This is a genomic window from Pseudomonas sp. P4795, assembly GCF_048822895.1.
GTDB lineage: Bacteria > Pseudomonadota > Gammaproteobacteria > Pseudomonadales > Pseudomonadaceae > Aquipseudomonas.
Genome location: NZ_JBMFBT010000015.1, coordinates 1 through 45,281, shown reverse-complemented (window position 1 = coordinate 45,281; position 45,281 = coordinate 1). Strand labels below are relative to the sequence as shown.

The following is a 45,281-nucleotide window of genomic DNA, read 5'->3' as shown; positions in this document are numbered from 1 at the left end:
CGTTCAACCACGACGTCATCATCCCGCGTGACCCGCAGTCCGGCCAACCTACCGGTCAGCGCGTTCACAAGCCAGTTGTGATCACCAAGGTCTACGACAAGGCTTCGCCACTGCTGCAAGCTGCTCTGACCTCCGGCGAGCGCATGAGCGAAATCGTTATCCAGTGGTACCGTACTTCTGCTCAGGGTACCCAAGAGCACTACTACACCACCAAACTGGAAGATGCGATCATCGTCGCCATCAACAACAAAATGCACAACTGCCAGGATCCGTCGAACTCCCACTTCACGCACCTGGAAGAAGTACAGTTCACCTACCGCAAAATCACCTGGACCCACGAAGTATCCGGTACTTCGGGTTCCGATGACTGGCGTCAGCCAGTCGCTTAATCGCGGCTGACCGCTTCAAGCATCGGCCAGCTCTGCTGGTCGATGTTGTTTACGCCCCTCCAGAATTTCGCGTCCGTTGACCCGGTTTCCGGGTGTCGACGAGCGCAGTAAGCACTGCACAAGGAACAAGGGATGTTCGCGCCGGCCAATCAGACTCACTTTGCCCTGACTATCGAAGGCCTTTCCAACGATCTGCAGGTTCTTGCCCTGCAAGGCCGGGAAGGCATCAGCCAGCCGTTTGTGTTTGAGGTGGATCTGGTCAGTGAGCAGCCGTCGCTGGACCTCGAAACCCTGCTGCACAAACCCGCTTTCCTGCAGCTTTCGCCCGATGGCAGCGGCATCCACGGCCAGATCTATCGCGCCGCGCAAGGTGACTCGGGCAAACGCCTGACCCGTTATTCGGTGACCCTGCGCCCTCAACTGTCCTACCTCGCGCACCGCATCAACCAACGCATCTTCCAGAACCTCACCGTCCCGAAAATCGTCGGCATGGTCCTCGAAGAGCACGGCATCCAAAGCAACGCCTACGAATTCAAAGTCGGGGCGATTTATCCCGAGCGCATCTACTGCGTTCAATACGACGAATCGGATCTGCACTTCATTCAGCGCCTGTGCGAGGAAGAAGGTATCCACTACCACTTCCAGCACAGCGCCACGGCCCACAAACTGGTATTCGGCGATGACCAAACGGTGTTCCCGAAACTCGCGCCAGTGGCCTACCAGCAAGACTCCGGCATGGTCGCCACCAACCCAGTGATCAAGCGCTTCGACCTGCGCCTGGAAACCCGCACCAGCCGCACCACGCGCCGCGATTACGACTTCGAAAAACCGCGCATCACCCTTGAAAGCGAAAACCGTGGCGACGCCCTGCCCGACCTCGAAGACTACGATTACCCGGGGCGTTTCATCGACCGCGAGCGCGGCAAACACTTGGCCAAGCGCGCCCTCGAACGCCATCGCAGCGACTTCCAGTTGGCCGAAGGCAAAAGCGATCAGCCGTTGCTGGTCAGCGGGCATTTTCTGGCGTTGACCGAGCATCCGAAAGCCAAGTGGAACGACCTGTGGCTGCTGACTGAAGTCCTGCACGAAGGCAAACAGCCGCAAGTGCTCGAAGAGTCGGTGACCAGCGACACCACTGCACTCAAAGACGATTTCCATCAGGGCTACCGCAACCGCTTCCAGGCCACGCCGTGGGACGTGCCCAATCGTCCGCCGCTGAATCACCGCAAACCGCGCATCCTCGGCAGCCAGAGCGCCGTGGTCACCGGTCCCAAAGGTGAAGAAATCCACTGCGACCAGTACGGCCGCGTCAAAGTGCAATTCCACTGGGACCGCGAAGGCCAGGCCGACGACAAAACCAGCTGCTGGCTGCGGGTTTCCTCAGCCTGGGCCGGCGCGCACTACGGCGGCATCGCCATCCCGCGCATCGGCATGGAAGTGCTGGTCAGCTTCCTTGAAGGCGACCCCGATCAACCCCTGATCAGCGGCTGCCTGTACCACAAGGAAAACGTCGTCCCCTACGACCTGCCGGCGAACAAAACCCGCAGCACCTTAAAAACCCTGAGCTCAAAGGGTGGTGGCGGCTACAACGAACTGCGCATCGAAGACAAAAAAGGCCAGGAACAAATCTTCCTGCATGCCGAGCGCGACTGGGACGAAAACGTCGAGCACGACCAGAAAATCCGCGTCGGCAACGAGCGCCACGACACCGTCGAGCAAAACAGCTACAGCGAATTCAAGGCCGAAGAACACCACACCGTCTACGCCGACCGCAAAGTCGAAACCCGCGCCAACGACCACCTCACCGTGGGTGTGAACCAACACATCAAAATCGGCACTGGGCAGTTCATTGAAGCGGGCCAGGAGATTCATCTAGATAGCGGCATCAAGGTTGTACTGGAGGCCGGCAGCGAACTGACTCTTATCGGCGGTGGCAGCTTTATCAAGATCGATGCCGGGGGTGTGACGCTAAGCGGGCCGGTGATCAATATGAACTCCGGGGGCAGCGCAGGGACTGGGACTGGCGCTGCACCGATGCTACCGGTGCCACCTAAACCTGCAGACACCGCGCCTGTCGGGCAGACGCTTGGCAATGCACCGGTAAACAATGCCGCACCGAGAAAAACCCCTGGAGAGAAAGGCCCAGAGGCCCTCATCGTCGACGTCTGGGGCGACCCTGAATTGGGCAGCCAATTGCAACTACTGGGCCCGGAGGGTAAGGCATGAGCAGTTTTAACGACAAGCCCATCAGCGAAGGAACGCGCAAGAAAACCGAATACGAAAATGAGCAAAAGTCGAGATTGGCGCTGAACATAGGACGTACCGATGGTGGCAAGCTACTGATTCCGATCATGGTCGATGCCAAGACCACCCAAGAGGAAGAAAAGTACCAGCACAACACGTTGCTGGCGGTCACTCCGCTAGCGCGGCTGCCGGGGTATGACAAACTCAATGAAACGTTACAGGGAGCATTACCGCGTCCTGGCCGCATCTATGTGTTCCTGAAAAACAAGCTGTGGCGAGAGCTGGAAACCGACGGTAAAGGTCAGCTGTCCGACGTCGACGTGGCCCACTGGCGCAAGATTGCGGAGAAAAAAGGCGACGCAGACAAACGCGAACCAGTGGGCGTCAAACAATATCTGATTCTGGTTCCGATGTTTCTACAGGGTCGATTCGTTGGCGACCAACTAAGCATGGCCTATAGCGAATTGCCGTGGACCTGGGAATACATCGAGTGGCTCGAAAAGGACTCGGGACGGATCAAGGCACGCAGTCAAAACATGGCGCCTACCTGGGCAGCGACTGCGGGCGAAACGAAGCATTGGAAGGCTTCGTTGATTTATCCGGCGACACCTGTAAAGGGCCTAGTCAAAGGGCTGCGGGCTCGCGACTTCAACATCGAAAGCGCTCTGGAAGATCCTGCGGATTTCACCCCGGCGCTTGCTGCATTCAAACCAGATGCGTTGATACTGAAACTGCAACAACGCAAGCAGGATCTGGCGGTAAAACTCAAGCTCCCGCCACCGACGGCGCTTCCCAATCTAGAAGCCGGTGAGGACGTGCTGGCCCAGAACAAATTGCGTGATTACCCGCACTTGGTTGGCATGATTCTCGATGACCCGCTATTCGCCTTGCGTCACACAACCGCGCAAATTCGCGATTGCGTCGATTATTTGCAAACCCTTAATGCTCTAGTACCCCACGAGCCTCATGGACGTTATGCACAGGTGCTTTACAGCATGCTCGCCGGTCCACTCGCCAAACTCAGCGACGAGGTAGACCTGCCTAAACTGCAGAAAGCTGTCTTCGAAGAAGCTCGTGAGAATAGTCGTGAAAAACTGGCGAAACTGTTATCAACCCTTGTAGACCTTCTGGACAAAAAACTGCAGCCGGTGCTGCTCGACTGGAGCTACAGTCGCAACGAAGCACTGTTGGAACCTTACAGCCTGCTGAACGAGGCACTCGATGCGCTGAATCAGGTTCCTAACCGCAGTGACGCCATGTATACCGGTAAGGGCTATCCAGAACTCACCGGCGCTATCAATCGCCTCGTACAAGGCCTGCTTCAGGGCAAGCACCCACTAGGCGCCCTGTTGCTGGCAAAAACCGCCGACCAGTTGCCCGACCTGGTTAAACGTTTAAAAACCCTGGCCGACAGCGGTCAAGAGCCAAAACCGGAGGCCATGGGCTTAAGCACGTTGATGCTGACAGCATCGCTGACGGGTGAAGTGGATAATCCCAGTGCCGGCAAAGGCTTTGCGTATTTTCTTGCCGATTTACTCGATAACTTTGGTGCCAGTGTCGTGGCCCAGATCGGCCGTCTGTCGCAGGACGCGTCGAAAATCCAGCTTGACCGATTGTTCTCCCCCACATTTGTGACCCTGGCAGCACTCTCGCCGAAAATGGCCGAAATCAAGTTAATGCCTCAGGGCCAGGCGCTGGCCCAAAATTACGTGGTTATCGGGGTACAAGGCGCAGGACTTCGCGGCGGACTCACCGACGTTGAACGGCAAGCCCTGACCCGTAAAAGCTATCGTTACGCCACGCTGCATGATCAGTCTGGCACAACTGTGGGCAGCACCAGCCCGCGTGACTCGAGCGCAAGACACCCTACGCTGCGCGATGTCACGGTCATTGCCATTCCCAAAGGGAATGCAGACCTTGCCAAATACAGCACATTTCGGGTTCGTTTCGGGGCTGTTACCGAGACGATGGAGAAGAACAAAGCTGTGCCTACTTTGATGGTCGCGTTTGCGGCCTATAACTTGTGGGTACAAATAAAAGCGTTTAATGATCTTAGGGCTGGGGGCGAATGGGCGCGCGGTATAGTCGGTGAGATAAGCGCTTCGTTGGACTTGCTGGCAGCCCTCGGTAGTCATAGCAAACTACTGTTCGGCGTAACCTTTGAACACCAACTCACAAAACCTCGCTTTAACGTAGAGAAAATTTCAACTCGTTGGGCGAAAAACCTCAAAGTGCAGACTGGCAGCCCTAATCTGCCCTTACTTCGAACGCTTGGAGGGGTCGCCACTCTTGGTGGAGCAATATTGAGCGGTTGGGACAGTTACCGATCGCTGAATCAAGGAGATACGGACGCAGCCGCTGCTTATGGCGTTGCCGCTGTTGGCAGTGGCCTATGGGCTGCCTATGGATTTGGACTAATTATTAATCCCTATGCCCTAGTAGCAGGTGTAGTGCTAACTATCGGTGGTACCATCGCAGCAAATCTATTCACCGACAGCGACATAGAAATCGTAGTGAAAAAAGGTCCATTCGGCCTCCAGTTTGCCGAAGCAGGAATGTTGGATCAGGCTTTGGGCAATGGTCAGCGTTTCGCTCATTTGAAGAACCCGCAGATTGCCTATCAACAACTTATCGGTAGTATTGGAAAACCGCAAATATTCGTACAGCGGTTGGCCGACTGGCGAAAAAAAGCATTACCTGCCCATCTCGAGGCATTGCAAAAAGCTGATATCGCTCGTGCGCCACTGCAAGATTCGAGAATGCAATGCAATATTCCGGGAAAACAACCTCTAGTCGATTACGATTGGGCTATCGTTCTAAGTTCTCCACTGCTGTCGATGTTTGAGAATGACCGGCAATTTCAGTTGATCGCCGAGGAGTTCCAAAGCAGACTGCGTACAGACGTTGCCTTCGATATCAAGCGTTATGAGCCGGTCCCCGTTGCGGACCCAAAACTATCAGCGCTCTCATTGGACGCCACTAGCGTGCTCTATGTTCTTCCCTCCAGCCTTCGCGTCGCCCAACGCAGTCCTCTTGAACGCCAAAGTATGCGCATGACCCAAGGATTGAAAGTTAGTGCTCAGTTTGTACTTAGTGCAGATGAAGCAAACGATCTGTTGGTGTTGCCTCAACCTAGCCCTAAAAGCTGGTCAGCCTTCACCCCGGCTAACCGTCGCCTCCCGCCAATCCATCAGTCACCAAATGACGCACCACCTTATTGGCAAATCGAAATCACTGAGTTTTTCGTATGACTGTGCAAATGGATAATCCTTACGCTGTCGGTGCCTACCGCAGCAACAGCCATGAACCTCTGCCACCGCCAAAATGGACGGAAGATGCCAATCGTTCAGGGAGCTTTGATACCCATCTCGTCTTTGGTCATTACGCCAATTTGGAACCGGCGATGGAAATTACGATCCAGCTGCAAGGCGAAGAACAATCGATTTACCAGCGGCAGCAGAAGCAAGGAAAAAAGGAAGAGGTACATTGCGATGCCAGACACTGGCGCTTTCAAAATTCGAGCAAAATCCCTCACTTACTATTCGTACTTAGAATAGTATGCATTTCTTTTATATGGGCACCCTGGTCTACTTGGATCTTCGGATCAATTAAACCAGAGCTCGGGTATGGTCCCCCTGACACAGGGCTTGCACTTCTAATTTCATTTTTTGCCGTCACTTTAATCCTAACTTCTTTAACTTTATATATGACAGGAAAAAAGATAGTTCATCATCTACAAATCGCAGGCTTAATTATCTGCGCCATTACTGTATTTTGGATTAAGGGTTCGTTATGGGGCAATAGCAGTATGCAGATTGCTCTATGGGCGGGTGCTTTCCTTTATTTCATGGCGACCATAGGTTCAGATGCTCTACTCTGGCTCCACAGCAAAATAAGTACGTATGACGGCAGCGAGTTCAACCGCATAGACGGCATGCTTCGCTTCAAACGTCGCTTCCGCCGCCTGTTCGTTGCACCGTTTGAAGAGTTCGACCCAGTGCTGCAAGTGCTGCCCAGCGGTTATGGCTCCCATGACTATGCCATCTGGTTGCACCACCGCTATACCGACAACAAAATTTGTCTGGCCACCAAAGTCCACGCCTTAGGTCTCGACCAGGCGAATGCACTGGCCTTCTGGGATTGCCTGCAACGCTACATGGACGTCACACAACCGCTGCCGGACCTGCCAGTGCTCGAGCAAAGTCGCCACCTCGACCCGATAACTGTCGCCTACGACGCCAAAACTGGCCGTAACCCACGACGCTGGCGCGACCAGTCGGAAAAGGGCTGGCTTGCATCAGGCCTCAAGCAGTTGACCGAACAGTTACAGCATTACCCTTGGCAAAAACAGCCTTGCATCATCAAGGCTCGTATTGATGCATCTCTAAGCATCGAAGCCTACTATCGTGCTCAAGAAGCCAAAGGCATCCAGGCCACGCCGAAGGCTGATGATTTTGATGAAGTACATCGCGGTTGAACATAAAAGCTTAAGGGGGACAATTTTATTTTCTTGGCAAATAGTCAGGGTGAATCGCCCCCCCCCTGTTTCGTAGACGCCTCCGAATGATCGCTATTGGCCGACTCCCGCCTCTCGTCACCGGCAGAGGACGGCCAGAAGCAGACCATGGACACGCAGCTAATACGTCAGTAATGTGCAAAGTAATATGTCGCTTTCCCTCTTCTTGATGCCGCGTTTACAATCTCGATTTTTTGATTGCTCAAGGGATTAAGCATGAACATGGAATGTTATGCCAAAAGCCGTTCGGCACCTCAAAGTTTAATTTAAGGAGCAATAAAGTGGAAATCAAGATTGATATATTGGGTTCTCCAACAGAAAAGGATAAAGGAGTTCTGAATAATAGGTTTTCAGAATATCTTCGAACTCAATATCCAAATCTTCCGCCAGAATCGGAAGATAAAATATTTATGGTGGTTGCACACGATGAAGTAGGCGACTACATCGGTGCAATAAGCTGTAATTGTTACTGGGATGGCTTAGAAATTGACACCTTTTGGGTTAAGGAATCTCATCGCGGTAAAAAAGTAGGATCTATGCTTTTGGAAAAAGCAGAAGCGATTGGTGCCAACAACGGGGCAGTAGTTGCATTCTTAAAAACCGTTGATGCTAAAAAGTTCTATGAGCGGCATGGGTATGAGATTTATGGTGTTCTTGAGGATCGCCCAATCGGGACTAATCTGTATCATTTAAAGAAACGGCTAGTAAAACATGCATAACAACTGGTTCAAATCGTTCACTTCGCTCAATGGGACGGGCTAAAGCCCCCCTTAACCAAATGCTGGTCAGAGTCCGCTATGGGTCGTTTTCAGCCGGTCATGACAGGCTAAAATCGGCCATTAGCAGCCATTACTGGAGTACGATCGCAGGCTTAGCAACATCTTGCTCTGAAAACTCTGATTGTTAACGCCAACGCTGAATTGACCCACGTGCTGACGTGGGATTAACCCACCCTCAAGTCAACACAAATCCAGTAAAAGTAGTGGTTCGCGAGGAGTCTGCCTGGGTCAGTGATATCTCGGCAACTGGGTCAATTCGGCGCCGGCGCGAACACCAATGTTTTCCAAGGATACCTACCGCGCCTCTCGTTCGGCTGCAAACCCTCCTCCAACTCCGACAGACGCCTCAGACCAAGAAACTCACGAACTAATTGAGGAGATCAACAGGAACAAGTCAAAAGATAGTAATTCAGGAGCCCTTGATTTTATTCTTTAAATCGTCTAGCTCTGATTTTAATTTAAAATTTTCCTCAACTAGTTTTTTTATGAGCTGGCTCTTTTCCTGATGTAGCTTATTCACAAGCATTTGTTGGGTGCGAGCGACATATGGTTTTAAGGAGTCAGGATGGCTTTGGCCAAGCTCCATTGATACGGAAGCAGCAACCGAGGCATCCGAAGTGTCCAACTTCAGTTCTGCACGCTGTTCAAAGTTAATTTGAATCCTGTCTTGAGCAAACTTTCTTCTTAAGGCATGAGTGGATGTCCTAGCTTGAGTAGTACCAATTGCTTTGAACGCTTTTCCGAAAATGTCAGAAACACTTGCGTCGTTCAAAGGGTGCCCGTCGCGAGCGGATAAAAAAATCCTGTCAAGCGTAATTACTTCGCTGAAGCCTTTTATTGTAAGCATGTCTTTACGTACAGTAGTTATAAATTCACTAATTCTGTAAGCGAGCAAAATAGGGATTTTGTAGTTAAGATTTGCGTCGAATTTTTGCTTATCAGGATTGACAATAATGCAATCATCCAGAGTTTTTTTTAGTTCCTCATCGGAAAACTGTGCGCAGCGAAGAGAGTTTAAAGATCCTCTACGAAAGCCTACCGAACTGGCGATGGCCATCATGAGACTGTTACGCTCTGAAATGTATTCGGTCGTTTCTTTGCGAAAGTGATCCTCAAGATCATTGACGTCTTTTTCGGTAGCTGAGTATTCAGTAGCGTGTTTGCTAGATCGTCCAATTCGCCTATAAAGCAATGGGTACATAAGATAATACTCATTCGACGATTTGTTTCTTTTAGACTTTAGAGTGAAGTCAGAAGTTATTGCACACTCATACGGCCCGATCAGATTGCAAAGCTTATGGTGGTTTTGATACCAATGATAAAAACAATAAATCCTAGTAAGCCGGCTATTAATTACCCTTTTTAGTTTTTTCTCCGCCACTCTGCTTTTTACCGCGAGTCGATTGAGATCTGCGTTTCTAAAGCTCTTTAGTATTCCATTTGTGGCGCTGACTATTGAGATTTTTTTGGATTTTATGTGATTAAAATAAAGGATAAGATGGTACATTTCATTTTTTACATACGTAAATGACGAAAATTCATGCTGCTGCAAGTAGATCGCATAATCCATAATATCGTCAATAATTAAAAGATTTTCTGAATCAAATGGAATTGGTACTTTAAGATCTACCTCGCCACTCCAACTAATTTGAATTGGCATCTTTCAATTTCCTTTTTAATTCCGTGATCGCACTATTTAAGCTATGAACCTTATCTTCAAAAAGCTCATTCATTCGAACAAGCTCAATTTTTTGGTTCGCCGTATATAACTCAAGGACATTGATATATTTTTTTAGACTTCTAATATCCTCTTTAAGCTTTCCGATTCTGTCTATACGGTTGCTTGAGGGGCTTTTAGAGTAGGCTAGTATTGACGCATGGATAGCGGCGACCACTTCACTCTTTAAACCTTGATACTTATTGAGCGTATCGTTTGCATTGCGTTTAATAGGGGCAGTTTTTTTTCTGTATTCCAAGGTATTCTGAGAAAGATTCCAATTATTAAACTGCCGCAGGGTTCTCGGGCAATATTCCCCAGTTGGAAAATCCGAGCTACTGGATATTTCCTTGAGTAGAGAGATCTTTAGCCGAATATTTCGAATTGCTTCATTTCTATTAATCTCAGAGATTTTCATAGGCGCCTCTCAAGATAAGACTTGTGATAGCGCAAAGTATCTTCTAGATCTTCAATATCATACTCCAAGTTAATCCTTGCAATCGAAGATTCTGGTACTTTTGCAGCCTCCAATTTCAAACTGATGAGATCTAACTCCATACCATAGACGTGTTCCTCAGAAGTCCAAGAAAACAAGCAACCTCGACAAAGTTTCGGAGATGCGTTTTCCTTGTGAAGTTGGTTATCACTTCGTTGCCAGCACTTTGATTTAGATTTGATTCGATTAGCGCCCGCTAAACACTGTGCATGCTTAAACGCTCGCGGGCTATGCCCTCTACTCCTGAGTCGTTCGATCAGAATTTTCATCTTTTCTGTATCGGGTTTAGCATAACCAACAGATGAAAACATTTTCTTATAAAGAGCACGCGTGAGCTTAGTGTATCCGCCCGAGGTATTCTCGGCCGATATGCTGCGGTATATAATTTCGCTAAACTTCTCCTTGGTAACCTCTGCCATACTCGTCATTATTTCATCATTGTGAAGAATCAGAGCTTCGGACTGTGTTTGTAAGTTCCAATCGTAGAGCTTGCTAAGCTCGGCAGACTCCGCTTGAGTTTGAGGATTAGACACATATATCTGCGTTGTAGCAATATCCTCATGTTGAAGCTGATACGATAAAAAAGGGAGCATGAAGTATTCGTATCTATTGATAAACACTTTACAGTACAACCGTCTAAACATATGCGGAGTAAGCCTCATTGGCTTGCCGATTGCAGAATTTATAAAATTGCCTGACATCGCCGGTTCAAAGCATTCAAAGTTGAACTGTGAGTATACGCTTGCGAACCCCGTAGCGTTCACTGCCTTGTAGCGAAATAGTGTTAAATTACGATCTGTTATTTTTGAATAGTTATGATTTTTGAATGGCTTTCCTAAAAACACCAGCTGAAGTTTTTCTAAAATTGTAATTGCTAGCTTTGTAGCTGAGGCAATATAAAATTTTACATAATCCTTTACCGTCTTTTCGACATAAAACTCTTGAAGAAATATCCCCGCTTTCTCATTTATAACAATGCCACTACCCAAAGAAAGTCCGTATTTTTTATGAGTGAGTTCCCCTTTTCTCCTTGCATTGAAAATCGCTATGACTATGAAGCACGAATTTAGAAGATCTTTCGTGGAGGAGTTTAAAAACTTGAGCCCATCATTAATACTCACCGGTTCAATTGCATCAGACTTGATAAGCCCTATTCGGCGTGCAAAACGCATCACCCTAGAAAAACTCTCTTTCAGGTTACCAAGCTGCGCTAATTGTTTTGCCGCGAAAGCCAGAAGACGAAGCGTTCGGTTACTTTTAGAGTTGAGGTAATCTAGAGAGTACTCCAAAAGCATACCGGCATCGTAGCTATTAATGTCTTCAGTCGTACCCGGATTTTCTGTTAGTTTTTTTGCAAGCCGAACATAGTGTTCATATGGGACAACGTTTACTCTATACCCATCAACAGAGTGATAAAGTAGATTGATAGACTCTAGAGTTTGACGCAATAGGCTATATTGCATCCCACAGGGAGCCTTATCATTCATTCGAAAAGAAGTTCGCCAGCCTTTTGTAACTTGAAGCTGCCGCACCTTATTAAAATAGACTGCCACTTCCATTCCGCTAATATTTGTAGCAATAGCAGATTGAAACCCGACAGAACTCAGACTTACGCTTGAGTTCGTAGACTTAAATATTGGGTGAGAGGGATCTATTGCTTTATCTAAAAACTCGTTTACCCGGCAATCTATATCCAGCGCTTCATGCCAGCCATTTCTGGCTAGAATCTTTGCCAGATTTAGAGTGAAAGGAGCTGAAATGGCACCTAAGTCGAATATATTATTTAGCCAGCAATATTCTAAAAATTTAATTATGCTAGAGAGCATGAAACATATGCGATTGCATTTGGAGTTACTGGATGTATTCGAAACAGCAAAATAGTCTAATGAATATATCAACGCGGCAAGGTAATGCGTACAATCAATAAGCCTAGAAGGGGTTTCGTACACAGCATTAGCAGGCAACCAATGTCTTTTAAGATCTATCGGCTTCGCTTTTCTTTCATCTGAGCGCGCATCATGCTCTTTAATAAGCAAGACAAAATTTGAATCGAGAAACAAATCATCTGAAAGCGGGTTGCAGTTGATAATATCAAATATGTCTTTGCTCATGGGTTGCGTCCTCAACATCTAAGAATGCGCTTTCAATTTTGTTCATTACATATCCAAACCTAGAGTTTTTCACGTAATTGTACAGCGCCTCATTAAATGCAATTTTGGGGGCAATAACTATATTGAAGCGTTCTTGATTTTCACTACGTAATCGCTGCCAGTTTTTAAAGTAATACTCACGCGTCCTAACAATGTTTAAAATCTCCTCCTGATCAATAATAATTTTTCTTTGAGGACAACCGCCGTTTGCGTGGCAGCGTTGAGCAGAGCAAATTAAGTCTGCACTCCTATCGCTATACAGTCCCGCGCGAGGATCAGTACATATAGAGCCATCACCAATGCTCTCCCACGTACATACTCTCGTCTTCCTTGAGTTTATATTGAAGGTTACTTTATTCTCGAGATCAACCTGAAATTGCAGATTAATCGACGATGAGATATTTCTTGTTATAATTTGATCTAGATATCTACCAGTGGTGCCAATACTACTGTGTCCACCTCGTTGCCTGGCTGTTTCGAAGCTTTTCGATTTATAGGCATCAAGGCATAGCACCGTTCGGCGAATTTGGTTTAAAGTAAAATAAAATAGGTTATTTCGTTCAATAAACTGTAAAGGCGTCATCTGAATAGTTGTAGATTGCCTCTCGGGGAATTGATCATTAGTACTCCAGGAATGCCAAATCCGTTTATTACTTAATGAGAGCAATTCATAGGAGCGTAGCTGTTCGAAGTTCCAAAGCAACAACTCTATGGCGTAGATCACATCACTTTCAGTTTTGTCTATAAAAATGGGAGGTGTATCATCGTCAGTTTTTTCTTTGAACCCTTGCAATACATACGCAAAACCATCCTTATTGCGGGTTATCCCATCACGATCCATGCCGGCGAGCGCATCTTGATTCCATCCCGTCCTGCACAGCAACAATATAAAAATTGCCTGCAACTCAATAGTTGTCAAGCGCTCAGGCGAAAAAAAAGTTTGGCGAGGGCTATACCCCTTGTAATTCAATAATCCTATGCCCATGCAGTTTTTAGCTAAGTCATGTATTTTAAAAGTACCATCTTTTTTCATTGGCTTGTCATGCTGTAAGACCCCTTTTCGAAAAATCGCTAGAATATTCCCTGATGAATGTTTTTCTAATATTCTCTTCGTTAGCGAGGATGTGTGTTTAAACAGCGTGCTCAGGATCTCTTTTTTTTGTAAATTATTTATTTTTTTACATTTTAGATTTTTTATTTTGAGTCTGTTCTGCTGCGCAACAAATAGATCCTGATTACACGCATCGACTATCTTGGATAAATCACCTTGTAAAATAGCGGCCGATCTTTCTATTAAATCTAAATAGTTCTTATGCGGGACCGCGCCAAGTGGGGACTCGCCTTCCAAGACATTTAAGTGATCCTCCATATTCAATATAGGTTGAAGGGCATGTTGAATACTCCCCAATCTTGATTTGTACTTTACAGAGTCTACAGTGATCACTTCGTTAGTTTTGAACTTCGTATTAAATACCGCCTTCCTAAATTTGCTTGAAAACTGTCGAATTGACTCAGATGTGTGATCGGTTTCCTTAAGTCTATCTTCTAGAATTCTGAATAATGTATGCGCTATTTTCGGTGTTAGATCTTGTTCTTGAGTCTGGCAAATTCCCCACCCTTCGGAATCTGACTTTAAGCACTTGATAGCCATTTTAATGAAATAAACCACGTTTGAACTCATGCGATTTTCTGATGAATACTCAGACATTCTCCGCAAGACTATGACCAACCATGACTCGTCCCTTAGTTCTAGTTCATCAAGATCGAAAAACCTCTCACTGTGATAGACATGGTGGAAGCTCTTGTACTGAACAAGAATTTTTATAATTCGACTATTTTGTGTATACAAGGTTGGCCCCTCCCCACAAAACCAAGCGTAGCAGGGCTTCCAGCACCTTGCTCATGGAGTCAAACTACATTGACTTCCGAACCGAAGGTCATGCTCGCCAACGCCAACAGACCGAACAGCATGCCCGCCAAGGACATTCCGGCCAGACCGATCCCTTGGTAAACCACCATGATCAAACCGGCCAACCCCAATGCCAGGCCAAAAATCCGGCTCGCCGAGCGCTGCCGCTCCATGATCACCACGGTCAGAATCGGCTGCACGCCCATGATGGTTGCCATCACGCCAGGGGTGACCTTCAGGTCTAGCGCCAACAGATAGAAGATCTGATAGGCCCCCAACAGCACCACCCCGGTGGCCATCGCATACAGCATCGGCTTGCCGCCCTTGGGTAGCTTCAGCTTGAGCAACGGCACCAGCAACACCAGCCCACACAAGGCAATCACAAAGCGGATCAGCAGGAAGGCAAAGGGCGAAGCGTGGGCAAGCCCCCACTTGGAGAAAATCGCCCCGCTGCTCCACAGCAGGACGAACAGGCTCGTGGATGCCGCCGCGAGCGCGGATTTTTTCGAAAGGACAAACATGAATACCACCTGTAGTCAGGCACATAGCCAACTCAGCCGAAGCTGAAATTCAGTAGGTTTTTCCGGCGGGCACAGGGGGTCAGCAAAAAGCTGATCAGCCCGAAATGCCAACGCCCGGTGGGCTACTGACAGGTGGGGGGTAATGACTGATCTGCGCAGGCTGCTGATTCCCGCACGGCACGACGCCAGCGTTGACCGCTGAATCGACTACCGCGTTGATGAGGGATGCAGGCATTGGGCTGATCTTTATGGAGGTGACAGTGAAATTCGAGCGCCGACTATAACCAGCGCCGGACATGGATTGCAATGACTTGGACAAATAGCCAGTAGCGACAGGCTGGCGGGCGACGCTTAGGCTCGTTTGCAACTGCTGCGCCCACCGACGGGGGACATGGAATGTATGAGATCGTATGCCAAGGGAACGGAAACATCTGCGGTATCAACTGTACAAATCGCAGTCAAGGAAACTGGCGGCGCAAAGCGTCGCCCACTTACAGCGGCAACTTAAGCTGTTCGATGCCCAGACGATCGATTTATCACGTGTGCGCTTCGACCCCATAAACACGCAAGCGCTGGATGCTTTTGAGCTTTGGGACGACCCGTACTTTTCTTGGAATGAAGTCATTGGCTGGAAAGCGCGCGAGCCATTGGCTTTAGACATAGCGATCTGGTTTGAAGAAGAGCTTTGTGGACTGTGCTTCGCGGACCCGAACAACAGTCGGCGCAGATTACGAATTGTGAGACTGGAGGGGCGCCCTGGAGGCACTCATCCATTGAAGAATCGTATCGGAATGTTGGCATTGATCGTGATTGAACAGTACGCGCAATTTATCGGCTGCACGGTTCTCAAAATCCAAGAGCCCCTGAGCGGTGCAGTTTCCGTTTATCAAAAACTTGGTTTTGGCTTTGATAATGAAGGCCGACTTGTCAAATCACTGGAGAATCAAGTACCGTGAAAACTGTTCAATTAATGATCAATGCCGGAGGTAATATGAGCAAAATCAAGAAAACACCTCGCGTTACCAAGAACCGGCTGCTGGATGGGAAAAAGCTACCCAAAGGTGAACTGACGGCCAGTCAGCAGCGCCTGTTGCAATTATTGATTACAGGCATCGAGAACGAGCCCAGTGTTGTCGCCGGACGGCGCTGATTCGCAAGAAAAAAACCGCTCAAAAGAGCGGTTTTTTATTTCATAAATTTACCTCAACCAAACAACCAATACCCCAACAACGTCAACACTACCACCGCCAGCACTGGCCGCATCACGCGGTAGGCCTTGGGATTACGGCGTTTCCATTGCTTGACCACACCACTGAACCTGTCGCTGAAGCTCTTGCTCCAGGCGTAGGCGCGGTTGATGCCGCCGACCTGTTCATCATCAAGATTCTGCGGCGCAGTGGCGCGACCGAGCCAAGCGCTGATAAAGCGGTTGATGCGGGTCATGAAGCGGTTGCTCAGCGGACGTTCGATGTCGCAGAACAGGATCACTCGAGTCTGGTTGGTTTCGTTCTTGACCCAGTGCACGTAGGTCTCATCGAACATCACGTCTTCGCCGTCGCGCCAAGCGTAAACCTGGCCGTCCACGAAGATGCGGCAGTCGTCAGAGTTCGGCGTCGACAAACCCAAGTGATACCGCAGAGAGCCGGCGAACGGATCGCGATGCGGGTTCAGATGGCTGCCACCCGGCAACAACGCAAACATCGCGCCCTTGACGTTGGGGATGGCACTCACCAGCGCCACGGTTTTCGGACACAGGGATTCGGCCGATGGCAGCGGTTTGTCGTACCACTTGAGGTAGAACCGCTTCCAACCCTTCTTGAAGAACGAGCCAAACCCGGCGTCATTGTTCTTCTCGGCAGCGCGAATGTAACCCTCGTCGAACAGGTGCATGGCTTCGTCGCGGATCACTTCCCAGTTGTCGCGCAGTACATCCAGTTCCGGAAACTTGCTGCGATCCAGATAAGGCTTGGACGGCACGCCCGAGAACAGGTACATCAACGCGTTGTACGGGGCGAACAGCGCCGAGTGGTTGACGAACTGACGCAGCACCGGCAAGCGTGCCTTGCCACGCAAATGCACATAGAGAGTGCTGCCCAGAAAGAGCAGCAACACCAACGCCTTGGCGGCAAACGGAAAGGTCATCAACAACTCCTTGAAAAAAGACGACGCTGCGCAATGCCATTTACCCGGCATGGCAGCCGGCCATGATAAACACTACCGGCTTTGGGAAAAACCCGTTCAACTCAAGATTCAGTGTTAACAATTGCGCAACAAAGCATTAGTTAACACAGCGACCCTGAACCTTGGCTGACTTGAATCAACGCGTTTGTTATTGCTGGGTCTCCTGATCAGTGAACAAATCGCTGAACAACATGCTCGACAGATAGCGTTCACCCGAATCCGGCAGGATCACCACGATAGTCTTGCCCTGCATTTCCGGAGTCTCTGCCAGGCGCACGGCAACCGCCATGGCCGCGCCGCAGGAAATCCCGCACAGAATCCCCTCTTCCTGCATCAGGCGCAGGGCCATGGCCTTGGACTCTTCATCGGTGACCAGCTCGACACGGTCGACCATCGACAGATCAAGGTTTTTTGGCACGAAACCAGCGCCAATCCCCTGAATCTTGTGCGGGCTCGGCTTGATTTCCTGACCGGCCAAAGCCTGAGTGATCACTGGAGAAGACACAGGCTCCACGGCGATCGAGATAATCGGTTTGCCTGCGGTGTTCTTGATATACCGCGACACACCGGTGATGGTTCCGCCGGTGCCAACGCCCGCCACCAGCACATCGACCGCACCGTCAGTGTCGTTCCAGATTTCCGGGCCGGTGGTCTTTTCATGAATCGCCGGGTTGGCCGGATTATCGAATTGCGAAGGCATGAAGTATTTGTCGGTATCGCTGGCAACAATTTCGGCGGCTTTTTCAATCGCGCCTTTCATGCCCTTGGCCGGTTCGGTCAGCACCAGTTCCGCGCCCAACGCCTTGAGGACTTTGCGCCGTTCGATACTCATTGAGGCCGGCATAGTCAGCATCAGTTTATAACCGCGCGCCGCCGCGACGAACGCCAGACCGATACCGGTGTTGCCCGAAGTCGGCTCGACGATGGTCATGCCCGGCTTGAGTTTGCCGCTGCCTTCGGCATCCCAGATCATGTTCGCGCCGATCCGGCACTTGACCGAGTAACCGGGGTTGCGGCCTTCAATCTTGGCCAGAATGGTCACGCCACGCGGCGCAATGCGGTTGATCTGCACCAGCGGCGTGTTGCCGATGGAGTGGGCGTTGTCAGCGAAGATACGGCTCATGGCTGGGTCCTTGTGCAGCATTGAATTCAGCGCTCCAAGGTAAGCCTGTTGCCCGTGTCAGTCCAGTCGGTCGAACGTCTGCGAGCGTCAGCAGTCAATCGAATTATATCGTTCGGGAATCTTCACCATGAAACGTCGCTACAGCTGGCCGTTGTGGGCTTTTGCCACCGTCATCGTGTTATTGGTCGCGTTACACATCGCCCTGCCTTATCTGGTGCGCGACTATCTGAATGACAAACTGGCGAACATGGGCGATTACCGCGGTCAGGTGACAGACGTCGATCTGGCGCTTTGGCGCGGCGCTTACAAGATCAATGGGCTGAAAATCGTCAAGGTCGACGGCAAGGTACCGGTGCCGTTCGTGGATGCGCCGGTGGTAGACCTCGCAGTGAGTTGGCACTCGCTGTGGTACGACCATGCTGTCGTCGCTCAGGCGAGGTTCATCAGTCCGCAAGTCAACTTCGTCGACGGCGGTAACAAGCAGAACTCACAAACGGGTAAAGGTACCGACTGGCGTGAGCAGTTAAGCAAGCTGTTACCGATCACCCTGGATGAAGTCCAAATTCAGGACGGTCGCATCAGTTTCCGCAACTTCAACTCCAAACCTCCAGTAAACATGAATGCCACCAACGTTGATGCCAGCATTTACAACCTGACCAACGTAGTCGACAAGGAAGGTAAACGCGACGCCCGCTTCGAAGGTAAAGCCTTGTTACTGGGCCACGCCCCGCTGGAAACCACCGCCACGTTTGACCCGCTGAGCAACTTCGAAGAGTTCGAATTCCGCCTGCGCGCCCGCGACATCGAACTGAAAAAAATGAACGACTTCGCCTCGGCCTACGGCAAGTTCGACTTCAGTGCAGGTCACGGTGACGTGGTCATCGAAGCTGCGGCGAAAAAGGGCCAGGTCAAAGGCTACATCAAGCCGCTGTTGCGCGATGTCGAAGTGTTCAACTGGCGGCAAGACGTCGAAAACAAGGACAAAAGCATCTTCCGCTCAGTCTGGGAGGCGCTGGTCGGTGGCACCGAAACCGTGTTGAAAAACCAGGCGAAGAACCAGTTCGCCACCAAGGTCGAGCTACGCGGTAACGTGCACCAGCAAAATATCAGCGCGTTCGAAGCGTTTTTGCAGATTTTGCGCAATGGATTCGTCCAGGCATTCAATGCCCGGTATGAACGGCCGAAGCCGGATGCGGGCTAGGTTTTACGATTGACGACATAGCGGCCGGTGTCCTCGGCCGCGATCAGTGTCGACTTATCCTGCAATGAATCCCAACCAAGGCAGGCCAACGCCAGCGAACGGGGTACAGCTTCTCGGCCATTGCTGTAGCGAGTGATGCTGCGGGGGCTGACGCCTAACGCTTCTGCCGCCTGATTCAGTGGCAAACCGGTTCGAGCACGCCACGCCATAAATATACGTGTGTTTTCGTCCGGCGCGTTTTGCGCCAACGCATCCCGATACAAGGTATCGGCACCGATCTGGATGTCGGGTTCCTGCCATTCGACGCTCCAGCCGTCATCACCGAGTTCGGCTGTGTCGAATACATCAGCATCCAGCAATGGCCGTAGACCGGGATACGCCAGAAAATCCTGGCTCAGATCCAGGGTCAATTGTTGGCCGTCGATAAAGGTCAGCGCCAGCCGACCATTCGGCAAAGCCTGCACTGCCGACAAACGTGGCCGCTTCATGGATAACATCGTTTCCAATCCTCCAGCAGTTGGGCCTGATGGGCTACGACCCATGTCAGCGCTTCCTTGATGATCAGCTGTGGTGCCCGGCCCATCATGACTTCGACGGGTTCCAGGCTGAGTATCACATCCACTCCACCACCTGTCAGGTGCACATGGGGCGGGGGATGATCCTTCTCACGCAACTGAATGCGGTACTTTTCTCTGAATCGGTATTTAGTAGACATGCTGGAAATGCTATCGCCAAATCGGCGATACATGAATACTGGCCATCCGCCGAGACTGAGTCAACATGTGACGCCCCATTCAGAGACTGAATAAGCCGTCTGCGTTCACAGTCGACCGGGCTGCGCGTTATAGTCGGGCATCCGATTATTTCGCCCCCGCCCTGCCCGTTCAGGTCGGCGTTACCGTTCGAGGATTAGCAGATGAAGTTCGAAGGCACCCAGGCCTACGTCGCCACCGATGACCTGAAGCTGGCGGTCAACGCCGCCATCACCCTGGAGCGGCCGCTGCTGGTCAAGGGCGAGCCGGGCACCGGCAAGACCATGCTCGCCGAGCAACTGGCCGAATCGTTCGGCGCCAAGTTGATCACCTGGCACATCAAGTCCACCACCAAGGCGCATCAGGGCCTGTACGAGTACGACGCGGTCAGCCGTTTGCGTGACTCGCAGTTGGGCACGGAAAAAGTCCACGACGTGCGTAACTACCTGAAGAAAGGCAAGCTTTGGGAGGCGTTCGAGTCTGAAGAGCGCGTCATTCTGCTGATCGACGAGATCGACAAGGCCGACATCGAGTTTCCCAACGACCTGCTGCAAGAACTCGACAAGATGGAGTTCTACGTTTACGAGATCGACGAAACGATCAAGGCGAAGAAGCGCCCGATCATCATCATTACTTCTAACAACGAGAAAGAGCTGCCAGACGCGTTCCTGCGCCGTTGCTTCTTCCATTACATCGCGTTCCCGGATCGCACCACGCTGCAAAAAATCGTCGATGTGCATTATCCGGACATCAAGAAGGATCTGGTCAGCGAAGCGCTGGACGTATTCTTCGACGTGCGCAAAGTGCCGGGCCTGAAGAAGAAGCCTTCGACTTCGGAACTGGTCGACTGGCTGAAGCTGTTGATGGCCGACAACATCGGCGAAGCGGTACTGCGCGAACGTGATCCGACCAAAGCCATTCCGCCGCTGGCAGGCGCCTTGGTGAAGAACGAACAGGACGTGCAACTGCTTGAGCGCCTGGCGTTCATGAGCCGTCGCGGCACCCGCTAAGAGGCTGATGCCATGTTGCTCAACCTGTTCAATGAAATGCGTGCAGCCAAGGTGCCGGTGTCGGTGCGCGAGCTGCTCGACCTGATTAACGCGCTGAAACAGCGCGTGACCTTCGCCGACATGGACGATTTTTATTACTTGTCGCGGGCGATTCTGGTGAAGGACGAACGGCATTTCGACAAGTTCGACCGTGCGTTCGGCGCCTACTTCAATGGCCTGGAAAAACTCGATGACCATTTGCAGGCACTGATTCCCGAAGACTGGCTGCGCAAGGAATTCGAACGTTCACTGAGCGACGAAGAACGCGCGCAGATCCAGTCGCTCGGCGGCCTCGACAAGCTCATCGAAGAATTCAAGAAGCGTCTGGAAGAACAGAAGGAACGCCACGCCGGCGGCAACAAATGGATCGGCACCGGCGGCACCAGTCCGTTTGGTTCCGGCGGTTTCAACCCGGAAGGCATCCGCGTGGGCGACGCGGGGAAGCGCCAAGGCAAAGCGGTGAAAGTCTGGGATCAGCGCGAGTACAAGAACCTCGACGATTCGGTGGAACTAGGCACGCGCAATATCAAAGTCGCGCTGCGTCGTTTGCGCAAGTTTGCCCGTCAGGGTGCAGCGGAAGAGCTGGATATCGATGGCACCATCGACTACACCGCCCGCGATGCCGGCCTGCTGAACATCCAGATGCGCCCGGAACGGCGTAACACCGTGAAGTTGCTGCTGCTGTTCGACATCGGCGGTTCGATGGATGCGCACGTGAAGATCTGCGAGGAGTTGTTCTCGGCCTGCAAGACCGAGTTCAAGCATCTGGAGTACTTCTACTTCCACAACTTAGTTTATGAATCGGTGTGGAAGAACAACATGCGCCGCACGTCCGAGCGCACTTCGACTCAGGACTTGCTGCACAAGTATGGCGCCGACTACAAAGTGATCTTCATTGGTGATGCTGCGATGGCGCCTTATGAAATCACCCAGGCTGGCGGCAGCGTCGAGCACTGGAACGAAGAGCCGGGTTATGTGTGGATGCAGCGGTTCATGGAGAAGTACAAGAAGCTTATCTGGATCAATCCGTATCCGAAGGACACTTGGGGATATACATCTTCGACCAACATTGTTCGGGATCTGATTGAAGATCAGATGTATCCGTTGACGTTGCGTGGGTTGGAAGAAGGGATGCGGTTTTTGTCCAAATAGAAGCAAAAGATCGCAGCCTTCGGCAGCTCCTACGGGGAGGCTGCGATCTTTTGATCTTCAACCAAAGCGTTGCAAATACTCGATGTGTTCGCGGTGTGCGACGTCTTGCACCACAGGCCGCAGCCGCACTTTTGCCCCAGGCAGACACTGCGCCAGCCGCGCCAGCGCCAAGGGCGTCAACGCGCCCAATCGCGGATACCCGCCGATGGTCTGCCGATCATTGAGCAACACAATCGGCTGACCGTCCGGCGGCACCTGCACCGCGCCCAGCGGAATGCCTTCGGAAATCATCGGCGCGCCCTGATATTGCAACGCTGTGCCCAGCAAGCGAATACCCATGCGATCCGCGCGACTGTCCAGCGTCCACGCACTGTTGAACACGTCGAACAGACTCTGCCCGCTGAACTGACCGATCTGTGCGCCCAGCACCAGATCCAGCGGCGCTGCATTCCGCAGATCCGGGCGCTGCGCCAGCGGCACTTCGCGCACCAACAAGGTTTCTCCGTGATAGCTCAGCATCGCGCTTTTGGCCAACGGCAACCCCATGCCATCGAGTCCGCCGAGTTCTTCGCGGACCACCGTGGCGCTGCTGCCCAGCACTTTCGGCGCAGCGAAACCGCCGGGCGCCGCCAGATATGCGCGGGCACCAAGCAATGGTTGGGTGAACTTCAACGTCTGACCTTTACGCAATTTGAAACTGCGCCACGGCGCGAGCGGCTCGCTATCAATCTGTGCGCCCAAATCTGCCCCGGCCAGCGCCAGCACGCAGTCTTCTTCAGCCACCACGGCAAACCCGCCGAGGGTGATTTCGACCACCGGTAGATCCAGTCCAGTCCCCAGCAACCAGTTGGCCCACGCCATCGAACACCAGTCGGCCGCGCCACCCTGGGTCACGCCCAAATGCCGAACGCCAAAGCGTCCGGCGTCCTGCAACAGACACAACGGCGTACTTGCTGCAATCGTCAGACGGCTCATGCCAAGACCTCCAATGGCGTGTCGTCACCGCCCAGATTGATGAACTCCGCATGGCTCACTGCTTCGAAGCGCACGGTGTCGCCGGGTTGCATCAGGCTGTAGCCGTCGCGATTGCGGTCGAACAATTTAGCGGGGGTGCGACCGATCAGATTCCAGCCGCCAGGGGATACCACCGGGTACGCAGCGGTCTGCCGTTCGGCGATACCCACGCTGCCGGCAGCGACTTTTTTGCGCGGGGTGCTTAAGCGTGGGGCCGCGAGGATTTCTTCAACCAGCCCCATAAAGGCAAAACCTGGAGCGAAGCCCAGTGCGAACACCTGATATTCCCGACCACTGTGGCGGCGGATCACCTCGTCAACCGCCAGACCACTGCGCTCTGCAAGCAGACTCAGCTCCGGACCGACACTCAAGTCATACCAGACCGGCAGCACATGGCACTGGCCGCCGGCTCTTGCGTTCGGCGACAGGTCGATCAAGGCTTCGGCAATCAATTCCCGCGCCTGATTCGGGCTTAGAGCGGTGAGGTCGTAATGCACCATCAACGTGGTGTAGGACGGCACCAGATCGATCAGTTGCGCGCCGAATACAGCGCGCAAACGCTCACTGGCGGCAAGCATCCACGGCATATTGGCTTCGGCAATTTCATCGAACAGACGCAGCATCAGGCAATCCAGTGCCACTACTTCAATCCGTGCTTTCATGACGCGCTCTGCTCGTCCAAAGCCTGGCGAATGCGCTGCACGGCGGCCACCGAACTGACGTTGTCGCCATGCACGCACAACGTGTTGGCTTGCAGGTGCAATGCGCTGCCATCGCAGGCGATGAGATGGTCGCCACGGGCGATGGTCAGTGCTTGCTCGATGATGGTTTGCGCATCGTGATGCACCGCCCCCGCCAGTTGTCGCGAGACCAGTCGGCCGGCGCTGTCGTAGGCGCGGTCGGCGAAAGCTTCGAACCACAACGTCACGCCGTAGTCATCGCCCAGTTGCTGCGCAGCCGTGTTGTCGCGGGTCGCCATGAGCATCAGCGGCAACGTGCAGTCGTAAGCCGCGACCGCCTCAAGCACCGCACGCAACTGAGCCGGGTTGGCCATCATGTCGTTGTACATCGCACCATGGGGTTTGACGTAACTGACGCGCCCACCCTGAGCGCGGCAGATGCCGTCGAGGGCGCCGATCTGGTAGTGCAGGATGTCTTGCAGTTCTTGCGCGGAATACGCCATCGAGCGCCGACCAAATCCCACCAGATCCTGATAGGCCGGATGCGCGCCGATCTGCACGCCGTGACTCAATGCGAGGCTGACGGTTTTGCGCATGATGCCCGGGTCGCCGGCGTGGAAGCCGCAGGCAATGTTGGCGCAATCGATGAAGGGCATGATCTCTGCGTCCAGACCCATGGTCCAGTTGCCGAAACTCTCGCCAATGTCGCAGTTCAATAGCAGGCGGCTCACGGTGAACACTCCTGTAGTTCTTTTCTTTTTGTGCCGTGGGACAAACAGTGCCCCGCAGATTATCAGTTACTGCGAATCGAGTTCTTTGCCACGGGTTTCCGGCAGGCTCAACGCCGCGATAATCACCACGCCGTAGGACACCGCCGCGAACGCTCCAATCCCCATACTCAACGGTACGCTCTGGCTAAGCAGGCCGATCAGCAGTGGAAACAATGCCGCCAGCGCCCGACCGATGTTGTAGCAAAAGCCCTGTCCCGAACCGCGAATCCGTGTCGGAAACAGCTCGGTGAGAAATGCGCCCATGCCGCTGAAAATCCCCGACGCGAAGAAGCCCAGCGGGAAACCCAGCCACAGCATTACGCCGTTACTGACCGGCAATTGCGTGTAGAGCAGCACGATGGTGAACGAGCCAACCGCGAACAGGATGAAGTTCTTCTTACGCCCCAGCAGGTCAGTCAAATAGGCGCTGATCACATAACCGACGTAAGAACCGACGATCACCATCGCCAGATATCCGCCGGTGCCGAGCACACTCAGGCCGCGTTCATTTTTCAAAAAAGTCGGCAGCCAAGAGGTGATGGCGTAATAACCGCCGAGCGCGCCAGTGGTCAGCAATGAAGCGCGGAATGTGGTGAAGAGCATGCCCGGCGCGAAAATCTCGTAAAACTTCGCCGTGTTCTCCGGTGTTTGCTGCGCCTTGGCTTCGCGGTAGATTTCCGGATCTTTCACCAGCCGCCGAACGAAGATCACGAAAATCGCCGGTACGATGCCGAGGATGAACAGCGCGCGCCAGGCGTCTTCCGGTGGCAGCAGCGAGAACAGCAGCGCATACAGAATTGCCGTCAGCCCCCAACCCAGCGCCCAGCCGGATTGCACCATGCCCACGGCTTTGCCGCGATCCTTGGCGCGGATCACTTCACCGATCAAAACCGCGCCGGCCGTCCATTCGCCGCCAAAACCGAAACCCATCAAGGTGCGGGCGATCAGCAGTTGTTCGTAGTTCTGGGCGAAGCCGCAGAGAAAGGTGAAGAAGGCGAACCACAGCACCGTCAGTTGCAGAGTGCGCACGCGGCCGATGCGGTCGGAGAGAATCCCCGCGACCCAACCGCCGATGGCCGAGGCGATCAGGGTGCTGGTGTGGATCAGCCCGGCTTCGCCAGTGGTGATGCCCCACATGGCGATCAGGGTCGGCACCACGAAGCTGAGCATCTGCGTGTCCATGCCGTCCAGGCCGTAGCCGATCTTGCAGCTCCAGAAGGTGCGGCGTTCCTGTTGATTGATATTGCGATACCAATCGAACGGGCCGGGACGCGTCGCGGGCTTGGATAAAGAGACGGTGTCGGGAGCACTCATGGCAAATCTCCGCAATTATTATTGGTCTTGTTCGTAGTCCCGACGACGCCTATCGTGGGAACCGGATGCGGCGATTTTTGGCTGCGTCAGGCCGTCGCGTCCAACGAGTAAAAACCCGCCTTAGGCATAAGATTTTTTTGTCACCCGAGCCGACCGCATGAATCTGAAGTTTCTCGAGACCTTTGTCTGGGTCGCCCGGCTGAAAAGTTTTCGTCTGACCGCCGACAAGCTGTTCACCACCCAGGCGTCGATTTCCAGCCGCATCGCGGCGCTGGAAAGCGAACTTGAGGTGAAGTTGTTTCTGCGCGATTCGCGCGGGGTCAGCCTGACGCCGGAAGGTTTGAAAGTGCTGGAATACGCCGAGCAGATGCTCGACACCATGCAGGCGCTGAAGCAGTCGATCAAGACTCGCTCATGCAAGGTCGGCCGGGTGCGCATCGGGGTGATGGACACGGTGATCCACACCTGGCTCAGCCCGTTGGTGGCGCAGATGACCGATCTGTATCCGATGGTGGAAATCGAGCTGGTGGCAGATACCTCGCTGAACCTCTGCGATCAGTTGCAAAAAGGCTTTCTTGATCTGATCCTGCAAACCGATCTGGTGCGCCACGAAAGCGTGCGCAGCCTGGAACTGGCCAGCCATCCGCTGGGCTGGATCGTCGCCAGCAATTCGATCTACAACCGCGACTACGCGAGCCTCGCCGATCTGGCTCAGGAACGGATCATCACCTACTCGAAAAACTCTCGGCCGCATCAGGACATTCTGGCGTTGATGCAGGCCCACGGCGTGCTCGCGCCACGTTTGAATTGCGTGAATTCGGTGTCGGCGATTACCCGGTTGTTGCGTGATGGATTCGGTATCGGCGCATTGCCGCCAGTGCTGGTAGCCGAAGAGTTGGCGCGCGGGGAGTTGATCCTGCTCGACATTGAGCAGCGTCCGCAGAATTTGCAGGTGGTGGTGTCGTGGCGGATCGGGGTGGAATGGGTCGAGGAGGTCGTGACGTTGTGTCAGCAGGTGCTGGAGGGCTATGCGCAGAAAATGGGCGACAGCTACGTCACCCTGTCTGACTGACGCAATCTGTGGCGAGGGGATTTATCCCCGTTCGGCTGCGAAGCAGTCGCTAAACCTGCAATCACGGTGTGACTGGACTACTCTGGGGCGGCTTCGCCACCCAACGGGGATAAATCCCCTCGCCACAGAAGCTCCCCGCTGCAAATTCAGAGACCGCGCACATCCCGGTCTTCAATCGGCCGGCTCTGGCGCAGACGCTTGCCGCCGAGCACCACCCAGTCGATCAGACGGAACAGGCATTCGATGCCGAACGACAGCAGCAACGCGCCGCTCATGCCCCAGATCATCGCTTCCGGAGTCAGCAGAATCTGGTAGCTGTAGCCGTTCCAGGTTTCCTTGCGGATGTCCGGGTCGGCGGCCAGTACCACTTGCAGGAAGCGGATGTACCACGGGCCTTGCATGGCCTGGAACTGTTTATCCAGTGCCAATTGACGGTCAAGCATAGTGCTCAGACTGTCGGCATCGCTGCGAAAAACCGGGTCTTCGCTGGCGCGGTAATGCGCGACCAGTGCCTGAATGTCACCCTTGAAAAACTGCTCGGCAGTGCCCTGAAAGCCGCGCAGACCGGTCTGCGCCTCGATCAGATGCGCCTCGACACGTTTTGCGTAATCGTTGATGAAACCCGGCACCTGGACACCGATCAACAGGCCCGCCGCAAACAACACCAGCCGTAGATAACTGAGCAACATCGGGGTAGATCCTTATGCAGTCTTGCCCTGGCTGACGCATTCGCCGCGTCGCCACAGGCTCCATTGGCCCGGTTCGTAGCGGGTCCAGGTTTCGTTTTCGGTCAGTGGTTCGGTGGCGATCACCGTCACTACGTCGTTGGGTGTGGTTTCGGCCTGGAAGTCGACGATCACATCGACATCCTTCAAGCGGGCCGGGCCAAACGGTGCACGCCGGGTAATCTGCGCCAGTTTGGTCGAGCAATAGCAGAACAGCCAGTCGCCGTCGCTGAGCAGGCAGTTGAACACGCCTTTACTGCGGTATTCGGCGCAGGCGGCAACCAGATCCGGCAGCAACGCTTCTATATCGACCGGTTCCGGAAATGCGCCACGCACGCGGTTGAGCAAATCGCAGAACGCCGCTTCGCTGTCGGTATCGCCGACCGGACGGTAAAAACTCTTGATCGGGGTGAAATCGGCGAGCTGGCCGTTGTGCGCGAAGCACCAGTTGCGCCCCCACAGTTCGCGGACGAACGGGTGGGTGTTGGACAGGCAGACCTTGCCGACGTTGGCCTGACGGATATGGCCGATGACCACTTCACTCTTGATCGGATAGCGCTGCACCAGATTCGCCACTTCCGATTCGCAGCTCGCGGCCGGATCCTGAAACAGACGCAAGCCGCGACCTTCATAGAAGGCGATGCCCCAGCCGTCGCGGTGCGGCCCGGTGCGGCCGCCGCGCTGCATCAGCCCGGTGAAGCTGAACACGATATCGGTCGGCACGTTGGCACTCATGCCCAGTAGTTCACACATGTGCTGACTCTCGTGATTACAGACGCGGCTCGACGCGCATGCGCTGCGGATTGTTCGGCAACGGCGGGCGACCATAACGATCATCGCCGGCACCGCCGAACGGTTGATCGTCGTTACGCTCATCATCAGCACGGGCGGCGACTTTGGCTGCTTCGGCCTGTTCCTTGCGCGCCTTCGACGCTCGCTCTATCGGCAAACGGATCAGCACGAAAATCAGGTAAATGCCGAAAGCGATCATCCCGTACATGAACAGATCGGAGACCGCGCGCCAGGCGTTGTTGCCAACCTTGAATGCCAGATCCAACGCGGTAATGGCGACGGCTGGCGCCACTTTATCCTTCACCTGATCGACAATGGTCGGGCTCAACAGCAACACGGCCATCAGCAGACGCAGTGGCTCGCGCAGCCAGCGCCACATCCAGCGGGTCATGCGCATCCATACCAGCAGGCAGCCTAAAGCGGCAAAGGCGTAGAGGCCCCAGGCGATCAGATAGTCGTTCTCGGTCATGGTGTCCATGGCAAGGCAGGCAAAGAGGCGCTTATAGTAACGACTTTTCGCACGCCCGGCTTGTCCACCGTCCGTGCCAACCCTATTTGTCATGTCCGAGAGCCTTCCATGCCCGAATCCGCCAACGTCATCCGTGCCCCGATTGCCCACAAGGCGGCCGGTGTCGACCCGTACGCCTGGCTGCAGGAGCGCGACACCGCTGCGGTGCTCGATTACCTCAAGGCTGAAAACGCTTACCAGGAGGCGCAGACCGCCGATCAGGCCGAACTGCGTGAGAGTCTGTTTGAAGAGATCAAAGGCCGAATCCTTGAGACCGACCTGTCCCTGCCCTCCCCGTGGGGCCCGTATCTGTATTACACGCGCACAACGGCTGGCGATGAATACGCCCGCCACTACCGCTGCCCGCGTCCGGCCGACGACAGCCTGACCCTCGACGAAAGTCAGGAACAACTGCTGCTCGATCCAAATGCGTTGGCCAACGGCGGTTTCTTCTCCCTCGGCGCGTTCAGCATCAGCCCCGATCACCAGCGTCTGGCCTACAGCGTCGACTCTTCGGGCGATGAGATTTACACGTTATTCGTGAAGGAATTATCCAGCGAGCGCGTCAGCGAACTGGAATTCGAAGACTCCGATGGCAGCATGACCTGGGCCAACGACAGCCTGACGCTGTTCTTCGCCACCCTCGACGAGACGCATCGCCCGTACAAACTGTTCCGCTATCGTCTGGACGGCACGGCCGCTGAAGAGGTTTTCCATGAGCCGGACGGGCGCTTCTTCCTGCATTGCTATCGCGCCAGCTCCGAGCAGCAACTGCTGCTGTCGCTGGGCAGCAAGACCACCAGCGAAGTCTGGGTGCTCGACGCCAATCAGCCGCAGTTGCCGTTCACCTGCCTGGCGCCACGGGTCGAAGATCACGAGTACGACGTTGATCACGGCAAGCTCGACGGCGAATGGACCTGGTTCATCCGCACCAATCGCGACGGCATCAACTTCGCCTTGTATCAGGCGGCCGACACCGGGATCGCGCCGACCGAGGCCGACTGGCACAACCTGATCCCGCACAGCGACACGGTGATGCTCGATGGCGTGAGCCTGAACGCCGAAGCCATGACCCTGAGCCTGCGCGAGGGCGGCCTGCCGATCATCGAAGTTCACCCACACGGCGCAGCGCCTTATCGCGTGCAATTGCCGGACGCGGCCTACAGCCTGTATGTGCAAAACACCCTTGAATTCGACAGCGACCGGATTCGCCTGCGCTATGAGGCGTTGAACCGGCCGGCACAGGTTCGCCAATTGCTGCTGGCGGATGGCGAGCAAAAAGTGCTCAAGGAAACCCCGGTGCTCGGCACGTTCGATGCCGACGCCTACGTCAGCCAACGCCTGTGGGCCACCGCGCCGGACGGGACGCTGGTGCCGATCAGCCTGGTGATGAAACGCGAAATGGTCGGCAAAGCCGTGCCGCTGTATCTGTACGGATACGGTGCTTACGGTTCGAGCCTCGATCCATGGTTCTCCCATGCACGCCTGAGTCTGCTGGATCGCGGCATGGCGTTTGCGATTGCGCACGTGCGCGGCGGCGGTGAGTTGGGCGAAGCCTGGTATCGCGCTGGCAAGCAGGAACACAAGCACAACACCTTTAGCGATTTCATTGCCTGCGCCGAGTTCTTGATCCTCAACGGCATCACCACTGCGCCGCAACTGGCGATCAGCGGCGGCAGCGCCGGCGGTTTGCTGATCGGCGCGGTGCTCAATCAGCGTCCGGATCTGTTCGGCGTGGCGATTGCCGAAGTGCCGTTCGTCGACGTGCTCAACACCATGCTCGACCCGGAACTGCCGCTGACCGTCACCGAATATGACGAGTGGGGCAATCCTGAAGAACCAGACGTCTACGAGCGGATAAAGGCGTACGCGCCGTACGAAAACGTCACTGCGCAGGCTTATCCGGCAACGCTGGTAATCGCCGGCTACAACGACAGCCGCGTGCAGTACTGGGAAGCGGCCAAGTGGGTGGCGAAATTACGCGCGACCAAAACCGACGACAATCTGTTGCTGCTGAAGACCGAACTGGGTGCCGGGCATGGCGGTATGAGCGGGCGTTATCAGGGATTACGTGACGTAGCCCTCGAATACGCATTTGTTTTCAAGGTTTTGCGCATCGCCTGAGGAACTCCACCGGTCGGTTGGGTCTTAACTCAAGCCCCAACCGGCCGATTCATCCATGATCCCCTGTGTAACGCCTGAAACCGTGACAATAAAAAAGACTGTAACGACATGTCAGAACCGACTTTACTGAACAACGAAATTCGCGACTGGCTGATGGACTGTGGCCTGTTCGATCAATTGGTGCTGGCCGACTTCGCCGCCGCTTCGGGTTATTTCAGCATCAGCACCGTGGCTGAAGGCGAGGCGATTTTCCGTGAGGGCGATGCCGGCAGTTTCATGTGCATACTGCACACCGGTCAGGTCGCCGTGCAGAAAACCGGCAGTGACGGCCAGGTCATCACCATGGCCACCCTGCGCAGCGGTCGGGCGTTCGGCGAAATGGCCGTGCTCGATGGCGAACGGCGTTCTGCCACTTGCATCGCTGCCAGCAATTGCCAGTTACTCAATCTGGGCAAGGATTCGCTGGAAAAAATGCTCAACGACGCGCCGAAGATCGCCGCCAAGATTATCCGCGCCCTCGCCGTCTCGTTGTCGAAACGTCTGCGCATGGCTGACGGCCAACTGGCGGCGCAACAGATCTAGCCTCCGGGCGATTTGCTCTTGATGTCGTTCTGCTCAAGGCCCGGTAACGGCTGATCCTTGACCGGTGGGCTGGGCATTTCAATTGGCACCAACGCTGGACCGCCGCCGTTGCCGGCGCCGGACTTGGGAATACCCACCGGGCCGACCTGCGGATACGGGGTCGGCGTCGCGGTGCCGGGCGAACCGGATGCCGGCGGCGGGCTGACGGGAATGCTCTGTTGGGCCTGCGCTGCAGTGATCGATGCAGTTATCGAGAGCGCGGCCAAGGCAATGACCGTTAGAATGGTGCGCTTCATCAATGGCTCCGTTGGCCTTAAAGTCTGGGCTCAGGCTACTCCCAACCGCGCCTGCGCGCCTTCCCCTTGTAGAGATTTCCATGAAACGTTTCGTTCTGCTCGACACCACGCCAATCCCTGACAATGGCGGCGCCCTGTGCCTGTTCGAGTATGGCGAGGATTTCGTCATCAAGATCCAGGGCGGCGACGGCGGGCAGTTGATGAACACGCGTATGCACGGTTCCGAAGATGCGCTGGCGGAAATTCCTTGCCGCAAAGTCGCTGGCCGCCCGGATTCGCGAGTGCTGATCGGCGGGCTGGGCATGGGTTTCACCCTCGCCTCGGCGCTCAAGCATCTGGGGAAAACCGCCGAAGTGGTGGTCGCTGAACTGGTGCCCGGCGTGGTCGAGTGGAATCGCGGCCCGCTCGGTGAAAAGTCTGGCCGGCCGTTGCTCGACCCACGCACGGTGATCCGGCAGGACGACGTGGCCAAGGTGCTGCAAAGCGAGCCGAACGGCTTCGACGCGATCATGCTCGACGTCGACAACGGCCCCGAAGGCCTGACCCAGAAGGCCAACAGCTGGCTGTATTCCGCCGGCGGCCTGAGTGCCTGCGCCAAAGCCCTGCGCCCGAAAGGCGTGCTGGCAGTCTGGTCGGCCAGCGCCGACAAGCAGTTTTCCGACAAGTTGAAGAAGGCCGGTTTCAAGGCCGAGGAAGTCCAGGTCTTCGCCCACGGCAACAAGGGCACACGTCACACGATCTGGATTGCCGAGAAGCTCAAGGGCTGAGCTAAACTTCACGCATAACCGTCATTAGTCTTCTACAAAGGTGAACCCATGAGTTCGTCCACCCCGACCAATACTTCGAAGCTGGACCGCATTCTCGCCGACAACCAGCGCGACAAGGAAATGGGCTACCGCGATAAAGCCCTGAAGATGTACCCGCATGTGTGCGGACGCTGCACCCGTGAATTTTCCGGCAAGCGCCTCAGCGAACTGACTGTGCACCACCGCGACCACAACCACGACAACAACCCGCAGGACGGCTCGAACTGGGAGCTGCTGTGCTTGTACTGCCACGACAACGAACACTCGCGTTATACCGATCAGCAGTATTTCAGCGAAGGCTCGCTGAGCACGCCGAAGATTGCCAAGGCGACGCATAACCCGTTTGCGGCGTTGGCCGGGTTGATGAAGAAAGAAGATTAAAAGCAAAAGATCGCAGCCTTCGGCAGCTCCTACAGATGGCAACGCAATCCAACTGTAGGAGCTGTCGAAGGCTGCGATCTTTTGATCTTGCTATTCCCAATCCCCGTATAATCGCGCTCTTTTTTCCCCGAAGGCACCCCGCTCGTGGCAGACAAACGGTACAGCTGCATTGGTTTGTATAACCCCAAATCACCCGAGAACGTCGGTTCGGTGATGCGCGCCGCAGGCTGTTACGGCGTGGCCTCGGTGTTCTACACCGGCAAGCGCTATGAGCGCGCCGCCGACTTCGTGACTGACACCAAGCGTGTGCACTACGACATCCCGCTGATCGGCATCGACGACCTGAAAAAGATTCTGCCGCTCAACTGTGTACCCGTCGCCGTGGAACTGGTCGAAGGCGCGCGCCCGTTGCCGCAATACACCCACCCGGACCGAGCGCTGTACATCTTCGGCCCGGAAGACGGCTCGCTCGATCAAGAAATCCGCGACTGGTGCGAAGACGTGGTGTACATCCCGACCACCGGCTGCATGAACCTCGCCGCCACGGTCAACGTCGTGCTCTACGACCGCATGGCCAAGGGCCTGAACACCCGCTCCGGGCCGAAATTCCGCTGAAGCGTTGCACATCCGATGGAACAAGCGGGCAGTCTCGGCAGTCAGCTTGATTATCGATCACTGAATGCCCGGAGACAGACATGAACGAACTCAAACGCGTCGAACGTATCGCATCCACCCCGTTCCAGAGCCGATCGGACCAGAACGTTGAAGGTTGGGAGCGTATCGGCTCGCTGGCCGGTGGCGTGCTGATGGTGGGCAAGGGCCTGCGCCGTGGCGGCGTGTTCGGGCTGATTCAGGTGGCAATTGGCGGCGTGGCCATGGCCCGCGGGATCACTGGGCACAGCTCTGTGAAGAGTCTGATCGAAAAGAGCCGTCAGGACATGAACAGTGTGCGCGCCAAGATCGAACGTGCCGGGGAAGAGCTGAGCCAGCTCAAGGCGAGTGCCGAGGCGGCGACCAGCACCGCGACGGTGACCGGCAATGATTCGGTGAAATCCCCGAAAACCTAAAAGCAAAGCTCGCAGCCTGCGGCAGCTCCTACATGGAAAATGCATTCCAACTGTAGGAGCTGCCGCAGGCTGCGATCTTTTGATCTTTACCGTAGCAGCTCGGTATCCAGGACCTTTGAAGACTCGCCGATTATGCTTTCGGCAAGCTGCACAAACTCCTTGGTATCCACCTGCCCCATATGCATCGCCCCCCGCAACACGTCATCCAGCGAACGCTTGTTGCGCGTCTTCAAGCGGATCTCGCGATCCAGTTCCTGCAACAGCAAAACCGCTTTCGAAACCTGCGCCGGGCTGATCTGCTCGCCGCGCAAGGTCGTGACTTTGTGGCTGTCCTTGGCCAGTTTCGCCTGCAAACTCGCGTAGCGCTCATCGCTCATGCCGCCCGCACGGCGCACCAGTTCGATGGCGTAATACTCGGCAAAACCCTCACTGATCCAGTCACTGCGATGCTCATCGTTGATGCGCCCGAACACCTGCGCCAACTCTCGCACCAGCGCGCTGCTGCCGCTCTCGCTGACCAGCGGCAAGCGTGTGTTAAGGAAGATCGACTCGCGCGCCGCCAGACTGCCGCGCCACATCGGATCGTTGGCACCGACGATCAACAGCTTCGTTGGATGCCGCGGGAATACTGCCTGCACCTGCGGCCAGACAAAGGTCAGCAGCGTCAACACATCCATGCGGCGCATGCCCTGCCCTTGCGGCGAGGCCACGGTGACTTCGGTTTCCCCCAGCCGCGTGCGCCGGCTGCCGAGATGGCCGGCGAGCATCCAGCCGGTCGGCCGGTCGAACAGGCGTGAAGGGTTGTCGATGCGGAATTTGTTCTTGCCGATGCGCGGCCAAGCGGTTTCGACGCTTTTCCAGCCGTCGGGCAATTCGAATTGCAGGCGCGAGACCAGTTCAACGCCGTCTTGCTGATCGAGCCTGGCAGCGGGCACTAGATCATCGCCGCGCATCAACGCCCATTTCGCAGTCATGCGCGTGTCAAAGCTGCCGTTCTTGCGCCCGTGGCTGATGCGCACGCGGTAGGTCAGGCTAGCCTTGTCCGCCGCCGGGCGCCACATACCGCGCGCCTGCTTGCCCGGTGTCAGCAGCCATTGGCCGTCAGCCTTGAAGTCGCTGTAGTGACTGCCGTCGCCGAGGTCGAAATCGAGGCTGCGCACCGCCGAGCCTTGCGCCAGCGTCAGGCGCACTTCGGCCTGATCGCTCTGCGGCAGCAGGCGCACGTGGTAATCCAGATCGACTTTCTTTGCCGCCCACACCGGGGCGCTGAATGCCAACAACGCAAACATCAGCGCCCGGCGTAATCCCGTCGCCATACCCACTCCTTGTGAATCATTAGCCTGCGCGGAAAATCAGGTGATCTTCCCAGTCATCTTCCGCCACGCTGCCTTCGGCGAGCATCCGTCCGGACTGGGAAATCCGCTCATGGTGCACCGCGTCGCGGTCTCCGCACACCAAGTGGTGCCACAGCGGCAGATCCTTGCCCTCGCTGACCAGACGATAACCGCAGGTCGGCGGCAACCAGCGAAACTCTTCAGCCTTGCCCGGCGTGAGCTGGATACAGTCCGGGACGAACTCCAGACGCTTTGGATAATTGCTGCACTGGCAGGTTTTCAGGTCCAGCAGTTTGCAGGCGATGCGCGTGTAATAGACGCTGTTGTCTTCTTCGTCTTCAAGCTTTTGCAGGCAGCACAGGCCACAGCCGTCGCACAGCGATTCCCATTCCTGCGGATCGAGTTGATCGAGGGTTTTGCGTATCCAGAACGGTTCGACTTTGGCGGCCATGGCTCAAGCATCAACATCAGGTGGTGAAAAGGCCGCCAGTCTAGTGCCCCAGACCTTGCGGGCCAAGCGCTGGCGACTGCCGGTTGCACGGGGCTTGTGAGTTTTTCTGCCGACGGGTAGTTTTGCCAGCACCCAAACGTCGCCAGGAATCTCTTGATGAGCGCCAACTCCCGCGTTGCCGATTACGCCATTCACCCGCAGTTCACCGAGCGCTGGTCACCGCGCGCCTTCACCGGCGAAACGATCCCGCAAGAAACCTTGCTGAGCTTTTTCGAAGCCGCACGCTGGGCGCCGTCGGCCTACAACTCGCAGCCGTGGCGCTTCCTCTACGCGCGTCGCGATACGCCGAACTGGGAGCGTTATCTGGGCCTGCTCAACGAGTTCAACCGGAGCTGGGCGCAGCACGCGTCGGCACTGGTGATCGTGATCTCGAAAACCACTTTCACCGCACCGGGCGCGAGCGAAGAAACGCCGGCGCTGTGGCACACCTTCGACACCGGTTCGGCGTGGGGCCATCTGGCGCTGCAAGCAAGCCTGAGCGGCTGGCACACCCACGGCATGGCCGGGTTCGATCAGGAATTGACGCGCAAGGAGCTGAATATTCCAGATGGTTATGCGCTGCACGCGGCGGTTGCCGTGGGCAAGTTGGGTGATAAGGCGACGCTGGCGGAATATCTGCAAGCGCGCGAAGAGCCGAGCCCGCGTCGGCCGTTGAGTGAGTTGGCTGCTGAGGGCGACTTTACTCTTTAAAAGCAAAAGCTCGCAGCCTTCGGCAGCTCCTACATGGGTCATGTGTAGGAGCTGCCGCAGGCTGCGAGCTTTTCGGCTCAGCCTTAATATCCGCGATTGAAATCCACTTCCCCACGCAACGCCTCGCCCGCCTGATACGCGCGCAAGTTATCCCGAAACAGCTGCGCCATCAGCGACGGTGAAGTCGGCGCTGAGCTATGCCCGGTGAGCAGCAAGCCCCATGCAGTCCAGAACGGATGTCGTTGCGGCAAGGGTTCCTGACGGCAAACGTCAATCACCGCGCCGGCCAGATGCCCTTCTTTCAAGGCTTCGACCAGATCCGCATCGACCACCGCCACGCCGCGCCCGGCATTAATGAACAACCCGGTTGGCTTGAATTGCTTGAACAGCGCCGCGTCGTAGATATCGTGGGTGTGCTCGGTGTTCGGCAGCAGGTTGACCACGTAATCGACCTCGCCGACCAGCCGTGGCAAGTCCGCCATCGAACCGACTTCGACAAACGGCGCCTGCTCACGGGCGCTGCTGGCAATGCCGTACAGTTCAACGCCGAACGGCAGCAGAAACTGCGCCACGCTCTGGCCGATATCACCGGTACCGACGATCAGCACCTTGCGCCCGACCAGACTCTGGCCAGTGCGGCTGTCCCACTTGCGCTCGACCTGGCTGACCAGTCGCGCCAACACTTCACGCTCGTGACCGAGCATGTAGGTCAGGACGTATTCGGCCATCACCTGGCCAAAAATCCCTACCGCCCGGGTCAGCCGATAATCGCGGCGCAAGCCGTCGGCCAACAACGGCGTGATACCGGCCCAGGTCGATTGCAGCCATTGTGGCTGGTGGCCCTGACGCAACAGCGTCGCGAGCAGATCCGGCTGGCCCAGCCACACCGGGCAATCAGCCGCCAGACGGGCCAGTTCGGCGGAGTCGCCGCTGGTCAGTACTTCAAGATCGGGGGCCGCCTGTTGCAGCAGTCGGGCGTACACCGCGTGGTCGTGTTCAGCAATCAGAACGCGCATCTTCAAACCTTTCGCAAACCGTGCAGACGCCCGCCCACTGAGGGGCGGTCATCGCCGTAAAACAGTTTCAGGGATTACCCGAGGCCCAGGACCGGGCCTCGCAGATCACATCGGGTCGTTGCGTCGCAGCAACTCTTCGGGCAAGTGCTCAATGTACTCGTCCTCGGCCGGCGGCATTTGCAGGTGATAGCCCTGCTTCTCGAGGTTTTCCAGCACCACGGCGATGTCTTCGCTGGCCAGTTTGCGCTCCGGCGTCAGCACCAGATTGAAGGCAAGTTTCGGTTTGCCGAACGCCAGCATCAGCCCTTCGGGCACACGCTCGAGCTCATCGCTCTTGAGCACGTAAAGGTACATGCCCGCGCGCTTGGAGCTTTGGTAGATGGAACAAATACGTTTCAAGGCTGTTCTCCGGCGGTGGCCAGGCTGTCGAGCAGCGCCTGGCCCATCAATTCGCGGCGCCAGCCACGCAGCGAATCTGGTAATTGGTAAGGACCCTCGGGGTAGCCACTTTTGACCAGCGCTTCGAGGGTTTTCTTGCGTAGCATCAGTTCCGGTGCGATGCCCAAGCGTTCGGCTTCGGCCTGACCGAGCGCGCGCAGTTGCTTGATCAGCGCGGCGGCGTCGATCGGCAATGGCTCGGCCACGGCTGGCGGCCATTGATCAGGCCCCACACTGCCAGAGCGCTTGATCAGATCAAGCAGAAACTGGCCGTCCTGACGCACAGTACGCGGATGCATGTCTTCGATTTTGCCCAGCGCCACGAGATTGTCCGGTTGCGTGCGGGCCAGCGGCCACAGCGAGTGCTCACGGATTATACGGTTGCGCGGCAGATCGCGGGCGCGGGCTTCAAGCTCACGCCAGGCACATAGCTCGCGCAAAACGGCCAGTTGCGCACGGGACAGCTTCCACGCCAGTTTGGCGTCGCGGTAGGCTTCGTACGGATCGGTTTCGCGGCGCAGGTTGGCGACCAGCTCGGCGCCGTCCTCCAGCACCCAGGCGAACTTGTCGTCAGACAGTTTCGGCCGCAGTTGTACGAAAACCTCCGCCAGATGCACGGCATCTTCGGCGGCGTAGCTGATTTGCGTGTCGGACAGTGGACGCTGCAGCCAGTCGGAACGGGTCTCGCCCTTGGGCAGTTCGATGCCGAGCACTTCCTGTACCAGTCGCGAATAGCCCATCGAGAACCCGAGGTTCAGATAAGCGGCACCCAATTGGGTATCAAACATCGGCGCTGGCAGGCTGCCAGTCAGGCGCAGCAGGACTTCGAGGTCTTCGCTGCACGCATGCAGGACTTTGAGCACTGCCGGGTTTTCCAGCAACGCCGCCAGCGGTTGCCAGGCGTTGATGCTCAGCGGATCGATCAGGTAGGCGCGCTTGCCGTCGCCGACCTGCAACAGGCCGGCAATCGGATAAAAGGTGTCGACACGCATGAATTCGGTGTCGAGGGCGATGAAAGGCAGCTGCTGCCATTCGGCGCAAAACTGCGCGAGGCTATCGTTGTCGCGAATCCAGTGAATATCGATGGCCACACGGCTCTCCCTTGAAGAATGGCGCGCAGTATATATCGCCGCCGGCGATTTACGCGCCTGCACAAGCCAGGAGCTTGATGAAATCTCCTGCCTGAGGGAAAGAATAGTCTTACAGAGTGCGTCTGCCGACTCAGTCCTTGGCCAGCACTCCGTCGATCACCGCGCCACGGCAACCGGCGAACATGTCCAGATCCTGCTGATACACCGAGCTATGCACCTCCAGCAGGCCGAGCATCGAGTGAAACAAATTGTCTTGGCTCAACGGTTTGTCGCGGCTCATTTGCAGGCAATGGGTGTCGACCGAGTAAGACTTCTGATAGCTGTCGGAGAACCATGCCAGCATGGCCACATGCTTTTGCTGATCCGGCGCGAGCATGTACGGCGTGCCGTGCAGGAACAGGTTGTACTCGCCCAGCGACTCGCCGTGATCGGACAGGTACAACATCGCGGTATCAACTTTGTCCTGATTATTGCGCAGCACATCGATCAGGCTCGACAGCACATGGTCGGTGTACACCAACGTGTTGTCGTAACCGTTGACGATGCTTTCACGGCTGCAATTGTTCAACGCGTTGCTCTCACACACCGGGGTGAAGTGCTCGTATTCCTTAGGATAGCGCTTGAAGTATTCCGGGCCGTGGCTGCCCATCTGGTGCAGAACCAGCACGGTGTCTTTGTCCAGGTGATCGATAAAACTTTGCAGGCCTTGCAGGAGAATTTCGTCGCGGCACTCGCTGTTGGCGCATAACGCCGGGTCCTTCAAGTTGCTCACGTCTTGCAGCGTGACGCGATCGCAAGTGTCTTTGCAGCCAGACTGGTTGTCGCGCCAGATAACATCGATCCCGGCGCGCTTGAGTACGTCGAGAAGCCCTTCTTCATTCTTGGCCTTGCTGGCATCGTAGTTCTTGCGGCCCATGTTGGAGAACATGCATGGCACGGAAACAGCGGTTTCGGTGCCGCAGGAGTGCACATCGGTAAACGCAATCAGCCCTGCTTCTTTATCGAGTTTCGGTGTGGTGTCGCGGTTGTAGCCAAGAATCCCGAAGTTCTCCGCCCGTGCACTTTCACCGACGACCAACACGGTCAGGGATTTGCGCGGATGGATTTGGGCGGCCGGGTCGCGCCGGGCGTCTTCACCAATCTTGACGAATGGCTGCTGCGCGGAAGCCACCTGCTCGCGCAGATAGCCGGCCGAAGCGCCGATGTAGTTGCTTGGCACCAGCATCAGGCGTAGTTCATGGTGATTGCGGAACAAGGAAGACAAGCCTTGATAGTTGGCGAGCGCCACACCACCGATGACCGCTACCGAAGCGACGCTGACGATAACTTTGCTGAACAGCTCATGATGCCAGCGGCGGTAGTTGACCGGAACTTGCCACAACAACCAGGACGGCAAAACACCCAGCAACACTATATAAGCGATCAACTTCAACGAGAGCAGATCACGAACTTCAGTCATGTTGGTTTCAGCGAAGTTGCGAAACATTCCCGCATCAATCAACACGCCGTATTGGCTCATGAAATAAGTCACGCCAGCGCTGATCAAAAACATCAACGTCAAAACAGGTTTCAATACTCTGCGGAACGCCAGAAAAGTCAGCACGATGTTGAAAGCCGCGAAGATCATCACCCCGAACGCAACGCGCATGGCAATGCCTTTGCCGTCCGCAGCAGTGATCTCGAAGAGATGCTGCCAGAGCACGAAATTGAAACCGGCCAAAAGAAAGGCACTGGCACACAACGTCACCCATTCCGGGCGCACGGCTTTTATCTTCAACATAGTTAGGGTGATTCCTGAAAAGAAGCGTCGTGGCCAATTGTGAAAACTTCATTGGCTCAGACGACTCAAACTTTAAGCAGCTAACCATCAATTTTTTGTGAAAAAGAAGCCAACGATTAGTTGGCTGATGGCAATAAGCCAAAACTTCTGAAGTATTTGAGAATGATTCAGGTGTGGTTCAGTTACTCATTCAACGCAGGGATTATCGAATTTTTAAATAGGCCTTTGGATTTTCTGGTTTGCCCACGCGGGCGGCCTCGCGCCTAATCGACAGCCTCTTGCTCGAAGGCCTGAAAATGGAAAACGTCCGTGCCACCGCCCGCCCCGCTGCCTGGCTGATGCTCGGCATCGTTCTGGTCGCGCTGAATCTGCGTCCGTCGATGGCAGCGGTAGGGCCGTTGCTGTCGGCGGTTCGCGGCGATATCCCGCTTAGTTTCAGCGTCGCCGCGCTGCTGACCATGCTCCCCGTGATGGCCATGGGTTTGGCGATGTTTTTCGGGATTGGCATTAGCCAGCGCCTGGGTGAGCGGCGCGCAGTGCTGTTGTCGCTGCTGATCATTGGCCTGGCGAGCGTGTCACGGCTGTTTGTCGATTCGGCGGCGGAGTTGATTGTCAGCGCGATGCTCGCCGGATTCGGTATTGCGTTGATTCAGGCGCTGATGCCGGCGCTGATCAAGTCGCGGTTTCCCGACAATGTGGCGTTATGCATGGGACTGTATGTGACGTCGATCATGGGCGGCGCAGCCATTGCCGCCTCGTTTGCGCCGCTGGTGATGGCGTGCACCGGCAGTTGGCGCGCTGGTCTGGCGATCTGGGCGGGATTGGCGCTGCTCGCGTTGTTGTTCTGGCAGCATTCGAATGCTTCAACGGTGGCAGCGGCAACCGTGAGAAAAAAGTCATTCTTCTGCAATTCTCGCGCATGGCTGCTCGCGGTCTTCTTCGGTCTGGGCACTGCTTCTTACACCTGTGTACTCGCGTGGCTGGCGCCGTACTACGTGGAAAAGGGCTGGAGCGAACAGGATGCTGGTCTGCTGTTGGGTTTTCTGACAGCGATGGAGGTGATTTCCGGTCTGCTGGTTCCGGCCATTGCCAACCGCAGTCGCGACCGTCGGCGGGTGCTGGCCGGATTGCTGGGATTGATCATCGCTGGCTTCTGCGGCTTGATCCTCAGCCCGCAACATCTGAGCCTGCTCTGGCCGGGCCTCCTGGGACTGGGTATCGGCGGACTGTTCCCGATGAGCCTGATCGTTTCCCTCGATCATCTCGACAACCCGCAAAGCGCCGGAGGCCTGACCGCGTTTGTGCAAGGCATCGGCTATTTGATCGCCGGTCTCTCGCCGCTGCTGGCCGGGATGATCCGCGATCAATTGGGCAGCTTCGAATGGGCCTGGTGGGCACTGACGGGAGTCATCGTGCTGATGTTGCTGATCGTGCGGCGTTTCGATCCAAGGCATTACGCCCGGCACATTCACTGAGAAGTGTCTGGCTAAAGGCTTCTGGCCATCTTCTGCCGAATCAATCAGTCGCGTCGTGTTGTTAAAACTTTCTGTCCCACAACTGTCCGTGAAATGTCCTACAGGGCTTTCTAGTGGCACCATCGTTCCGTTAGGATCGTACGCACACGTTTGCGCGGATTCAGCGCAAGGAGCACAGCGGGACGGAACGGATGCTGAACAGTAACTTGCTAAGAAAGCTCGATATGCAGGATTTAATGGTGTTTGTCGCCGTATACGAGCAAAGCAGCGTCACCGACGTGTCGGAGGCGCTGTTCGTCAGCCAGTCCACCGTCAGTTACTGCCTTAAGAAATTGCGCACCAGCTTCGAGGATGAACTGTTCGTCAACACCCGCACGGGCATGCGGCCTACCTACAAAGCCAGCAGCATGTACGGTCATGTGCAGAAGATTCTGGAAAGCATCAACCTGTGCCATGCCGGTGCCACAGCCTTTGACCCGACCGCACAACCGGCAACTTTCAACATCTGCGCCCCGGAGTATTTTGAGCAGTTGGTTCTGCCACGGCTGTTGAAGCGTTTCGATTTCGCCGACCTGCCGGTAATGATCAACATGCACAAATTCGAAACCGATGTCCCGGCGCAAGAGTTGCGCGATGGCAGTCTCGATCTGGTGATCTGCTTCGGCCCAAACTTCCACCGTCACCACACCGATCTCAAGTCCCGGACGCTGCTGGAAGATGATCTGGTCTGTGTCTTCGATAAACGCGCCACGCCACTGGAACCGCGCCTGAGTCTGCAAGCGTTTACTGAACGCAGGCACGTCTTCCCGACGCCGTGGACATCAAGCACGAACATGGTCGATGGCTGGCTGGCGCGTCAGGCGCAGAAACGCCAGATCGTCGCCCGCTCCAACAGTTACAGCGCCGCGTTGAAGATGATCACCGGCACCGACTTCATCCTTACCCTGCCCCGCCGGATCCAGCGACTGCTGACCAACGAGGCGGTGTTCAATCATTGCGAGGCGCCCAACGGATTGCCTGGGTTTACCCTCGACATGCAATGGAGCCAGAGCGCCGATCAAGACAGCGCGAACCTCTGGCTGCGCGAGCAGGTGATCGAGACCTGTCTCGAGATGCAACATGGATAAACGCACGCCTTAAAACAGCGCTGCCCTGCTCACCCCACAGCTGGCTGCAGCGATCTTTCGCTCATGAATGCCTCGAGCCGCGAGCGCAACCAGCGTTCGGCTGGATCGGTGTCGACATGGCTGAGCCAGACCATCGACAGGTCGAGTGTCGGGGTCTTGAACGGGAATGGTTCCTTGAAGAGATGCCCAGAGGCGGCCATGGCCTCGGCGGTGTAGTCCGGCAGACTGGCGATCAGATCGGTGCCAGCGAGCAATGCCGGTAGCGAGCTGTACTGCGGCACCGACAACACCACCTGACGGCGGCGGCCGATTTCTGCCAGCCATTCATCGGCGTAACCACTGACGTTGGCCGTATGGGAAACCAGTACGTGCGGGCGTGAGCAATATTCATCGAGGGTCAGCGGTGTATCAGACGCATCGGCGCGCAGGATGCTCGGCTGAATATGTCGTAGCAGTTTGCGCTTGGCATTCGCCGGCAGGCCGCGAGTCTGGCTGATGCCCACGGTAATGTCCCCGGATGCCAGCAAATCAGGGATGCGCCAGTAATCGACGTGTTGCACCACGAACACGACTTTCGGCGCCTCTTGGCGCAGGGCGCGCAACAGCGGTGGCAGCAGGCCGAACTCGACGTCATCCGACAGCCCGATGCGAAAAGTCATGGTGCTGATGGCGGGATCAAAATCGTGAGTCAGGCTCAGGGCGACCGACAGTGAGTCCAACGCCGGAGATAGATGCTTGAAGATCTCTTCGGCACGGGCCGTCGGCTCCATGCGATGGCCAACGCGGATGAACAGCGGATCGTTGAATAGCGTACGTAAGCGGTTGAGCGCCGAGCTGATGGTCGGCTGGCCGAGAAAAAGCTTTTCGGCGACCCGGGTCACATTGCGCTCAAGCATCAAGGTCTCGAACACCACCATCAGGTTGATGTCGGCCTTGCGCAGTTCATTTCGATTCATCCATTGCCCCCGATCTCCAAACTGCGGGCAGTGTAGAAAGTTGGAGGGCCTGCCGTCCATAAACATCCACGTTGCCATATGGATCAGCACTGCGGAAACATCCGCCTACGATTGGAAACAAATCCTGGATGGCCAAAAACGCACACTCCGCTAGGCTTGCGAGCATGCGTCACACAGGTTGTCGCAGTTAACCAATCGCATGGAGCGAGCTGAATGTATTTCGAGATTTACAGGCAATCCAAAGGAAGCCCGAGTACGGGTCAGGGACAATGGCGCTGGAGGTTGCGCGCGGGGAATCACGAGACGGTCGCCAGCGGCGAGTCATATGTGAATAAGGCGGATTGCTTACATGTGATCGAGTTGATCAAAGGTGTACAGAGCGAGACGCCGGTTAAAGAGATCTAGGCATCTAAAGGCCAAAAGCCTGGTCATGAAAAAGCCCCGCAGATTTTCATCTGCGGGGCTTTTCGTTTGTTCACTTTCCAGCGGGCAAAACAAAACCCCCACTGCTTTCGCAATTGGGGTTTCGGAATTTAATCTTGACGATGACCTA

Annotated in this window: 44 protein-coding genes and 1 pseudogene; 21 read left to right on the top strand and 24 right to left on the bottom strand. The window is 55.3% G+C overall.

Annotation, left to right across the window (positions count from 1 at the left end; translation table 11 throughout):
* The 5 genes from ACOI8A_RS27255 to ACOI8A_RS27235 form a co-directional block, all read left to right on the top strand.
* Nucleotides 1-389 (top strand): Hcp family type VI secretion system effector (locus ACOI8A_RS27255; RefSeq protein WP_420657885.1); only part of this gene is annotated, 389 nt, incomplete at its 5' end.
* A gap of 132 nt (nucleotides 390-521) precedes the next feature.
* Nucleotides 522-2,615: a type VI secretion system tip protein TssI/VgrG gene (gene tssI / locus ACOI8A_RS27250; protein ID WP_420647854.1), complete on the top strand. Its 2,094-nt coding sequence runs from the start codon at nucleotides 522-524 to the stop codon at nucleotides 2,613-2,615.
* The gene (locus ACOI8A_RS27245) at nucleotides 2,612-5,884 is read left to right on the top strand and encodes a hypothetical protein (protein ID WP_420647853.1); all 3,273 of its coding nucleotides are present in this window, start codon (nucleotides 2,612-2,614) and stop codon (nucleotides 5,882-5,884) included. The genes tssI and ACOI8A_RS27245 overlap by 4 nt, the downstream gene beginning before the upstream one ends.
* 596 nt (nucleotides 5,885-6,480) lie before the next feature.
* The gene (locus tag ACOI8A_RS27240) at nucleotides 6,481-7,110 is read left to right on the top strand and encodes a hypothetical protein (RefSeq protein ID WP_208672214.1); all 630 of its coding nucleotides are present in this window, start codon (nucleotides 6,481-6,483) and stop codon (nucleotides 7,108-7,110) included.
* A 320-nt stretch (nucleotides 7,111-7,430) separates the two neighbouring features.
* Complete coding sequence (locus tag ACOI8A_RS27235) at nucleotides 7,431-7,868, top strand: GNAT family N-acetyltransferase (protein WP_420647852.1); 438 nt, start codon at nucleotides 7,431-7,433, stop codon at nucleotides 7,866-7,868.
* 469 nt (nucleotides 7,869-8,337) lie between these two features.
* On the opposite strand, the gene ACOI8A_RS27230 is transcribed toward ACOI8A_RS27235, so the two are convergent.
* The 5 genes and pseudogenes from ACOI8A_RS27230 to ACOI8A_RS27210 form a co-directional block, all read right to left on the bottom strand.
* Nucleotides 8,338-9,588: a hypothetical protein gene (locus ACOI8A_RS27230; protein ID WP_420647851.1), complete on the bottom strand. Its 1,251-nt coding sequence runs from the start codon at nucleotides 9,586-9,588 to the stop codon at nucleotides 8,338-8,340.
* Nucleotides 9,572-10,063 (bottom strand): hypothetical protein, encoded by a 492-nt coding sequence (locus ACOI8A_RS27225; protein WP_420647850.1) that lies wholly within the window; start codon nucleotides 10,061-10,063, stop codon nucleotides 9,572-9,574. The genes ACOI8A_RS27230 and ACOI8A_RS27225 overlap by 17 nt, the downstream gene beginning before the upstream one ends.
* The gene (locus tag ACOI8A_RS27220; protein ID WP_420651582.1) at nucleotides 10,060-12,252 is read right to left on the bottom strand and encodes a hypothetical protein; all 2,193 of its coding nucleotides are present in this window, start codon (nucleotides 12,250-12,252) and stop codon (nucleotides 10,060-10,062) included. The genes ACOI8A_RS27225 and ACOI8A_RS27220 overlap by 4 nt, the downstream gene beginning before the upstream one ends.
* On the bottom strand, nucleotides 12,233-13,960 hold the full coding sequence (locus ACOI8A_RS27215) for a hypothetical protein (RefSeq protein WP_420647848.1): 1,728 nt from the start codon (nucleotides 13,958-13,960) through the stop codon (nucleotides 12,233-12,235). The genes ACOI8A_RS27220 and ACOI8A_RS27215 overlap by 20 nt, the downstream gene beginning before the upstream one ends.
* Before the next feature lie 257 nt (nucleotides 13,961-14,217).
* A pseudogene (locus ACOI8A_RS27210) lies at nucleotides 14,218-14,721 on the bottom strand (EamA family transporter); the annotation flags it as partial.
* Nucleotides 14,722-15,131: 410 nt separating this feature from the next.
* On the opposite strand from ACOI8A_RS27210, the gene ACOI8A_RS27205 reads away from it, so the two are divergent.
* Nucleotides 15,132-15,677, top strand: coding sequence for a hypothetical protein (locus tag ACOI8A_RS27205; protein WP_420647847.1), 546 nt, complete (start codon nucleotides 15,132-15,134; stop codon nucleotides 15,675-15,677).
* 35 nt (nucleotides 15,678-15,712) lie between these two features.
* Nucleotides 15,713-15,871, top strand: a complete 159-nt coding sequence (locus ACOI8A_RS27200) for a hypothetical protein (RefSeq protein WP_420647846.1) — start codon at nucleotides 15,713-15,715, stop codon at nucleotides 15,869-15,871.
* Between the two features lie 53 nt (nucleotides 15,872-15,924).
* Here ACOI8A_RS27200 and ACOI8A_RS27195 read toward each other — a convergent pair whose 3' ends face one another.
* Both ACOI8A_RS27195 and cysK read right to left on the bottom strand, forming a co-directional pair.
* Entirely contained in the window at nucleotides 15,925-16,863 is a 939-nt protein-coding gene (locus ACOI8A_RS27195; RefSeq protein ID WP_420647845.1) for an aspartyl/asparaginyl beta-hydroxylase domain-containing protein, read from the bottom strand.
* A 187-nt stretch (nucleotides 16,864-17,050) separates the two neighbouring features.
* Nucleotides 17,051-18,025: a cysteine synthase A gene (gene cysK / locus ACOI8A_RS27190; protein WP_420647844.1), complete on the bottom strand. Its 975-nt coding sequence runs from the start codon at nucleotides 18,023-18,025 to the stop codon at nucleotides 17,051-17,053.
* Nucleotides 18,026-18,152: 127 nt separating this feature from the next.
* On the opposite strand from cysK, the gene ACOI8A_RS27185 reads away from it, so the two are divergent.
* Nucleotides 18,153-19,226, top strand: coding sequence for a DUF748 domain-containing protein (locus tag ACOI8A_RS27185; RefSeq protein WP_420647843.1), 1,074 nt, complete (start codon nucleotides 18,153-18,155; stop codon nucleotides 19,224-19,226).
* Here the strand turns inward: ACOI8A_RS27185 and ACOI8A_RS27180 are convergent.
* Complete coding sequence (locus tag ACOI8A_RS27180) at nucleotides 19,223-19,723, bottom strand: DUF2442 domain-containing protein (RefSeq protein WP_420647842.1); 501 nt, start codon at nucleotides 19,721-19,723, stop codon at nucleotides 19,223-19,225. The two genes, ACOI8A_RS27185 and ACOI8A_RS27180, sit on opposite strands and share 4 nt — an antisense overlap.
* Nucleotides 19,711-19,941 (bottom strand): DUF4160 domain-containing protein, encoded by a 231-nt coding sequence (locus tag ACOI8A_RS27175; RefSeq protein ID WP_420647841.1) that lies wholly within the window; start codon nucleotides 19,939-19,941, stop codon nucleotides 19,711-19,713. Before ACOI8A_RS27175 ends, ACOI8A_RS27180 begins: the two co-directional genes overlap by 13 nt.
* A 201-nt stretch (nucleotides 19,942-20,142) precedes the next feature.
* On the opposite strand from ACOI8A_RS27175, the gene ACOI8A_RS27170 reads away from it, so the two are divergent.
* Both ACOI8A_RS27170 and ACOI8A_RS27165 read left to right on the top strand, forming a co-directional pair.
* Complete coding sequence (locus ACOI8A_RS27170) at nucleotides 20,143-20,988, top strand: AAA family ATPase (RefSeq protein WP_028620815.1); 846 nt, start codon at nucleotides 20,143-20,145, stop codon at nucleotides 20,986-20,988.
* A 12-nt stretch (nucleotides 20,989-21,000) separates the two neighbouring features.
* Nucleotides 21,001-22,179 carry a vWA domain-containing protein gene (locus ACOI8A_RS27165; protein WP_420651580.1) on the top strand — a complete coding sequence of 393 codons (1,179 nt, stop codon included), beginning with the start codon at nucleotides 21,001-21,003 and terminating at the stop codon, nucleotides 22,177-22,179.
* A 57-nt stretch (nucleotides 22,180-22,236) separates the two neighbouring features.
* On the opposite strand, the gene ACOI8A_RS27160 is transcribed toward ACOI8A_RS27165, so the two are convergent.
* The 4 genes from ACOI8A_RS27160 to ACOI8A_RS27145 form a co-directional block, all read right to left on the bottom strand.
* Nucleotides 22,237-23,154 (bottom strand): biotin-dependent carboxyltransferase family protein, encoded by a 918-nt coding sequence (locus tag ACOI8A_RS27160; protein ID WP_420647839.1) that lies wholly within the window; start codon nucleotides 23,152-23,154, stop codon nucleotides 22,237-22,239.
* Nucleotides 23,151-23,855, bottom strand: coding sequence for a 5-oxoprolinase subunit PxpB (gene pxpB, locus ACOI8A_RS27155; RefSeq protein ID WP_420647838.1), 705 nt, complete (start codon nucleotides 23,853-23,855; stop codon nucleotides 23,151-23,153). The genes ACOI8A_RS27160 and pxpB overlap by 4 nt, the downstream gene beginning before the upstream one ends.
* A complete protein-coding gene (locus tag ACOI8A_RS27150; protein ID WP_420647837.1) occupies nucleotides 23,852-24,604 on the bottom strand; it encodes a 5-oxoprolinase subunit PxpA in 753 nt (250 codons plus the stop codon). Before ACOI8A_RS27150 ends, pxpB begins: the two co-directional genes overlap by 4 nt.
* Before the next feature lie 66 nt (nucleotides 24,605-24,670).
* Entirely contained in the window at nucleotides 24,671-25,957 is a 1,287-nt protein-coding gene (locus tag ACOI8A_RS27145) for an MFS transporter (protein ID WP_420647836.1), read from the bottom strand.
* Between the two features lie 157 nt (nucleotides 25,958-26,114).
* Here ACOI8A_RS27145 and ACOI8A_RS27140 point away from each other — a divergent pair, with 157 nt between their 5' ends.
* Nucleotides 26,115-27,029, top strand: a complete 915-nt coding sequence (locus tag ACOI8A_RS27140) for a LysR family transcriptional regulator (protein WP_420647835.1) — start codon at nucleotides 26,115-26,117, stop codon at nucleotides 27,027-27,029.
* A 146-nt stretch (nucleotides 27,030-27,175) separates the two neighbouring features.
* Here the strand turns inward: ACOI8A_RS27140 and ACOI8A_RS27135 are convergent, their stop codons facing one another.
* From ACOI8A_RS27135 to ACOI8A_RS27125, 3 genes are read right to left on the bottom strand one after another with little or no spacing between them, the layout of a single operon-like run.
* On the bottom strand, nucleotides 27,176-27,718 hold the full coding sequence (locus ACOI8A_RS27135) for a DUF2937 family protein (protein WP_420647834.1): 543 nt from the start codon (nucleotides 27,716-27,718) through the stop codon (nucleotides 27,176-27,178).
* A 12-nt stretch (nucleotides 27,719-27,730) separates the two neighbouring features.
* Nucleotides 27,731-28,507 (bottom strand): class II glutamine amidotransferase, encoded by a 777-nt coding sequence (locus tag ACOI8A_RS27130; protein ID WP_420647833.1) that lies wholly within the window; start codon nucleotides 28,505-28,507, stop codon nucleotides 27,731-27,733.
* A gap of 16 nt (nucleotides 28,508-28,523) precedes the next feature.
* A complete protein-coding gene (locus ACOI8A_RS27125; RefSeq protein ID WP_420648094.1) occupies nucleotides 28,524-29,024 on the bottom strand; it encodes an MFS transporter in 501 nt (166 codons plus the stop codon).
* Between the two features lie 99 nt (nucleotides 29,025-29,123).
* Between ACOI8A_RS27125 and ACOI8A_RS27120 the strand changes: the two genes are divergently transcribed.
* The gene (locus ACOI8A_RS27120; protein ID WP_420647832.1) at nucleotides 29,124-31,178 is read left to right on the top strand and encodes a S9 family peptidase; all 2,055 of its coding nucleotides are present in this window, start codon (nucleotides 29,124-29,126) and stop codon (nucleotides 31,176-31,178) included.
* A 108-nt stretch (nucleotides 31,179-31,286) separates the two neighbouring features.
* Complete coding sequence (locus tag ACOI8A_RS27115) at nucleotides 31,287-31,760, top strand: cyclic nucleotide-binding domain-containing protein (RefSeq protein ID WP_420647831.1); 474 nt, start codon at nucleotides 31,287-31,289, stop codon at nucleotides 31,758-31,760.
* Here ACOI8A_RS27115 and ACOI8A_RS27110 read toward each other — a convergent pair.
* Nucleotides 31,757-32,056, bottom strand: coding sequence for a hypothetical protein (locus ACOI8A_RS27110; protein ID WP_420647830.1), 300 nt, complete (start codon nucleotides 32,054-32,056; stop codon nucleotides 31,757-31,759). The two genes, ACOI8A_RS27115 and ACOI8A_RS27110, sit on opposite strands and share 4 nt — an antisense overlap.
* A gap of 80 nt (nucleotides 32,057-32,136) precedes the next feature.
* On the opposite strand from ACOI8A_RS27110, the gene ACOI8A_RS27105 reads away from it, so the two are divergent.
* The 4 genes from ACOI8A_RS27105 (at nucleotide 32,137) to ACOI8A_RS27090 (ending at nucleotide 34,310) form a co-directional block, all read left to right on the top strand.
* Nucleotides 32,137-32,823: a spermidine synthase gene (locus ACOI8A_RS27105; RefSeq protein WP_420647829.1), complete on the top strand. Its 687-nt coding sequence runs from the start codon at nucleotides 32,137-32,139 to the stop codon at nucleotides 32,821-32,823.
* A 48-nt stretch (nucleotides 32,824-32,871) separates the two neighbouring features.
* Entirely contained in the window at nucleotides 32,872-33,243 is a 372-nt protein-coding gene (locus tag ACOI8A_RS27100) for a YajD family HNH nuclease (RefSeq protein WP_007911336.1), read from the top strand.
* A 144-nt stretch (nucleotides 33,244-33,387) separates the two neighbouring features.
* Nucleotides 33,388-33,858, top strand: a complete 471-nt coding sequence (locus tag ACOI8A_RS27095; RefSeq protein WP_420647828.1) for an RNA methyltransferase — start codon at nucleotides 33,388-33,390, stop codon at nucleotides 33,856-33,858.
* Nucleotides 33,859-33,938: 80 nt separating this feature from the next.
* Nucleotides 33,939-34,310: a YgaP family membrane protein gene (locus tag ACOI8A_RS27090; RefSeq protein WP_420647827.1), complete on the top strand. Its 372-nt coding sequence runs from the start codon at nucleotides 33,939-33,941 to the stop codon at nucleotides 34,308-34,310.
* A gap of 86 nt (nucleotides 34,311-34,396) precedes the next feature.
* Here the strand turns inward: ACOI8A_RS27090 and ACOI8A_RS27085 are convergent, their stop codons facing one another.
* Both ACOI8A_RS27085 and ACOI8A_RS27080 read right to left on the bottom strand, forming a co-directional pair.
* Entirely contained in the window at nucleotides 34,397-35,626 is a 1,230-nt protein-coding gene (locus tag ACOI8A_RS27085; RefSeq protein ID WP_420647826.1) for a hypothetical protein, read from the bottom strand.
* A 19-nt stretch (nucleotides 35,627-35,645) separates the two neighbouring features.
* Nucleotides 35,646-36,095, bottom strand: a complete 450-nt coding sequence (locus ACOI8A_RS27080; protein ID WP_420647825.1) for a YcgN family cysteine cluster protein — start codon at nucleotides 36,093-36,095, stop codon at nucleotides 35,646-35,648.
* Between the two features lie 156 nt (nucleotides 36,096-36,251).
* Here ACOI8A_RS27080 and ACOI8A_RS27075 point away from each other — a divergent pair, with 156 nt between their 5' ends.
* Nucleotides 36,252-36,845, top strand: a complete 594-nt coding sequence (locus ACOI8A_RS27075; protein ID WP_420647824.1) for a nitroreductase family protein — start codon at nucleotides 36,252-36,254, stop codon at nucleotides 36,843-36,845.
* A gap of 83 nt (nucleotides 36,846-36,928) precedes the next feature.
* Here ACOI8A_RS27075 and ACOI8A_RS27070 read toward each other — a convergent pair whose 3' ends face one another.
* From ACOI8A_RS27070 to ACOI8A_RS27055, 4 genes are all read right to left on the bottom strand, one after another.
* Entirely contained in the window at nucleotides 36,929-37,861 is a 933-nt protein-coding gene (locus tag ACOI8A_RS27070; protein WP_420647823.1) for a D-2-hydroxyacid dehydrogenase, read from the bottom strand.
* Nucleotides 37,862-37,966: 105 nt separating this feature from the next.
* On the bottom strand, nucleotides 37,967-38,260 hold the full coding sequence (locus ACOI8A_RS27065) for a YcgL domain-containing protein (protein ID WP_420647822.1): 294 nt from the start codon (nucleotides 38,258-38,260) through the stop codon (nucleotides 37,967-37,969).
* Nucleotides 38,257-39,390, bottom strand: coding sequence for a ribonuclease D (rnd, locus tag ACOI8A_RS27060; protein ID WP_420647821.1), 1,134 nt, complete (start codon nucleotides 39,388-39,390; stop codon nucleotides 38,257-38,259). The genes ACOI8A_RS27065 and rnd overlap by 4 nt, the downstream gene beginning before the upstream one ends.
* A 130-nt stretch (nucleotides 39,391-39,520) precedes the next feature.
* Nucleotides 39,521-41,170, bottom strand: a complete 1,650-nt coding sequence (locus tag ACOI8A_RS27055) for a phosphoethanolamine transferase (protein ID WP_420647820.1) — start codon at nucleotides 41,168-41,170, stop codon at nucleotides 39,521-39,523.
* A gap of 296 nt (nucleotides 41,171-41,466) precedes the next feature.
* Between ACOI8A_RS27055 and ACOI8A_RS27050 the strand changes: the two genes are divergently transcribed.
* Together ACOI8A_RS27050 and ACOI8A_RS27045 are read left to right on the top strand one after the other, a co-directional pair.
* Nucleotides 41,467-42,645, top strand: coding sequence for a cyanate transporter (locus ACOI8A_RS27050; RefSeq protein WP_420647819.1), 1,179 nt, complete (start codon nucleotides 41,467-41,469; stop codon nucleotides 42,643-42,645).
* Between the two features lie 191 nt (nucleotides 42,646-42,836).
* Nucleotides 42,837-43,772: a LysR substrate-binding domain-containing protein gene (locus ACOI8A_RS27045; protein WP_420647818.1), complete on the top strand. Its 936-nt coding sequence runs from the start codon at nucleotides 42,837-42,839 to the stop codon at nucleotides 43,770-43,772.
* A 29-nt stretch (nucleotides 43,773-43,801) separates the two neighbouring features.
* On the opposite strand, the gene ACOI8A_RS27040 is transcribed toward ACOI8A_RS27045, so the two are convergent.
* On the bottom strand, nucleotides 43,802-44,728 hold the full coding sequence (locus tag ACOI8A_RS27040) for a LysR substrate-binding domain-containing protein (protein ID WP_420647817.1): 927 nt from the start codon (nucleotides 44,726-44,728) through the stop codon (nucleotides 43,802-43,804).
* Between the two features lie 213 nt (nucleotides 44,729-44,941).
* On the opposite strand from ACOI8A_RS27040, the gene ACOI8A_RS27035 reads away from it, so the two are divergent.
* Nucleotides 44,942-45,133: a YegP family protein gene (locus ACOI8A_RS27035; RefSeq protein WP_420647816.1), complete on the top strand. Its 192-nt coding sequence runs from the start codon at nucleotides 44,942-44,944 to the stop codon at nucleotides 45,131-45,133.
* The last annotated feature ends 148 nt before the right edge of the window (nucleotides 45,134-45,281 follow it).

Bases quoted from the DNA above. Each gene is read 5' to 3' on its own strand.
- ACOI8A_RS27135 (WP_420647834.1), bottom strand. From the start codon at position 27,718: ATGTTGCTCAGTTATCTACGGCTGGTGTTGTTTGCGGCGGGCCTGTTG.
- ACOI8A_RS27100 (WP_007911336.1), top strand. From the start codon at position 32,872: ATGAGTTCGTCCACCCCGACCAATACTTCGAAGCTGGACCGCATTCTC.
- ACOI8A_RS27145 (WP_420647836.1), bottom strand. From the start codon at position 25,957: ATGAGTGCTCCCGACACCGTCTCTTTATCCAAGCCCGCGACGCGTCCC.
- ACOI8A_RS27115 (WP_420647831.1), top strand. From the start codon at position 31,287: ATGTCAGAACCGACTTTACTGAACAACGAAATTCGCGACTGGCTGATG.
- ACOI8A_RS27180 (WP_420647842.1), bottom strand. From the start codon at position 19,723: ATGTTATCCATGAAGCGGCCACGTTTGTCGGCAGTGCAGGCTTTGCCG.
- ACOI8A_RS27070 (WP_420647823.1), bottom strand. From the start codon at position 37,861: ATGCGCGTTCTGATTGCTGAACACGACCACGCGGTGTACGCCCGACTG.
- ACOI8A_RS27170 (WP_028620815.1), top strand. From the start codon at position 20,143: ATGAAGTTCGAAGGCACCCAGGCCTACGTCGCCACCGATGACCTGAAG.
- ACOI8A_RS27050 (WP_420647819.1), top strand. From the start codon at position 41,467: ATGGAAAACGTCCGTGCCACCGCCCGCCCCGCTGCCTGGCTGATGCTC.
- ACOI8A_RS27090 (WP_420647827.1), top strand. From the start codon at position 33,939: ATGAACGAACTCAAACGCGTCGAACGTATCGCATCCACCCCGTTCCAG.
- ACOI8A_RS27185 (WP_420647843.1), top strand. From the start codon at position 18,153: ATGAAACGTCGCTACAGCTGGCCGTTGTGGGCTTTTGCCACCGTCATC.
- ACOI8A_RS27120 (WP_420647832.1), top strand. From the start codon at position 29,124: ATGCCCGAATCCGCCAACGTCATCCGTGCCCCGATTGCCCACAAGGCG.
- ACOI8A_RS27085 (WP_420647826.1), bottom strand. From the start codon at position 35,626: ATGGCGACGGGATTACGCCGGGCGCTGATGTTTGCGTTGTTGGCATTC.
- ACOI8A_RS27220 (WP_420651582.1), bottom strand. From the start codon at position 12,252: ATGAGCAAAGACATATTTGATATTATCAACTGCAACCCGCTTTCAGAT.
- ACOI8A_RS27165 (WP_420651580.1), top strand. From the start codon at position 21,001: ATGTTGCTCAACCTGTTCAATGAAATGCGTGCAGCCAAGGTGCCGGTG.
- pxpB (WP_420647838.1), bottom strand. From the start codon at position 23,855: ATGAAAGCACGGATTGAAGTAGTGGCACTGGATTGCCTGATGCTGCGT.
- ACOI8A_RS27035 (WP_420647816.1), top strand. From the start codon at position 44,942: ATGTATTTCGAGATTTACAGGCAATCCAAAGGAAGCCCGAGTACGGGT.
- ACOI8A_RS27205 (WP_420647847.1), top strand. From the start codon at position 15,132: ATGCCAAGGGAACGGAAACATCTGCGGTATCAACTGTACAAATCGCAG.
- ACOI8A_RS27175 (WP_420647841.1), bottom strand. From the start codon at position 19,941: ATGTCTACTAAATACCGATTCAGAGAAAAGTACCGCATTCAGTTGCGT.
- ACOI8A_RS27140 (WP_420647835.1), top strand. From the start codon at position 26,115: ATGAATCTGAAGTTTCTCGAGACCTTTGTCTGGGTCGCCCGGCTGAAA.
- ACOI8A_RS27125 (WP_420648094.1), bottom strand. From the start codon at position 29,024: ATGGACACCATGACCGAGAACGACTATCTGATCGCCTGGGGCCTCTAC.
- ACOI8A_RS27230 (WP_420647851.1), bottom strand. From the start codon at position 9,588: ATGCCAATTCAAATTAGTTGGAGTGGCGAGGTAGATCTTAAAGTACCA.
- ACOI8A_RS27195 (WP_420647845.1), bottom strand. From the start codon at position 16,863: ATGACCTTTCCGTTTGCCGCCAAGGCGTTGGTGTTGCTGCTCTTTCTG.
- ACOI8A_RS27040 (WP_420647817.1), bottom strand. From the start codon at position 44,728: ATGAATCGAAATGAACTGCGCAAGGCCGACATCAACCTGATGGTGGTG.
- tssI (WP_420647854.1), top strand. From the start codon at position 522: ATGTTCGCGCCGGCCAATCAGACTCACTTTGCCCTGACTATCGAAGGC.
- ACOI8A_RS27245 (WP_420647853.1), top strand. From the start codon at position 2,612: ATGAGCAGTTTTAACGACAAGCCCATCAGCGAAGGAACGCGCAAGAAA.
- ACOI8A_RS27105 (WP_420647829.1), top strand. From the start codon at position 32,137: ATGAAACGTTTCGTTCTGCTCGACACCACGCCAATCCCTGACAATGGC.
- ACOI8A_RS27045 (WP_420647818.1), top strand. From the start codon at position 42,837: ATGCTGAACAGTAACTTGCTAAGAAAGCTCGATATGCAGGATTTAATG.
- ACOI8A_RS27080 (WP_420647825.1), bottom strand. From the start codon at position 36,095: ATGGCCGCCAAAGTCGAACCGTTCTGGATACGCAAAACCCTCGATCAA.
- ACOI8A_RS27055 (WP_420647820.1), bottom strand. From the start codon at position 41,170: ATGTTGAAGATAAAAGCCGTGCGCCCGGAATGGGTGACGTTGTGTGCC.
- ACOI8A_RS27075 (WP_420647824.1), top strand. From the start codon at position 36,252: ATGAGCGCCAACTCCCGCGTTGCCGATTACGCCATTCACCCGCAGTTC.
- ACOI8A_RS27240 (WP_208672214.1), top strand. From the start codon at position 6,481: ATGGCGACCATAGGTTCAGATGCTCTACTCTGGCTCCACAGCAAAATA.
- ACOI8A_RS27225 (WP_420647850.1), bottom strand. From the start codon at position 10,063: ATGAAAATCTCTGAGATTAATAGAAATGAAGCAATTCGAAATATTCGG.
- ACOI8A_RS27130 (WP_420647833.1), bottom strand. From the start codon at position 28,507: ATGTGTGAACTACTGGGCATGAGTGCCAACGTGCCGACCGATATCGTG.
- ACOI8A_RS27160 (WP_420647839.1), bottom strand. From the start codon at position 23,154: ATGAGCCGTCTGACGATTGCAGCAAGTACGCCGTTGTGTCTGTTGCAG.
- ACOI8A_RS27200 (WP_420647846.1), top strand. From the start codon at position 15,713: ATGAGCAAAATCAAGAAAACACCTCGCGTTACCAAGAACCGGCTGCTG.
- ACOI8A_RS27110 (WP_420647830.1), bottom strand. From the start codon at position 32,056: ATGAAGCGCACCATTCTAACGGTCATTGCCTTGGCCGCGCTCTCGATA.
- cysK (WP_420647844.1), bottom strand. From the start codon at position 18,025: ATGAGCCGTATCTTCGCTGACAACGCCCACTCCATCGGCAACACGCCG.